The sequence below is a fragment of the Gilliamella apicola genome, from assembly GCF_003202655.1.
Taxonomy (GTDB): domain Bacteria; phylum Pseudomonadota; class Gammaproteobacteria; order Enterobacterales; family Orbaceae; genus Gilliamella; species Gilliamella apicola_R.
On record NZ_QGLR01000011.1, the window covers coordinates 1 to 52548 of the forward strand.

The following is a 52548-nucleotide window of genomic DNA, read 5'->3' on the forward strand; positions in this document are numbered from 1 at the left end:
AGCCTATCTGCTCCAGCCACCTGCCTTTAATGGTCAGTTGTGGTCGTGGGTTAGGTTTTATGCCTTGTGGCACGTAGCCAATGGTATAAAACCGTTCGTTGGGTTGTGGTGCAGGTTCTTTGCATGTAGTTGATTTTAGCTTAGAATGTGCCTTAGCCATAGTTAACTCCTCGATAGTTAGTTGTGGTTAGCAGTGTTAAGGTGTTCGAGCACCTTAATGCTGCGCTATTGTTTACTGCATTAGCTTTTACTTCTTCTTTAGCCGCCCTGTTTTAACCAATCAACTGCTTAGCCTGATGTTTTAAAATAATGCTGGAAAAGGCACGACGAGTACAGAAGGTAAAGTAGGAGAGTATCTCGAAGACTTTAAACCATCACCAACACCGACCGACTTAGTTCAACAACAAGCAGGTAAAGATACTCAGGTAACAATCAATACCGATCACATTTTAAATGGTGAGATTAAGACTTATAGAGACGGCACGAAGGTTGGAACAGGAGGGCATTATTTAAAAGATCCAAATATTCAAGTATATAAATGGACAGGTGAAGCCGATGCAAATGGTGTCACGAAAGGATATATAAAGGTCAGAGATCCTGCTACAGGTAATTGGTATAAAAAGAAGGGGGAAACAACATTCTTCCCTAAGCATTGGTCTAAACGTCAAACGGAAATGGAAATAAAAAGTGCTTTTGAAAATTCAAAACCACATCCTAAAAATAATGAAATGTGGATAGGAACGTCTTCAAGTGGAATAGAAATGCAAGGTTTCTATAAAATACCAAATGGTACAGGCGCAACAGCGTGGCCGATTTATAATAAAGGTAAATAATGTATGAAAAATAGAAAAATATATTTATATTGGACGGATTTTTATGATGAATTCTGTCCATCAGGAAGGTTGCCTGAGGAAAATATTCGATATACACCTAAACAAGGTTACGGTGTATGTGAAATTGCAGCATGGCTAAATAATGAGCTTCAAAATTCAATAAACTCAGTCAATATCTGGATTAATAATCTAACCGATTTAGAGAATAGTCGAGCACCGGACGGCATGTTTGGTGTTGGTAATGCTAATTGGGTATTAATTACCGGCGACTACGTTTTTATTGGTAATGAATATGTTGAAAGGCAACAGGTTATCCTTACTAGGGAACAGCTTTTATACATTCTGGAACAATATAAGGCCTTTTTAGAAGGGAACTATAGAGATCCTAATAATCCACCTGCTCCGATAGATGTAGAGTTTATTGCCGAGGGGCAAGAGGCGGTTGATCTCTATAATAGTTTAGAAGGAAGTCATCAAGTTTTCTATCTTGAATAACGTGGATGAGCAGACCAGACCAGATTAAACATTGTCACTAGCTTAAAAGAGTTAGGCGAACAGGTAAAAGAGCTCGAACGCACTATTCATAAAGATGCCGGTAAAGACTCCCAAGATGGCAAAATGGGCAATGACTTTAGTAAAGGCGTTGACTCAGCCGTATCAATTATTACCGGTATTATTACCGGCGGCCTAGCTGGCGCCAGTGCACCATGGCTGGCTGAACAGATAAAACTGCACACCGGGCATATATATCCAACGCTATTGATTATGGCAAAAGCCGAGGTGTTAAACTTATTGTAACAGAGGTGAAATAATGGATTTTACAAAACAAGAGTGGTTTTATGCAGAAGCGTATGAAAATCAAGATTTTATCAATATTAGCACTTTTTCATATTGTGGTATTCGAACCCGAGATCCTGATGGTGAAAATCTATTATTATCGAAAAATGCGTCTAACGAAGAATTAGGTCAGGCGGCACTATTAGCTTTGTCTAAAAGCCGAAAAATAAAAGAAAGTGAATACATCTATTTTGACAACAATAATATCAGTCAACGTTATAATAATTGGGTTGCTAATTTAATGGACAAATATGGTTATAAAACCAAACGAGCGTTATTTAAAAAGATGATGCGATGCCCAATTGAAATTAGAGATGGCGTTTTAACTATTTCTCCTTCTATTCATGAAAAGCTAGAAGGTTGGGGGGGGGACGATTTTACCGAAAGTAATAAAGTCATTTTACCTATTAATAGCTCACCAGAAGAAATTGGTGCAGGGCTAAGATTAGCATTTAGTCGTTGTCGCTAATTCCTCAATATCTTTTTTTACTGTTTGCCATTTCTGCGATTTTTATCGCAGAAATGGAGCAATTATTTATTAATTATGTGCTTTACTTAGTAAGTTGAAAAATTAGCTTACCTTTTTAGTGTTAATCGTGATGAATTTATCTGTAATGAATCCGACTTCACTCAGCCGTAAGTAGCTTTTGCTAATGAATATTTTATGCCAATAAATGAAGAAATTAGGTATAAGTATATAAGTTCCGACTTAATCTGATCAATATTTAAAAAAGCGTTACTAGTTTTGAGATAAAGTATCGAATATTCAATCAAAACAAAAAAGTAACGCTCATCTTTACTAGCACTACCAAAGAATAAGACATAAAGTTTATCTTATTAACTTGAGCTGAAAATTTCAAAATGTCTACATATAAAGAGGTGCTATCAAATGAGCACCTTTTTCATCATAGCGTTCAAATAGTCATGAAACGGTATACACACCCCGATTATTTTTACCAATACATCTCAATAAACCAACTCAAAATAATCATTAGCTAAATATAATCAACCAATTAGGGTTGTTTGCCGGCAAAGGCGGATATGATATCACGGTGGGCAATAACACTGACTTAAAAGGGGCGGTGATTGCCTCTGAGGCAGACGATACCCGCAAAAACAGACTCGATACCGGCACAATAAGCTTTAGTGATATCGAAAACAAAGCCGACTTCAAAGTCAGTAGTAGTAGCGCAGGGATTAACACCAGCGGTATGCCTACGCCACCAAGTAGTTATAACAATGATGGTAACAAAAAATCAACCACTCACTCTGCGGTATCAGAAGGAACGCTTATTGTTCGTGACCAAGAGGGTCAACAGCAAGATATTAATAGCTTAAGTCGGGATACTGAGGATGCAAATCATCAACTCAAACACATCTTTAATAAAGATAAAGAGCAGAGCATTATTGACCAAACACGGTTAGTCAGTGAGATTGGTGGTCAAACGCTGACCATGCTCAATAATATAGATAAGATACAAGCCACAGCCAAAGCGAAAAAAGCGCTTGAAGAAGCAGAAGCGAAAGCTGATAAAAATAACGAAAATGGTGGAATTCTTACCGAGAAAGAGAAAGAAGAAATTTATAAAAAAGCTTATGACAAAGCCATGAATGAAGGCATGTCAGCCATGGGTAGTGACATGCGTCAAGGTGTTGAAATGGCGGTAAGCTTAATTAATGGCATTATCTCAGGTGATATGACCGGCGCCGCAGCAGGCGCATTAGCGCCAAAAATTGCGAGTGCTATAAAACAAGCGACCGAACACTACAATCCGGAAACAGGAAAAACAGAAATAGATTATGTGGCCAATACCATCAGTCATGCCATCTTGGGGGCTGTGGTGGCGCAGCTTCAAGGAAATTCGGCTATCGCCGGTGGCTTAGGGGCAGCAGGCAGCGAACGAGGTGCTGAGATAATAGCAGGTATACTCTATCCTGATAAAGATATTGATAAATTAACTCAAGAAGAAAGACAAACCATCAGTGCCTTAACCCAGCTTGCCACTGGTCTGGCAACCGCAGCCTTAGGTGGCGATACTCAAGATGTAAATACCGCTATTGCCGGGGGTAAAAATGCGGTTGAGAATAATTATTTAAACTCAGATGAGCATCAAACCAAAAAAGGTTTAGAATACAAAGAAAGAAAAGGTATATTAACAGATGAAGAAAAAATGGAATTACTTGAACTTCGTCTTAAAGATGATAGTTTAAGTGATGCATTAATAAATGCGTGTATTGATGTAAATAGTGATGAATGCCATGTGGAACGCCAGAAAGCCTACGATGCTTTAAAAACTTATAAGCATTTAACTTATTTAAATCCTCCAAATGCTCAAATTGGTTACATGGAAATACAACATCTGCTTAGTGGTACATCACTGGAAGCTCAAACTGCTTATAATATATTAGAAGGTTATACTCAAGCATTTAGGAATTTTGGGTACAGTGAACAAGAAGCTCGTCACATGGCGGGGAGTTATGTTTCAGCGATGTATTTGCTTGGCGGTATTAGTGCAATTAAAGCATCACCAGCATTAACAAAACAATTTGGTGTTGATATTGCGAAGAAACCAATAAACGTTCAAGTAATCATTTCGTTAGAAATGGAGCAGAAAATTTTATATGGTCAAAGAGTTGTTAAAGAAAATGGTCAAAATACAAATCGAATTAAAGGAGGCCATAGTGGGCAAATTAGTGATTCTAATCCTCAATATGCTGTTGAAGTAATATCTGTTAATTCGGATGGAACTAGAGTTGTTAAATTTCTTACTCAATTTGATGACGGAAACCTTTCTAAAATTAAAACAAGTACGCTCTTCCCTGAAAGTTGGAGTGATACAAAAATTATGAATGCAGTTACTACCACAGGGAGTTCAAAATCAGTGGCAACGAGAGCGTCTGATGGTGCATCATTGCATCAATCTACTATTGATGGTGTAAAAGTTGAAGTAATCAAGATTGGAAATAATGTAACAGCAGGTTATCCTTGTGGTAAAGGCTGTATGACAATTGAACAATTTAAAGGACAATAAGTTATGTTTGATTCATTTGATAAGTATATTAGTTTGTTTTCTGATCATATTGAAGCTAATGACTATTGGCACGATATTGGTAGTTTACATGCTAGTGAACTTATAGATAAATTTGATAATAAAGACTGGTTGGCATTAACGGATATTATAATAAATAAATCTGATAATTGGTTGGCTCGTTTTTGTGAATCAATAGATAATACAACCAATATAATGGTTTTACCAATTTTAACTTATGCTATAGAGCGTAGTAATAAAGAATTATCTATGAAAGCATTAGATGCAATTAATTCAATTTTATCTTCAAATATAGATTTTACTAATTATATGATAAGTATTAAAAATGCTATTGATAAAGTGAAACCAAAAGCAGATAAAGTGGAGTTGGCAGTTTTAAGTTCTTTAGAAAATAAAATAAGTAATAACTAATTATGAGAACAAAAAATCCCAGCCAAAAACTGGGATTTTTTATATCTGCGATCTATCTCTCGCAAGTTTAACAATCAACTTTCCTTGCTTAATTTTAATCACCACGGGTTTACCGGTGGTAAAACCAAGTTATTCAAGCCAGCGCCCTTTAATGATCATCTGTGGGCTTGGATTGGGTTTACCAAGGTTCGGAGCGTAGCCCATGGTATAAAAGCATTCAATGGGTTGTTGTATTGGAGCTTTGTATGTGCTGGGTTTTAGCTTAGAAAGTGCCATAACCATAGTCAATTAGTGGACAAAACACGAAGCACGTTGGACTGTTGATATAAAAGGGAATCCTCAAATGATGAGACTTGAGAATGGTCTTAAAAATATAGAATTGAAATTTAGGTAATTTAACTATGCTAACATCACAAGAGTATAATCGTATAAAGACTTATTCTGAATTTGGATCTTTCTATTTATTATGGGGGCAATGTTTTCCTGCTTCTAGTGAAGTCAGTAACTATTCATATGAAGAAAATAAAAAAATTTTTTTTGAAGTATTAAACAAGTTGTTAAAAGATGGTTATTTAAAGCTACATAAAAAAGGGGTTTTGTTAAAAGGATCTATTGATAAGCAAATACAAAAATTTTATATGGCCTTCCCTAATACTGAAGAAGATATGGAGGATGGGCTTTGGTTTTATTTTGATGATTGTCCTGCTGAGCCCGCTTGGTTAAAAAAAGATGGGACAATAGAGTTTTGTTAATTTAACTAATAAAAAATTTTTTTATTCAATTCTGCAATAGAAATTACAGAAATAAATTAATTATTTATTAACTTTATTATTTAACTTAAACGTCAAACTGAAAAGGAAATAAAAAGTGCTTTTGAAAATTCAAAACCACATCCTAAAAATGATGAAATGTGGTCAGGAACGTCTTCAAGTGGAATAGAAATGGAAGGTTTCTATAAAAAACCTGGTGGTACTGGCGCAACAGCGTGGCCAGTTTATAATAAGGGTAAATAATGTATGAAAAATAGAAAAATATATTTTTATTGGATGGATTCTTATAAAGAGTTTTATCCATCAGGAATGTTGCCTGAGGAAAATATTCGATATACACCTAAACAAGGTAACGGTGTATGTGAAATTGCAGCATGGCTAGGCAATGAGCTTCAATATTCAATAAACTCAGTCAATATCTGGATTAATAATCTAACCGATTTAGCAAATAGTCGAGCACCGGACGGCATGTTTGGTGTTGGTAATGCTCATTGGGTATTAATTACCGGTGATTACGTTTTTATTGGTACTGAATATGTTGAAGAGCGACAGGTGATCCTTACTAGGGAACAGCTTTTATATATTCTGGAACAATATAAAGCCTTTTTAGAAGGGAACTATAGAGATCCTAATAATCCACCGGCTCCGATAGATGTAGAGTTTATTGCCGAGGAGCAAGAGGCGGTTGATCTCTATAATAACTTAGAAGGAAGTCATCAAGTTTTCTATCTTGAATAACGAGGATGAGCAGACCAGACTAAACATTGTCACTAGCTTAAAAGAGTTAGGGGAACAGGTTAAAGAGCTCGAACGCACTATTCATAACGATGCCGGTAAAGACTCAAAAGATGGCAAAATGGGCAATGACTTTAGTAAAGGTGTTGACTCAGCCGTATCAATTATTACCGGCATTATCACCGGCGATATAACCGGTGGCCTAGCTGGCGCCAGTGCACCATGGCTAGCTGAACAGATAAAACTGCACACCGGGCATATATATCCAACGCTATTGATTATGGCAAAAGCCGAGGTGTTAAACTTATTGTAACAGAGGTGAAATAATGAATTTTACAAAACAAGAGTGGTTTTATGCAGAAGCGTATGAAAATCAAGATTTTATCAATATTAGCACTTTTTCTGGATTCCGAATTAAAGCCAGAGATCCTGATGGAGCAAATCTATGCTTATCAAAAGATGCGTCTAACGAAGAATTGGGTCAGGCGGCACTATTAGCTTTGTCTAAAAGCCGAAAAATAGAACAAAGCGAGATAGCTACTTTTTTTGATAGAGATAATGTCAAACAACGCTATAATAATTGGATTGCTAATTTAATGGACAAATATGGTTATAAAACCAAACGGGCGTTATTTAAAAAGATGATGCAATGCTCAATTGAAATTAGAGATGGCGTTTTAACTATTTCTCCTTCTATTCATGAAAAGCTAGAAGGTTGGGGAGGAGGTTTGCCCAAAAGTGATGATGTAGTTTTGCCTATCAATAGTTCACCAGAAGAAATTGGTGCAGGGTTAAGATTAGCATTTAGTCGTTGTCGCTAATTTTTTGATATCTTTTTTTATTGTTTGCCATTTCTGCGATTTTTATCGCAGAAATGGAGCAATTATTTATTAATTATGTGCTTTACTTAGTAAGTTGAAAAATTAGCTTACCTTTTTAGTGTTAATCGTGATGAATTTATCTGTAATGAATCCGACTTCACTCAGCCGTAAGTAGCTTTTGCTAATGAATATTTTATGCCAATAAATGAAGAAATTAGGTATAAGTATATAAGTTCCGACTTAATCTGATCAATATTTAAAAAAGCGTTACTAGTTTTGAGATAAAGTATCGAATATTCAATCAAAACAAAAAAGTAACGCTCATCTTTACTAGCACTACCAAAGAATAAGACATAAAGTTTGTCTTATTAACTTGAGCTGAAAATTTCAAAATGTCTACATATAAAGAGGTGCTATCAAATGAGCACCTTTTTCATCATGGCGTTCAAATAGCCATGAAACGGTATACACTCTTCGATTATTTTTACCAATACATCTCAATAAACCAAATAAGAATAACCATTATCCAAAAAAATAATTAATCAATTAGAATAGTTGTTATTACCCATGCGGCAATCAGTGACGGTGAGTTAATCATTCGTGACCAAGATAAACAAACACAAGATATTAATGAACTCAGTCATGATACCGAAAATGCCCATAGCAAACTCAAACCAATCTTTAATAAAGAGGATGAGCAGACCAGATTAAACATTGTCACTAGCTTAAAAGGGTTAGGCGAACAGGTTAAAGAGCTCGAACGCACTATTCATAAAGATGCCGGTAAAGACTCACAAGATGGCAAAATGGGCAATGACTTTAGTAAAGGCGTTGACTCAGCCGTATCAATTATTACCGGCATTATCACCGGCGATATAACCGGCGGCCTAGCTGGCGCCAGTGCACCATGGCTGGCTGAACAGATAAAACTGCACACCGGGCATATGGGTGAAGATGGTAAATGGCAAACCGATGATATTGCCGGCAATTTAATTGCTCATGCAATACTTGGTGCGGTAGTGGCTGAACTACAAGGCAACTCAGCATTATCAGGAGGTGTTGGTGCAGTAAGCGGAGAGCTAGCGAGTAAAGTAATTATCAACACCCTTTATGGTGGTAAAGATGCCAGCGAGTTAACCGAAGATGAAAAACAAACCATCAGCGCACTATCTCAACTAGCATCAGGCCTTGCAGTAGCTGCCGGCGGTGGTAATTTTGGTGATGCTAGTGCAGCTATTAATAGTAGTAAAAATGCGGTTGAGAATAACTCTTTGGTGGGTGACTATATCCGAGACGAACATAAAGGCAGTATTACTTACTGGAAAGATCAGGTAAGAGAAACGGTAGGTGAAAATACAATCTCGCAAATCACCAATGGTGTACTGACTGCTTATGGTGATACAGTCGATCTTGGTGTAGGTATTGCAGATACTGTTCTTGATGCAGTCCTTGCTTTGAGTAGCTGCGCCGTAGGGGCGAGTTATTGTGACACAGCAATGAGTGACTTGAGAAAATCAGATCAAACCATAGGAAATGCCATGGATGCGATCATTAATGGTCAGGCATGGGACGCAATTAAAGGTAATGTTGTTAAAGCAGCTAATGGTGATCAGGTAGCCCTTGAGAATACTGCGGCATTGTTAACGAGTATAATTGCGCCATCTAAGGTATTAGGAAATATAGGTAAACTCGGTAATATTGTTAATAAGGTTGATGATATTGCTGTAAAAGGGAGTATTCCCGAAATTAAAGGTACTCAAGTCGGATTAAGAGATCCTGCTCAAATTGATTTAATGAAAAGCGATATGCTAAACGGAAGTTTTGAGTTCACGGCTACAAGAGGAAAAATTGCAGGATATATTGATAGTAAAGGAAATTATTATATTACCGAAAGTCATCATAGAATGGCAGCAGCTCAAGAAATATACAAAACTACAGGCGATGCAACATATATCCATAAGCTATTAGAAAATGGTAAATGGGATAAAACTAATAAAGTCCCTGTTGATGCACGGCCTCTACCAACAAGGAAATCATGATGAAGAAAAATGAAATATATGTGGAAATGTTAGGACGAACATTAACTTATATAAGAAACGTGCAGTCACAAGACTCGATTAGAAAGGCGAAAGATATATCATGTTATTATGAGGCTGAATTAGTTCATAATTTATTAATTACTATTTTTGATGCTGAATTTGAGCAGCATGATATTTGGTTTTTAAATCATCAGGCTCGATATTATTATGAGAACTGTAATACCGAAATATCTATTAATTATGATAAGCAAGTTAGTTTTATTAAAGAACTCTTTGCTATGGTTCCTGTAGAACTTAAAAATAAGCTGACATGGAATGGACCCATATAATTTGATCCATTACATGCCATTAGTGAAGTTAACCTCAACTCAATGATAGGGTGGATTCTGACTATCCGTTTTACTGATTAAGCTTAACGGTGATATCACAGATGCGCTGCTGGGTCTGTTGTATCTCTTCGAGTAACTAATGTATGAAAAATAGAAAAATATATTTATATTGGACGGATTTTTATGATGGATTCTGTCCATCAGGAAGGTTGCCTGAGGAAAATATTCGATATACACCTAAACAAGGTTACGGTGTATGTGAGATTGCATGTTTTCTATTTGATGAAATCCAATACTCAGTTAACTCAGTCAATATCTGGATTAATAATCTAACCGATTTAGCAAATAGTCGAGCACCGGACGGCATGTTTGCTGTTGGTAATGCTCATTGGGTATTAATTACCGGCGATTACGTTTTTATTGGTAATGAATATGTTGAAAGGCAACAGGTGATCCTTACTAGGGAACAGCTTTTATATATTCTGGAACAATATAAAGCCTTTTTAGAAGGGAACAATGAAGATCCTAATAATCCACCCGCTCCGATAGATGTAGAGTTTATTGCCGAAGGGCAAGAGGCGGTTGATCTCTATAATAGCTTAGAAGGAAGTCATCAAGTTTTCTATCTTGAATAACGAGGATGAGCAGACCAAATAAAACATTGTTACTAGCTTAAAAGAGTTAGGCGAACAGGTTAAAGAGCTCTAACGCACTATTCATAAAGATGCCGGTAAAACGTTAACTCCTGATTTTAATGCTCAGGTAAGCTTTAAGGATGGTAAAGAGATAAAATGGGGAACAGACGGGAGTGTAAGACCAGATTTTTGTAATGGTACTACTTGTTCAATAGAAGTAAAAAATTATGATATACAAAATAATATTAATGGTTTGATTGATAATGTTTCCAAACAAGCCATTGAGAGAAAAAAACATCTACCATCAGGAGTACAACAATTAGTTGTAATAGATATTCGCGGTCAGAAAATGACTGCCTTACAGGAATTTAAAATAAAACAGGGTATAAAAAATAAATCAAATGGAATAATTAAGCCTGAACAAATTGAATTTAAAACAAAATAGGAGGTGAGTAAATTATGTTAATAAAAATTGGTTTCAGAGGTGGTGGGTCAGTATATGAATTAGGTACAGATAGTGATATGCAGCTATTTTTTGACTGCATTTCATATTATGTTCTACCTAAATATCCTGACCAAAATTGGTCAATAATTACTGACCGCTTATATCGTCGTTATTTAAAATTAGAAGAGTTAGATGCCGCCGTAGCATTAATGAAATTGGTAGAAAAAGAGTTTAAACAGTTGGATAGAGAAGCATTTGATTGGAGTAAAATATTATCAGGTCAAGTTAAAAGTGATTTAGATAGAACTAAATCAAATTTATTTGAAATTTTTGGTGAATATTTTGAAGCATTTTATGAGTGTATTGAATGTGCTATAAGAAATTATAAATGGTTTAAATCAGATCCCGATTATAAATATCAGCCGGTAATGGTAGCATATACTACAATACCGGATTTAATTACCTACAAGCTGATCCCTTTATCTGTTTTCGATAATTTACAACCTGATGAAAAACCAATTTGGTGGACAGGTAAAATTCCTAAAACCACAACTTAGTTACTTTTTAACTTACCTCTAATCCCCTTTTCCTAAAAATTTTAAGGAAAGGGGGGGATAGATATTATTACTGATTTTAATTTCACATTAATGTTGTTTTATTCAGTTCGTTTAGTATGTCCAAATCCTGATGTCTAAAATTATCTTCAGCGACTTCTTATTGCTTTATTAATAGCCCACGGATACTCAAATATCAATAAGACGGTATACACTCCTCAATTATATTTACTAATAAACCTCAATAAACCAAATCAGAATAACCATTATCTAAAAAATATAATCAACCAATTAGAATAGTTGTTGTTAGCAATGTTTTTTCACCGACCAGTGGCCAACCAACCATTTATGACCATAACGATGAAGCCTCGAATATTACCCATGCGGCAATCAGTGACGGTGAGTTAATCATTCGAGACCAAGATAAACAAACACAAGATATTAATGAACTCAGTCATGATACCGAAAATGCCCATAGCAAACTCAAACCAATCTTTAATAAAGAGGATGAGCAGACCAGATTAAACAAAACATCATCAACAGCAAATGAATTCCGTGCTATTTATAATGGATATGTAGTAAGTTTTAAAAGTTTTGGTTACAGTGATGAAGAAGTTGAAGTAATGGCTGGTAGAACCATGGCAATAATGATGATGATTAATGGTTTGGAAGGGCATTTTGCTTTACCTATAATAAATAGAGCATTAAAAGGAAGTAAATTATTAACGGCCAATAAAAGTAAAACTAGTATATAACGGGAAAATTAGATAAAGATTATTTTGAATCAGTATATGGAAAAGAAAACGTTCACCAAGGTGGTGGAAATTATAAAGAAACAAAGGATAATATAAATAATAATCAGGCAGCAAATCAACAGGCTAATAAAAATAGTAATTTTGATGAGCATGTAGTAAATGAGAAAGGCTTGGGGAATGCTGGAATGGGGACTGGTGGTGTTTCAACTCAGACAGGAACTGTTGTATATAGTCCTAATGTCAGCCAACAGAAACAAATGAGACATATTCAAGGTACAGTTCTAGCAAATAAAAGCTATTTAAACTCCCTTGATGATGCTCAAAATGTATTGGATGCCTATAACTCAGGGAATCATAGACTTATAAGCGAAAATGCTAAACAAAGTACGGTTGTTATTGAGGTAAAAGGAATTACGGGAAGATATATTAATACTGGAAACCCTAATGGCCTCCCTGATGTTAATAAACCAACAAACATATTTATGATTCAATCAAGCGGATCGCCGAAGATTTTACCCGTGAATCCAAATAAAGGAAGGCAATAAAATGAATGATGTACAGTTATTACTATCTGCACAAAGAGCTATGTTATTTAATATATCGCCTAAATTTAGAATGATATCTATAGACGTCGATCGTGCTGGGGTGCTACAAGTGCTAGTTATTATTTCAAGTGAAGTCGATGAAGAAGAAAAAGATCTTATGTACTCATTCGCAGGGGAAATAGAAGGCGATTACTCAGAAATATTATCAACAAATGTAGAATTTCTTGTCAATTGTGATGATATTAATCTTATTCCTCGATTACCTAAAATAGTATTTTCACTTTATCAGTAAGCAAAAATCCCCACCTAACCGCGGGGATTTTATTTTACCTCTTAGCTCAGCTCCTCAATCCTGATAATCAATAACCCTTGCTGCGCATCGATGATGACTGGCTGACGGGTAGTAAAGCCGAAGGCTTCCATCCAGCGGCCTTTAATGGTGAGTTGTGTTGGCTTGCGCGCCGTTGAGGCTATAACCAACAGAGAAAAGCAGATCAAACCGTGGCAAACGCCATAAATGCGATCATTAACGGCCAAGCATGGGATGCAATTAAAGATAATTTTGTTAAAGCTGCTAATGGTGATCAGATAGCCCTTGAGAATTCAGCGGCATTGTTAATTGGTATAATTACAGCGTCTAAAGGATTTGGTGATTATAAAGAAACAAAGGATAATATAAATAATAATCAGGCAGCAAATACCATTATTACCATATAGAGGTAAAACCTGATAATTTAACTTGGAATCAAGCTAAAAGACAAAATGCAATTCAGAAAATAAAACCTGAAGATTATAAGCTAGGACCTGGGACAGGATTTTTACCAAATGAGAGACATTCAGGAAAATAGTTATGCAGCTTAATGAATTACAAATATCAGATGGAAAAATATTAAGGTTCACTTCTGATTTACAAGGTTTAAATGTAATTTTTCAGGATTGGAAAGAACAAAAGTGGTCATTGTTGTTTTATGAGGTACTTGCTATTCAATCTTTTAGTGTTGAGGGTGAGGAATTATCGCATTTAACGATTTCTAAAGATGATGCGTTTAAAACCATGACTCTAGACTATTTTTCAGATGAAGATCCTAAAAATTTTAATTGTTACAGTTTTAGTGGTGTTTGGAATAATAATGTAATATTCAAAATTGTCGCTAAAGATCATTATTTAATAGAAGCAATTAATGAATAGATATAGCTTAAAAATTTAGGATCCTAACTTAAGAACTAGGATCCTTTTATTATTTTCTAGATCTGTATAGCAAGCCTGATAATCATTTGGTCTTGTTCAACTTTAACCAATACAACCTGACCTGCATAAAAGCCCTATTGGCTAAAAGCAGAGGATTCTAGAAGTATTATTTATTATTACGAAAAAAGTAACATATTTAAAAATAAAGATTATAGAATCATTTTGATAAAGGTGGTAAGCCTATAAGAGATTGGATTTTAGATAAATAATACTAAAAAGGAGAGTTAATATGTCTAGCTTTGTTTATGGCTATATAGAACCAATATTAAGTCAGAATAAATTAAAAAGCTTATCTGACTATATAAAAAATAGCAAATTGGGAATAGAAAAAATCTCCAAAGATTGGTTAGTTCATTACCCTGACTATTTAATTCCCAATGATAATATATTTACTTTTTTAATCGGCGATGCTCCCGGTTATCCTAATTCTACTTATTTAACAGATTATGGGGAATATGCACCAGATGCTGATATTGGTTTCCCTCCGGATCCTAAGGAACGCTTAAATATACTTATTAATACATTGATTGACATGATTACCATTACCGATGCTTCAAAAATGGTGGTTTCAATGAATGAGTGCGATCAAATCGAAACCATAAAAAAAATAAAGTTCGCTGAAATGCGAGACGTTATTCATGCTGATTTTGCAAAATATCAAGCCCCACCAGATACACTTTATGAAATCATCTGTGAATAAAATTATAATTAAGTTTTTAAGAACTTGATAATTTAGCTTGTTATAAAATATAAAGCAGTTTTATCAACTTGAATTGAAAAACTTAAAATGTTCATATGGAAAGCTGTGCTATCAAATTGGCATCTTTCTATTTATCTTTACAAATACACTTCAATAAACGAACTCGAAATAACTATTATCTAAAAAATATAATCAACCAATTAGAATAGTTGTTGGTAGCAATGTTTTTTCACCGACCAGTGGCCAACCAACCATTTATGACCACAACGATGAAGCTTCGAATATTACCCATGAGGCAATTAGTGACGGTGAGTTAATCATTCGTGACTCAGGTAAGCAAATACAAGATATCAATGAACTCAGTCATGATACTGAAAATGCCCATAGCAAACTAAAACCAATCTTTAATAAAGAGGATGAGCAGACCAGATTAAACTGTCACTAGTTTAAAAGAGTTAGGCGAACAGGTAAAAGAGCTCGAACGCATTATTCATAAAGATGCCGGTAAAGACTTAATTAAAACCTGTCGAAGCGGCATTAGCAGCTCAACTTGAGCAGATGGAGCGTTATACACCACCTAAAGGTGCAACTTCGGGTACGTCTCCAGGCTTTATAATTACCGCAGTTCCAAATAAAGGTAAAACTATAGATGCTATTTATACGACTGATAAGTTGTCGCAAAAAGAAATTGATGGATTAAATAAGTATTATGAGAAAAATATGAGTATAGGTAATGATAAAATAGTTATTCAGGAACATCTAAAAAAGCTGACTTTGTGCCTGTCGATTTTAGAGTACTCACACCATCTAACCAAAAGATATTTATGGACTATATAAAAACTCTGCCTAAGACACAGCAAGATAAAATTATAATTGTGAGGTAATAACATGGGTGCAAGTTTATTTATTGGTTGGAATGATAAAGAACAAAGGGAATCCAATTTTGAGAGAACAGGAGGGTTTGTCAATAGCAGTTATTGGGATGCATTTGGTGATTTACTTGATGCCGTATTTTTACCTGATTATCCTCAATTACATGAAATCATAAAATCAGAAGAAGGTGAATATTTAAAATTTTATTCATTTGTTGAATTGAATAAAGAACAATTCAACCAGTCAGTAAGATTAATTAGGGACTACATAGCAAAACAGGAAAATCCAACAGAGTGGCAAAAAATGGCACAGGTTGTTTGGAACGAAATTGCCGAACCTTATATTGTTCAAGACGAACGCTATCAACAGAGTTGAGATAGAATACATTGAATCTCAATTAGGTTTTAAAATAGGAGAATTTACTAGTTTTTGTAAAAATAAAGCAGGTGCTTGTGCAGAGGTGTCTGCTGCTGATAAATTAATTCGAATGGGTTCTAATCCTAAAAATATAAATTTACAAATGCAGTAAAACCTTGAGAAGTTTAGGGTAAAAATCATATCCCTGATAATGCTCTCATTTCTCGATGTGAAAATTGCCAGATAACGTGGGCGAAGGATAAATAAATATGAGTATATTAAATATAAATTGGGAACCTGGTTTTGGGACAATTTTTACTTGGTTTGCAATGGATAAATTAGGTCGAGTTGCAGTAATGGTCAATAATTGTTGGGGCTGGTTACCCAATGCGCTTTTATCAATTGATAATTTTGAAAGCTTATTAGATGAGCTTAATGAATATAAATGGGAAGAATCAGAAAAGTTCATTAACTATCCTCCCAATAAAAGAGGTCAAACAATATTAGATTTGTATTCCTCTCTTGTTCATAGGAATACAAAATCTAGAAAAGAAATTGAAGATTGGGTAAATGCTAAACAGCCCAAAGAATTGAGTGAAATTAATTTACCATCACGAAAAGGTTTTTTTGTTTATCATGGAATTGAAGGTAGTGTTGAAGGAGAAGATTACCCTGTTGGTTATGATGGCAAAACTAAAATGGGCGATTACTTTAGATATTTAATGCCAACTGTATATGCCTCAATTGAGGATTTTCCAGAAGAAATCCGCCATGGAATAGCTGTTTCTGACACGGTTGATTTTACCAATGATAGATTACTTGATAATGATAAAATCAACGAATACTTTCCGAGAATGTATAAGAAATAAAGATATACGCTAAGCCTAATCAAACAGTCGAAGCGTGATATCTCTAACCTCGATGGTAATGTAACTTATGGGTATTGAGTTAAGAAGGATAGAAAATAATATAACGTATATGTTTACCAATAATCATGCTACCCATGGTCTTCTAGAGCTATCTCGATTAATTTGCTATTAATAAAGCGGCGAATATCTAATTTTTTACTCATGTTTTTTCCTTAATCACCGCCTTAACCCACGGGGATTTTGTTTTAGCTTTTAACTCCTAGCTCAGATCCTCAATCCTGATAACCAACAACCCTTGCTGCGCATAGATGATGACTGGCTGACGGCATTATCAGTATGATGAATTTGGTAATCTGATTCGTGAGTGTCGTAGTAAACGCCAGCATACCGAGCACAGCTTTACTTGGGATGGTCAGCATCGATTAATCGAGTTTAAGAAAATCCGTCATTACCATGATGCGCATGACCCGCAATTCCATGAAACGGTTGTCAGTAGTTATTGTTATACTTATGATGCCCTTGGACGGCGGATTAGTAAAACGGATATGCAAACCGGTGATAAAACCCTATTCTTTTGGCTTGATGATAAACTACTTACTGAATGTCATGCTGATGATGCCAATTTCCCCGTCTGTGGTCAATAATGAACACGATAAAGTGAACAACTGAGGTGTCGAAGTTATGTGTATGTACCTTATAGTCATGGTTTTAGGCCATTGGCACAAATTAATGGTCGGCGACGGGGTGGTGAGATTTACTACGACTGAGGACACTGCAGGAGTTATTGACGGCTCAGAGGGAGATTGTATGGAGTGCGGTGTATAAGTCTTATAGTAACTTAGCGATTGACTATCAAACGGTACCCCAACCGTTGCGACTGCCGAGACAATATTTTGATGAAGAATCGGGATTACATTATAATCGATACCGTTACTATGACCCACACTGTGCACGTTACATTAGTCAACACCCGGTTGGTTTAGCGGGGGGTGAAAATGCCTATAGTTACGTGGCTAACCCAATCTCTCGGATAGATCCTTTAGGGTTGAATGAAGTTTGTTCGGGAACGGAAGCAGGAAAAGGGACGGTAGGGACAATACAAGCAAGAAATAAGGTTCTCAATTATGTAGATGAACCTCCATTTAATCCGACTGGTACTACGGGCACTGCTCAACCTTGGTCAATTAAAGGGAAAGTAAACTATGTTCAATTACTAACAGAAGGGAAGATAAGATTTATACTAGCAGAGACATATTCACCCACAAACCCATTACCTAGAGGCCCTAATAATCGGTATCTTGTTAAATTCGGAAACGAATGGGTAAAGGGGCCTTCTCGTACAGTTGGTCAGGCTTTTGAATGGGATGTTCAGTTTTCATCTAAAGGCAGATCGCAGCTTGGTTGGGCAAGTCGTGATGGTTCACATTTAAACGTATCTTTAGATGGAAAAATAACGCATAAATAGTTGAGATTACGATGAAAGATAAAATTGATTTTTATTCAGAAGTTGAAGTTCTTCCTACTACCAAGCATAAACAATATTCTGGGAGGAAAGGTGTAGTTATGGGGGTTAGTGAGGAAGATGATATTTTGTATGGGTATGCAGTGTTATTGCATGATAAAGATACAATAGATTGTTTTGATAAAGAAGATCTTATTCCTACAGGTAAAAAATTCAAACGAGAAGATTTTTACTGAGTTAGCACACTATCCCCGCCAACCGAGGGGGATCTTTTTACTTTTTAGATCTGTATCGCAAGTTCAATAATTAACTTATTCTGCTCAACTTTAATAATCACGGACAGGCCGGAATAAAAGCTAATCTGCTCTAGCCAGTGCGCCATGGCTAGCTGAGCAGATAAAACTGTACACTGGGCATCTAGATAAAGATGGTAAATGGCAAACCGATGATATTGCCGGCAACTTAATTGCCCATGCAATACTTGGTGCAGTAGTCGCTGAGCTGCAAGATACCTCAGTGCTATCGGGTGGAACCGGTGCTGTGATAGGTGAAGTTGCAGCAGATATCATCCGCAAACAACTGTATGGCAAAGAAGTCAAAGATTTAACCGAAGCAGAAAAACAAATCCTCAGCGCACTATCTTAACTAGCATCCGGTCTGGCAGTAGCTGCCGGCGGTGGTAGTGTTGGTGATGCCAGTGCGGCTATTAGTAGTAGTAAAAATGCGGTGGAAAATAATGGTTTGGCCAAACCTATACTCAAAGGATTAGAAAAAGGCTATGAGTTTTGCATGAAAAATGCAACCTGTCGAAATGGTCTTGCACAATTAGGTGTTAACTTTGGCCTAACAAATGACCAAATTCAAGAGGCAATGGATGCAGGTAAGAGTAGAGATCCGGAAAAAATTAAGGAACTTTCACCGGAACAAGTAGCTTGGTTAGATGCACAAATTCTAGCAAAAAAAGGATTAGCACCTATCATGTTTGGTACTGAAACATGGGGGGACAAGATTTATAATGAATCATCAAATAATGAATTAAACAACTCAGAAGCTACTTCGGTAGGTGGCGCGCCAATATTACCGCCTGATGATGACAATAATAAGAAGAATGAAAATAATCAGAAACAAAGGCAACAAGAAAGATTTGATGAACTAAAAGATGTTTTTGATAAGGATAATCCTAAAACTGATTTAAAAATTGATGGACAAACCATCCAACAAGGACCTGGAAGTAATCGTTATACAACAAGAATTTATGAAAGCCAAAATTTAACGGATAGACAAATCTATAATTATGCAGAAGAATAGCGGGACAACCTTTAACAAAAACTAGAGATGGTATTTATACAGCTAAATTACAAGATGGGACAACTATTACATTAAGAAATGTATCAAGCTCAGTGGACAAAACAGGAGCTCGTTGGACTATTGATATTAGAAATAGCCCAAATTTAACAAGATTATATAGTGGTCTAAAAAAATAAAGTAGAAATTATATATGAATAAACTTAAGCAAGAAGAATACGAGGAAATCGTTAAATTTGCAGCGTTTCAATCTTTTACTGGATTGTGGGCATATATAGCACCAAATATGATTCCATCATTAAATTTTTCAGGAGATCAATTACCTTTTCAAACAAGAAAAGAATTATTTTTTTATTTTGTACAAAGATTATTGAATGAAGGACATCTTAAATTGGCAAAAAAAGGGCATATGTTGACCGGTACAATTGATGAGCAGCTAAAAATATTTCATGATGCGTTTCCTAACAATGAGGATGAAATGTTTGACTCTCAACACTTAATGGATGATTATTGGTTTTATGATAAATCTTGCCCTGCTGAAGCAGTATGGGTTCGAAATGATGGGACATTAGAATGGACCTAATATAAGCTTTTCTTGCTAAGCTCAACAACAAAATTCCATATCTATTAAGGAATAAACTTAACAAATTAAATTATCACCGGCGGCCTTGCTGGCGCCAGTGCACCATGGTTAGCTGAACAGATAAAGATACAAGCTGGTGATAACGAAACCGCGAGGTTAGTTATCCATGCAATACTTGGTGCAGTAGTCGCTGAGCTGCAAGATACCTCAGTGCTATCGGGTGGAACCGGTGCTGTGATAGGTGAAGTTGCAGCAGATATCATCCGCAAACAACTGTATGGTAAAGAAGTCAAAGATTTAACCGAAGCAGAAAAACAAATCCTCAGAGCACTATCTTAACTAGCATCCGGTCTGGCAGTAGCTGCCGGCGGTGGTAATTTTGGTGATGCCAGTACAGCTATTAGTAGTAGTAAAAATGCGGCTCAGAATAATTATTTGAGTGCATCAGCGGATAAAAAAAGAAAAGATGCACAAGCTGAATTAGAGTTAATCAAGAAAGGCTTACTAAATGCTTCTGATGAACGAAAACAAGAATTAGAAGATTTGATTACTGCACTAAATGCCTTAAATTATTATAAAAACCAAGTTTTAATTATAGCTTGCCACAACATAAAATCCACAGAATGCAGTGTTGCTATAGCAGAGTTAGATAAAGCTTATCAATTAAAACTGAAAGTGACACCTCATTTAGAGTCGATATAATGTTAAAAGATGAACAAGGAAATATAATATGTATTGAATGCAAAAGTTCACAAACAGCTCGATTAACTGAGAATCACAAAGTAGGTTTTCCTGAATTAGAAAAAAGTGGCGCGATAATCGTTGAGGAAGTTAAATCAGGATTTTAAGGCGGAACAATAATTCCACTAACAAAAGTTGAAATAATAAGACCAAATGAATAAAAGGCAATCAATAATATGTCAATAGAAGATATAAATAAACTTGATATGATTGGGATACCTAAAAACAACAGCCATTATGTTGAGTTAGGTTTAACAGATCACTTATCATGGGATTTTCCTTATGAGACTCACTTATATAAATTACAACAAAAATTAAATAGTTATATAAGTATAATCGAGAGTGGGAATATTTATAAGTATTTTCCCGTAGCTAAAGGTAGAGAAAAATTTTTGATAAAAATATACTTTAAGTACCAAATACCAGATGAATGTATCAATTTTTTACAATCAGTCAATGAGGTTGTTTTACCAATTAATACAGTAGTTGAATATGAAATTGGTTGATATTTGTATTAGTTCGGCTCTGCTGATCTTTATTGCAGAACTAAACTGATTATTTATCAACAATACAATCTACTTCGCAAGTTAGACAATTAATTTTCCTTTTTTAGTGATAATGGTGATGGATTGACCTGTGGTAAAACTGAGTTCATTCAGCCAATTGCCTTTGATGAATACTTGGCGTAGTAGTCGCTGCTGAATTTCCACCAAATCAATCCGTCGCAGATGCGCTAGTTAGTGATAGATTTAAAAACCTAGCTAAATGTTCAGGAATAGATTGTTCTGAAATTGCAGAAAAACTTTTAGATGTTGCCGATGGGAAAGGAAAGAAAAGAAATAAAATGTCTACATATAAAATACCTGACTGTGAGGGGAATCTGTTAAATATAATCGAAGAGGTTAGTCCTCTTGAATGGAGACGTTATAATCAGCGATATCCACAAATAAGAGTCAATAATCAATTAGAAATAAAAGACTGTTCAAATGTTCCTCCATATGTAGCATTTCGATTTGAAAATGAGTCAGAAGAAATTATTAATAAATTGAAACTTCTTATAAGGAACTATTCGGGTTTTATTAAGTGGGAACTTCATGAACATAAACGGGAAAATTTACCAGGAACAAACTGGGTTATTAGACCATTTCGCATAACGGAAATAGCACCATTAGCAGGAGATAAAGGACTGTTGCCTGAAGAATACTTTTCTGAGTATGAACCAGAATTTGGTTCTCTAGCATTTGATGACCTAAATAATCTAACAAAATATATTGCAAATAACCTTTAATTGGAACAAAACCTGAAAAGGATATGACTGCTGACAAAACATAAAGAGCTCATATGGAATTACTAATGCTAGTTATCTTTTTGAACACTCTTCTGCTTGCAGCAAAAAATCATATATTTAATGAATTAATAACTTATGAAGCATTGTATTATCTGAAAGTGTTTATGCTGCGGGAGCGTGATATTTTTAGTACTAACAGTGAGTTGTTTTATACAGATAATGAGTTACCCACAGAGGGTAAAAACATAAAACATTCGGCTATCAATAGTTACATTGTGTACCACTGGATAAATATCTCCAACGTCACCAATTGCAAGCAATATATTAACAATAGAACTATTTAGCTTGGCTTAGTAATTTTCCAGTAAATCGAATGCTGGAAAGGGGATGACAAGCCAAGTAATCAAAGCAGATGCTGCGACCCAAGCTGATGCAGCAAAATATTTTGGACAATAACGCCAATATTGGGCAAATGAGCTAGCCGAATTTAATGGTAATTAAAATGTATCAACGTAATGATTTATTTGATCCTAATACGGTAAGCTTTTGGAAGGTCAAGGGGCAAAAAGTAACAGGAACAAATGTAGAACGTATGGCTGATGGATTAGCACCTATAGGTACTGATGGTAGGCCCATTAATTTGCATCATATGACTCAAAAACCGAGTGTTCCTATCGCAGAGGTTACACAGTCATTTCATCAACAAAATAGTGCTATTATTCATGTAAATCCAAATACTATCCCCTCAGGTATTAATAGAGGTGAGTTCAATGCATGGAAGAAACAATATTGGGAAAATAGAGCATCAACATATAGGTAATTAATATGAAAAAAATAACAAAAAAAGAACTAGTTCAACTCATTGATGAAAATAGTGACATAGTCCATTTCGGTTCCTCTAATAATGCTCCAAGTAATGAATGGATAAATAAAGCTGAAAGTTATCTTCATGTTCCTTTTAGTGAATCATATAAATGGTTTCTTGTCGAATATGGTGGTGGAGATATAAATGGAGAAGAAATTTTTAGTATCTATGAAATGGATTTTAAGAGTGCTATAGGCGGCGATATTGTTTATAACTATATAATTGATATTAGAGATAATCTTCATGGCAAAAACGAAGTGGTTGTAAGCAGAACTGATTTTGGAGAAGAATTTTATTTTAATTACAACAAAAAAAATAAAAATGAATGCCCAATTTTTTTTCGTTTGGGTCAAGGAACTGGAAGCGAATATGCTATTGACTTTTATGAATTTTTATATAAAAGGATAAAGGCAAATATAGAGTGAGTTACGATTTAAAAGCAATCCCCACCTAACCCGTGGGTGATCTTGTTTTACCTCTTAGCTCAGCCCCCCAATCCTGATAATCAACAACCCCTGCTGCGCATCAATGATGACTAGCTGACCGGTGGTAAAGCCGAAGACTTCCAGTCAGCGGTGTTTAATAGTCAGTTGCGGTTTAAGGTTGAATTGCTAGACGTTGGGTCTGTAACCAACCATTTACGACCACAACGATGAAGCCTCGAATATTGCCCACGCGGCAATCAGTGACGGTGAGTTAATCATTCGTGACCAAGATAAACAAATACAAGATATTAATGAACTCAGTCATGATACTGAAAATGCCCATAGCAAACTCAAACCAATCTTTAATAAAGAGGATGAGCAGACCAAATTAAACTTTGTCACTAGCTTAAAAGAGTTAGGAGAACAGGTTAAAGAGCTTGAACGCACTATTCATAAAGATGCCGGTAAAGACTCCCAAGATGGTAAAATGGGTAATGGGCAAAAAATGTGGATTTATGGAAAGGGAACAGAACATATCGCAGAATATGCTCAGTTCACGGCTAAAAACTATACACCAGAGGCTGTGAGAAACAATTTAATAGTTTACAGGCTGCTCTCAATATAGCTACAAAAAGTGGCATTGAATATAATAAATTAATCACAATTGATGGTTGGGAATTAAAGTTAGCACCACCTAAAAAACTAGGTGATCTTCCTGCTGTAATTCACACTCGACCAGTTAAATAAAAGGGGTGTTAATGAGTATTAATTTAAATGATCCTATCAAAATATTTTTTGATGAGATAGAGATAGATAATTATTTACCATCAATTAAATTTAAAATTGATATTAATATGAAACAGTTTACTCATCATTTAGCATACAGTGGTGAAATTTGGATTGATTGTAATGTTTGGGATCTTTTCTCTAAAGGACTTAATAAGAGAGAAAGCGCAGTGTTACATGATATGAATGATGTTTTTATTATAAAAATAATAAAAAAACATGAGTTTATAGAGTTTGCATGGTCAGTTAAGAGACAAGATCCAGAAGGAAACGTTATGACGGCTACCTATAGTAGTAAGATTACTGATGATGTTTATTCATTAATCAGAAATGAATTTACTAATTATCCTAAATGGTGGTAGATAGTCAGATCTCCACCCAGTGGGGATCTGACTTAATTATCTTTTAGAGCCGCATAGCAAGTTCAATAATTAACTTATTCTGCTCAATCTTAATGGTGACAGGTAATCCGGGATAAAACCCAAGTTGCTTCAGCCAGTGCCCCTTTATGGTGAGTTGCGGTTTGGGGTTGGGTTACCCGCCGTTGAGGCTATGATCTACCATTTACGCCCCCTCGATTATTACCCATGCGGCAATTTGTGACGGCGAGCTAATCATTCGTGACCCAGATAAGCAAACACAAGATATTAATGAACTCAGTCATGATACCGAAAATTCCCATAGCAAACTAAAACCTGTCTTTAATAAAGAGGATGAGCAGACTAGACAAAACAAAACATCATCAGCAGCAAATTAATTCCGTGCTATTTATAATGGATATGTAGTAAGTTTTAACAGTTTTGGTTACAGTGATGAAGAAGCTAAAGTAATGGCCGGTAAAACCATTGGAATAATGATAATTATTAATGGTTTTGAAGGGAATTTTACTTTATCTATAATAAATAGAGCATTAAAAGTAAGCAAATTATTAACGGCTAATGAAAGTAAAACTAGTAATATAACGGGAAAATTAGATAAAGATTATTTTGAATCAGTATATGGAAAAGAAAACGTTCACCAAGGTGGTGGAAATTATAAAGAAACAAAGGATAATATAAATAATAATCAGGCAGCAAAACAACTGCCGAGTATGTCAACTCAAACAGGAAAATGGATGGATACCAATACCCGTTTTAAAGTTGAAGGTGGGCAAATGACGACCCAACTTGGGCAAGGTAAAGGAATGGAAATTTTTAATAATAATATTGTCCATTTTGAAAAAGTGCAATAAAAGTAAAGAATTATGCTATTAAAGTTAGAAAATACAAAAGTGCCTATGAAATTGGTATATCTTCTTTCTGAAGAGTTACAAGCTAATCCAGAAAAGATCACTTTAACTCAAGCTCTCACAATGGATCATTCAAGACCTAATATGGGTCTTAAAGGTACTAGTGGTCTTTTTGGCTCCCAAGAATGGTGGAATAGTATTGAGCAAAATAAAATGCCTTTACTATTTATTTCAGGAATTATAACTAGAACCTATGTCGCCGGACAAGATCCATCATTGATAGATAACAGCTTCAGTTTATTATTAGATGATGGATCAGTATGTGAAGAAGGTATTTATAACTATATAAAAGAAGATGATAAAAAGCTTTTTAGAGTCGGATCCAAAGTTAATATTATTTATGCTCGTGATGAGTTGAAAAGAAGTGGGGCTAATGGAGAAAAGATCTATTTAGATATAGTGCTAGAAATGGCAGTTTCATTAGCACCTGTTGAATAAGCATTAATCCCCGCTTTTACCAACGGCGATCTTTTATTGCTTTTTAGAGCTGCATCGCAAGTTAAATAATTAACTTGTTGCGCTCAATTTTCACCACGACAGCCTGTCCGACATAAAAGCCAAGCTGCTCAAGCCAGCGTCCTTTAACGATGAGCTGTGGTCTTGGGTTGGGTTGCCCGCCGTTGAGGCTATAACCAACTGAGAAAAGCAAATCAAACCGTAGCGAACGCTGCATAATCGATCATTAACGGCCAAGCATGGGATGCAATTAAAGATAATTTTGTTAAAGCTGCTGATGGTGATCAGATAGCCCTAGAGAATTCAGCGGCATTGTTAATTGGTATAATTACACCGTCTAAAGGATTGGGAAATGTAGGTAAGACAGAAAAACTTATCAATAAATTAGATAAAGTTATTTCAGATGCTAATAAAGCAGGTAAATTGGATGAGGCATTATCTGATGTTAACAAATTAGACAAAGAATATTTTGAAAATCAGTATGGTAAAAATAATGTTGAGCAAGGATTTGGTGATTATAAAGAAACAAAGGATAATATAAATAATAATCAGGCAGCAAATCAACAGGACAATAAAAACAGTAATTTTGATGAGCATATAGTAAATGAGAATGGCTTAGAGAATGCTAGAAAGGGGACTGGAGCTGCTACTCAATCTAATAACAAATATTCTGGTGGGCTAGTTAAAGTAAATAAACCTGATGCAGCAGATGCATTTGCTCAAAGGATAGGTGGTGAGTCAGGAGTTAGGTTTGCAAATGATGGTAGGGAATTTGATAGCATGAGTGATATATACATTGCTCAAATCAAGCCAGCTTTATAGCAAGTAAATAAGAGTGTTAGAGACCAAATGAAAGCTACCTTTGAAGCTGCGAAAGATTCAAATAGATCAGTATATTATCACTTTGAGGGGCAACCGTCTGAATCGGTAATTAATAAACTTAATAAATATAGTAACCGTTACGGAGTAAAAGTTGTTATCGATACTAAACCTCTTAACCCAAAATAATAAGGTAATTAAATGGTTGAATATTACGGTTGGATATCTATAAGTGATTCCACATATGAAAGTGATGATAAAGCACTCTCTTTAGTACTCGAAAAGTTACATGTATTTATTAATGAATATAAAATAAATGATTCATTAGGGATTTTAAAATTACATCAGGTAAATAGAGTAACTCAGTTATTAGTTAGTGGATGCAGAAATCATTTTTCTCAGGAATTAATTGATATTTTTAAGCTCTATGAGTATGTAGCTAAGATAGCAGTTGGTTCTTATGGACTACTATATATTAGAAATGACGAGTCGGAAGATGCTTTTAATGAATTTGAGGTTTTTGTCTTAGCTAGAGGTGAAATTAAAAAAGAAAAAGATCCGTTCTTATCGCCTTGTATACCAGTGATTGAGGATGATGAGGAATAGAATTAATCCCCCCCACTTAACCTGTGGGGGATTTTATTTTACCTCTTAGCTCAGCCCCTCAATTACCGATAATCAACAATCCTTGTTGGACATTAATGATTACTGGCTAACAATTAGTAAAGCCAAAGGTTTCCAGCGAGCGACTTTTAATTGTCAGCTGCGGTTTAAGGTTGAATTGCTAGACGTTGGGTCTGTAACCAATCATTTATGACCACAACGATGAGGCCTCGAATATTACCCATGCGGCAATCAGTAACGGTGAGTTAATCATTCGAGACCCAGATAAGCAAACACAAGATATTAATGAACTCAGTCATGATACCGAAAATGCCCATAGCAAACTTAAGCCAATCTTTAATAAGGTGGTGCAAATAGAGATCCAACCAAAGAGAATGTAGTCGAAAATATAACAGAAAACCAAAAAGGGAATGATACTAGCTCTTTTGGGGAATACAAAAAATTAGAGGATAAAGTTCAAGAAGATTTAGGTATATGACCGCCAAATAGTTGAGTTTATGGACCAGTTGAAAAAGACACACCTAAACCAGAAGTAACGATTGATAGGTATGGATATGATACTGGTTACTATACATCCTCAGAAGGTACAACTTTTGAATATCGAGCAATACCTTCATCTTCATTAGAGAAACCTTTTGAAGTCTATGAAATAATAAAACCACTAGAAGATATATCACAAAGTAAAGCTTTATCGTGGTTCAGTTAGGTCAAGGAAGGCAATGTAAGTTATCAAAAGCTATAAAATGGTATGTAGATAATGGTTATATAAAAGAGGTAATAAAATAATGAATAGAGATGATTTAAAAAAAATTTTAGATGTTAAAAAAGTTCCCCATATGTCCTATAGTCTTAATGGACTTAAAGATGGTGATTGTCTTTGTATTGTTCAAGATAATAAAAAATGGCTATTAGTTCATAATGATCGTGGTAGTAAAAACTATATAGGTGATTTTAATTCAGAAGATGAAATTTGTAGCGAATTCTATGCAATTATGAAAAGAAACTACAATTGGACTAATTAATTGAAAACATAATAGTAAGCACAATAGATGAATATATCTTATTAACTCTCAGTTCTACAAGCCCTATCGCAGAATTAGTTTAACTATTTATCAATTATGCGAGCTACTTCCCAAGTTGAAGAATCAATACCGATCACATTTTAAATGGTGAGATTAAGACTTATGAAAGTGGCAAAAAGGTTGGAACAAGAGGACATTATTTAAAAGATCCAAATATTAAAGTAGATAAGTGGACAGGTGAAGCCGATGTAAATGGTGTCACGAAAGGGTATATATCGGTCAGAGATCCTGCTACAGGTAAGTGGTATGAAAAGCAGGCTGAAACAACATTCTTCCCTAAGCATTGGTCTAAACGTCAAATTGAAAAGGAAATAAAAAGTGCTTTTGAAAATTCAAAACCACATCCTAAATATAAAGGAAGGTGGATAGGAAAGTCTTCAAGTGGAGTAACAATGGAAGGATATTACAAAAAACCTAATGGTACAGGCGCAACAGCGTGGCCGGTTTATAATAAGGGTAAATAATGTATGAAAAATAGAAAAATATATTTTGATTGGATAGATTTTTATGATGGATTCTGTCCATCAGGAATGTTGCCTGAGGAAAATATTCGATATACACCTAAACAAGGTTACGGTGTATGTGAGATTGCATGTTTTCTATTTGATGAAATCCAATACTCAGTTAACTCAGTCAATATCTGGATTAATAATCTAACCGATTTAGCAAATAGTCGAGCACCGGACGGCATGTTTGCTGTTGGTAATGCTCATTGGGTATTAATTACCGGCGATTACGTTTTTATTGGTAATGAATATGTTGAAGAGCAACAGGTGATCCTTACTAGAGAACAGCTTTTATATGTTCTGGAACAATATAAAGCCTTTTTAGAAGGGAACTACGAAGATCCTAATAATCCACCTGCTCCGATAGATGTAGAGTTTATTGCCGAAGGGCAAGAGGCGGTTGATCTCTATAATAGTTTAGAAGGAAGTCATCAAGTTTTCTATCTTGAATAACGTGGATGAGCAGACCAGATTAAACATTGTCACTAGCTTAAAAGAGTTAGGGGAACAGGTAAATACAATGAATATAAAACGAATAGAACCTCTGAATCAGCTAGAGAAATAACAGTTAAAACTGAAAGTGATACCTCATTTAGAGCCGTTATCATGTTAAAAGATGAATAAAGAAATATAACATGTATTGAATGCAAAAGTTCACAAACAGCTCCATTAACTGAGAATCAGAAAGTAGGTTTTCCTGAATTAGAAAAAAGTGGCGGGGTAATCGTTGGAGAAGGTAAACCTAACTTTGAAGGTGGAACAATAATTGCGCCGACAAAAGTTGAAATAATAAGACCAAATGAATAAAAGGCAATCAATAATATGTCAATAGAAGATACAAATAAAATTGATATGATTGGGATACTCAAGAACAATGAATCAGTAATTAGTTTGGGTATAACAGATCATTTATCATGGAATGATGAAATAAATAATCATTTATTTTTATTACAAGAAAAGATAAATAGTTATTTAAGATTCATTGAAAGTGGTGAAATATATGAAAGTTTTCCAACAGCTAAGGGAAAAGTTGATTTTCTGATAGAAGTTTTTTTCCAGTATAAAATACCACAAGAATGTATCAATTTTCTGGACAAAGTAAATGAACTTTTATCATCTACTAATATCAGATTAAGATATGAAGAAACAGATAATTGCTAGTATTAATATTGTACCAGCAAAGAAACTAGGATTTTTTTAATTATAAAAAGTCACTCATGTATCGGTCAGTGGCGGTACCAGCGGTCCGGGTATGCCGGCGACTTACCAAAACAGTGATTCAGCATCGAGCATCACCAAGTAAGCGATGGAAAAAGGTCAAATATTGATGGTAAGTTAATCATTCGAGACCAAGATAAACAAACAAAAGATATTAATGAACTCAGTCGTGATACCGAAAATGCCCATAGCAAACTTAAGCAATCTTTAATAAGGTGGTGCAAATAGAGATCCAACCAAAGAGAATGTAGTCGAAAATATAACAGAAAACCAAAAAGGGAATGATACTAGCTCTTTTGGGGAATACAATAAATTAGAGGGTAAAGTTCAAGAATATTTAGGTATATGACCGCCAAATAGTTGAGCTTATGAACCAGTTGAAAAAGACACACTTAAACCAGAAGTAACGATTGATAGATATGGATATGATACGGGTTACTATACATCCTCAGAAGGTACAACTTTTGAATATCGAGCAATACCTTCATCTTCATTAGAGAAACCTTTTGAAGTCTATGAAATAATAAAACCACTAGAAGATATATCACAAAGTAAAGCTTTATCGTGGTTCAGTTAGGTCAGGGAAGGCAATGTAAGTTATCAAAAGCTATAAAATGGTATGTAGATAATGGTTATATAAAAGAGGTAATAAAATAATGGATTTGAAAACATTAGAAAAAATCTTAATTGAAAAAAAAGTACCATCAATATCTTATAGCTTAAATGGATTTAAAAATGGAATGAGCTTATGTATCGTACTCGAAAACAATAAATGGAAATTAATTTATGTTGAAAGGAGCAGTAAAAATTATATTGGAGAATATGATTCTGAAAGTGATGTATGTGATGCATTTTATAAAATAATGAAAGATGACTATGGTTGGAAAGACTAGTTCAGTTCTGCGATTTTTATCGCAGAACTGAACTAATCATTTATCAACAAATAGAAAAACATATGTCTCCAGAACATCTTCAACAGAACGTGCAGGTCATTTTGATATATAAAGAGGCGCACAACAAGTTGACTATGCTGGTTCAATTAGATTTGGCTAGAGTGATGGAACCAGAGGTGTATTAAAAGAGTTTGATAATTCTTCTGGTCATTATAAACTTAAGACTGAAAATGCTCATCAATCTGGGTTACCATTAGATAAATTTAAGGAGCATCCTAATGCTAAATAATATTATAAATAAGCTTCCTGATGGAAGAGCTGAAAATGAGTTAGCTCATTATTTAAGAAAACTCCCCGAGCATGAAAGTTCAGCTTTGATGGAAATTTTGTTAAAACATAATTCTGATGTAGTTAGAGAATCCTCACTAAGATTGATCCCGCGTGTTATTAGGGATCGTAGTGTGTTGATAAAGTTTTTAGACATGGGATTAGAAAAAAAAAATGCCTCTGGGGCTAAGCCTTGGATTAAAGCGACGGTATCTGGATTAGGTTATAAAAAATTACTTCAGCACATTAAAAAAGTAGCTGAAACAAACCCTGATTGGATACTACATGCTTGGTATCAATTAGTTCCTCTTGTAATAAAGGAAGCTCCCGAAAAAATTCAGTATTTGCAGGAGATAGAAAAAATTATTGATGCTCATTTATGTAATGAACTAAAAGGCTCATGGTTAAGAACCAAGGAAGCTGTACCTATCTAATTAGATTTATGATCCCCACCTAATCGGTGAGGATTTTATTTTAGCTTTTAACTCCTATCTCAGCTCCTCAATCCTGATAATCAACAACCCTCACAGCGTATCGATGATGACTGTCTGACCGGTAGTAAAGCCGGAGACTTCCAGCCAGTATCCTTTAATAGTCAGTTGTGGTCTGGGGGTGGGGTGCCCGCCGTTAGGGCTGTAACCGACTGTTAAGCAGCGCATTGGCAGGGGAGTACCGTTCTGGTTTTAGTAATGGTGGTTTTTAGCTTAGAATGTGCCTTAGTCATAATTAACTCTTTTACACATAATTGCCGCAAACTATGACCACTTTATTCATATCCTAATATCAATAAATTACAATGGTAACATATATAAAAATAAAGACTATTATAGAGAAATTGATAAAGATGGTAAGCCAATAAGGTCTTGGATTGAAGATAAAAAATAGGAGTTATTATGTCAAACGACGTTTATGGTTATATATTACTTAATACTAAATTAGATTATAAAAGTACATTTAATAATTACATAAAATCTAGCAGCCTTAATATTCGAGACATTAATAAAAGAGAACTCTTCAATTATCCACCGAACTTAATACCAAATAATGAATCGTTTATATTTGATATTGCCGATGGTCCAAATTCTATTAATGCCGAATATCTAATAGATTATAGTGAGTTTGCTCCAGATACTGATATTGATTTCCCTACAGACCCTAAAGAGCGTTTAGATATTCTTATTAATACATTAATTGACATGATCAATATTACAAATACGTCAAAAATGGTTGTATCAATGACTCAGTGCAATCAAATAGAAACCATAAAAAAAATAAAGTTCGCTGAAATGCGAGACGTTATTCATGCTGATTTTGCAAAATATCAAAATCCACCTAATACACTTTATGAAATCATCTGTGAATAAAATTATAATTAAATTTTTAAGGACTTGATAATTTAGCTTGTTATAAAATATAAAGCAATTTTTTCAACTTGAATTGAAAAATTTAAAATGTCCATATGGAAAGCTGTGCTATCAAATGTGCATCATTAACTTTTCTTTTTAAGTGGTAATAGTGACAGTTTGTCCTGTTGTGAATCCAAATTCATTCAGCCAATTGCCTTTAATGATAAGCGGTGTGTCGGTAACACCTTTACCAAGGTTAGGATGATAGCCAACGGTATAATGGGAAACCGATTAATTGCCCATGCAATACTTAGAGCGGTAGTGGATGAGCTACAAGGCAACTCTGCATTATCAGGAGTTGTTGGTGCAGTAAGCGGAGAGCTAGCGAGTAAAGCAATTATCAACACCCTTTATGGTGGTAAAGATGCCAGCGAGTTAACCGAAGATGAAAAACAAACCATCAGCGCACTGTTTCAACTAGCATTCGGCCCTTGCCGTAGCTTCCGGCGGTGGTAATTTTGGTGATACCAGTGCGGTTATTCGTAGTAAAAATGTAGTGGTAAAAATGCGGTGGAAAATAATACGGTAGCTCACATTGCTATGGTTGCTTGGCGAGTAATTCGTCCAAGTGCACTCGGCGAACCAGTTACCATTACTGCTGCAGATGTCTTAATAGCAAGAGGTTTAAGTACCTTGAAGGCACAAGCCTTTTTAGATGGTTTACCATATGAGCAACAAAGCTTAATTAGGTTAGCATTAGTCGATCCTGCTGGAGATAGTTACTTTGAAGAAGCGGTATTAAAAACTTATGAAAGATTCGGAGGGGCTAATCAATTATCAAGTGAATCAAATAGTAACTCAGATAGTCAAGCATCAGCAGGAACCCAATCTGAATCAACCACGGTGGATGGAGGGGGTAAGCTTACATCCTCATGATAATGATAAAAACAAGCCAAACGTAAAATAAAAGAAGAAAAATTAAATGATCTTCCTGATAATGTTCAAAATATATATTCTAAATATGAAAAAAATGGTTGGAATGGTAATTTTAATGGTCAGACCTTAGGAACTACTGCTGGTATAAAATTCAAAAATAGTGATAATCAATTACCTAAAGTGGATAGTAAGGCTAATCCAATTACTTATAGAGAATTTGATGTCAATAATAAAATAGTAGGTCAAGTGAGAGATGCTGAGCGTTTAATTAGAGGAAGTGAATTATACAAACAATTATTACCAAACATTCATAAAATTAATTAAATAGAGAACAACTAATATGAATAATCAAACTATTTGTATTGCTAAAGGACAAGAAAAACAATTTATTAAAAAAACAATTTAAAAAATTATTATATTGCCAAACTGGATGGTTCAAATATTCGTACACTTAATGACTATATGAATGCAATAATTATAGCTTTCAAGATCCCTAAAAATATCTTCACAAACACTAATAGTATTGATGCATACAATGACTGGATTAGAGATCTAACATGGATAGATCAATATGATGGATATATATTAATTATTGAAAATTTTGAACAGATGATGAGTTCTTATCCAAAAGAAAAAGGTATTATAATGGATGAGTTTCGCGAGACTATTTATCCTTTTTGGCAAGATGAAGTTTTACATACTGTTGTAGATGGAAAAGCTAAAGGTTTTTTTGTATTACTTATTGATTAATATTTTTATTAGTTTTATACAGTTATTTCCAGCTCTGCTATCATATAAATACCCTTCATGTGGAAGAATATTAATTGAGAGTGATAAAGATCCTAATTATTTTGATTCATATGTAAAAGAAGATTAGCATTTTTGAATTACTTCTCAGTTCTGCATCGTGATCTTCCGATAAAAGTGTTTGGAAAGGGGACTGGTGTAACAACAAATATAGCGCAGGACGGAAATGCTATAACCAAACCTTCATCAAATCAGCTCCAGCCAGCGCCCCTTAATGGTGAGCTGCGTTCTGGGGGGGCTAAACCTGCCGTTCGGCATCTACAAGGTATAAAATTGCTCCGTGGTCAGCTGTATTGGTGCTTTTCATGTGATTGATTTTAGCGAGAGTGTGCCTTTACCATAGTTAACTCTTTTACGCATAATTCCCGCAAACAATGACAACTTCATCCATATCTTAATATCAATAAGACAGCACATACACCTCAATTATTTTTACAAAACAAATCTCAATAAACCAAATCAAGATAACTATTATCTAAAAAATATAATCAACCTATTATGGTGGTTGCAGGAAAAGGTGGATAGATTTTACTGCCGCTAATAACGCTGACATAAAAGGTGTAGTGATAGTGTTTAAGGCAGAAGAGTCTAGAAGTATTACTTATTATGAAAAATTTAACGTATTAAAATATAAAGGCCATTCTAGAACAATTGATAAAGATGGTAAACCTATAGGTGATTGGATTTTAGATAAATAATACTAAAAAGGAGAGTTAATATGTCTAGCTTTGTTTGTGGTTATATAGAACCAATATTAAGTCAGAATAAATTAAGTAATTTATCTGACTATATAAAAAATAGTCAATTGGGAATAGAAAAAATCTCTAAAGATTGGTTAATTAATTATCCTGACTATTTAATTCCCAATGATAATATATTTACTTTTTTAATCGGCGATGTTCCCGGTTATCCTAATGCTACTTACTTAATAGATTATTGTGAATATGCTCCGGATACTGATATTGCTTTTCCTCCGGATCCTAAGGAACGTTTAGATATACTCATTAATACATTGATTGACATGATTACCATTACTCGTGCATCAAAAATGATAGTTTCAATAAATGAATGCGATCAAATTGAAACCATAAAAAAAATAAAGTTTACTGAAATGCGAGACATTATTCATGCTGATTTTGCAAAATATCAAGCCCCACCAGATACACTTTATGAAATCATCTGTGAATAAAATTATAATTAAGTTTTTCAGAACTTGATAATTTAGCTAGTTATAAAATATAAAGCAGTTTTATCAACTTGAATTGAAAAATTTAAAATGTCATATGGAAAGATGTGCTCTCAAATCAATATTTTTGCCATCATAGAGCTCAAAACGAAAATAAAACGGTATAGAGTTCTCAATTATTTTTATAAAACGAGTAAAAACCTTGCAAAAATTGTAAGATAACATGGTCGAAGGGTAAATAAAGATGAGTAATTTAAATATAGATTGGAAACCCGAATTTGGAACAATATTTACTTGGTTTGCAATGGATAAATTTGGTCGAGTTGCCGTGATGGTAAATAATTGTTTTGGTGATTTACCTAAAGCTCTTTTATCAATCAATAATGTAGAATCATTATTAGATCAATTAACTGATTATATGTGGGAAGACTCAGAAATATTCAAGAATTACTCTAATAATAAAAGTGGTTGTACTATATTAGATCTCTATTCCGGTTTAAGATTTGATTATTTAGCGACGAGAAAAGATATTGAACAACTTATACAACAACGTTCTAATTATCAACAAAAACCAGTTGAATGTAATTTACCATCAAGAAAGGGATTGTTTGTTTATCATGGAATTGAAGGCAGTATCGAAGGAGAAGATTACCCGGTAGGTTATGAGGGAGTAACTAAAATGGGCGATTATTTTAGATATTTAATGCCAACCATATATGCCTCGATTGAGGATTTTCCAGAAGAACTTCGACATGGGGTAGCCACTTCTGACACGGTTGATTTTACTACTGATAGATTGTTTGATAACGATAAAATCAACGAATACTTTCCAAAAATGTATAAGAATTAAATATTAACTCCAACCCTAAAAACTGGAAGTTTAAGTTGTCTAGGTCATAGCTGAAAATAAGGAAATAATAGGTTATCAATTTGTTATTTTTATAAATATTATTTTTTAATGAGAAATTCCGTATTAAATCAGTCGGTAATTTATTAAGCTTTAAACTTCTGGAATGTAATCATAAAGACGAAGCGTTATATCTTTAGCCTCGATTATAATGTAGCTTAAGGGGATTTGGTTAGTAATGGTCGTGAACAATATAACGCATATGGTTACCAATAATCATACTATCATGGCAAACTATATCTATTTAGATTAATTAACTAGTAACAAAGCAGTAAAAATCTAATTATTTTTGTGTAGCTCATATCCTTTTTTAAAAACACTAATGCAGGAAAGGGATCGAGTACTGCAGTTAATAATCAAATTACAAACACTATATAAGATTCGGTTAAAGCGACGAAACCCACTATGCCAAGAAAATTGATTGTTAAGACTTTTGAATTAACAACTAATGGTCAAACTATTTGGATTAATCAAATTGCAATAAAACATATGAACCAATATATAACATTTAATAGATTAGATTATCGCATAGTACTTCTGAAGGAATTCAAACAATGTTATCTAATCTTCAAAATGCCATTAAAGAAGTTTCAGTACAAAGAATTAAATTTAATAAGAAAGCATATTCAGTCCTTTAGGAACTAATATTTAGTTAATGAGCTTCTGATTTTTATATAAATTTAATAGATTGAAAGATCAAAGTCATTCAACTGACCATTTTATCAATAAGGATAAATAATATATGAAAGATAATTATTTAAAATTGGTTGACGTTAATTTATCGTTTTTTTCTATTAAATTAGATAAAAATGAAGCTATTATTGAAATTTTAAATATGGATAATGGCGAAGAGGTTTGCACCATTAATATAAATAACATTATCACATTACAATATCAAAATAATATTGGTGAAGAGGATATTTTACCTGCATATATAGGTGAACTTGAAATATTAAAGAACCTAGATAATCAGGTATTTTATTTAAAGATGCAAGGTTGGGTAGATTTATCCTTAGTTTGTGTAAATTGTTCTATAAGTTATCCATATACAATATAGTTGTTCATCAAGATTCTTCGCCCCAAGAAGGGGGGATCTGTGTTTTTTCTTTTTATTACTTAGATTTAGTGGAGATAAGCCTGAGTTTTGCCAAATACTCAGATGATATCGTATCTATGAAATAACAATCATTGGATGAACATATCATAGTAAAAAAATTTGTGATGAATGATTAACATTAATCGGTTGACTATGCTTTATCAAATACTCACCATTTCATCAGAGCGTTGCCAATGACCTTAGCGTAGCAAAATCTACCCTTTAATAAACAGGTAATAATTATGAACTATAATATAACTAAAAATGATATTAAGCTTAATTGGCAAGACTTATTATGGGGCTATGAGCACCATTTTTTGGGATGGAAAGATGTGGTCAATTATGCAAATAAAAAAGTAATTGAAGAATCAAATTATGATGAATCAGTAATTGAATTATCAATGATAGATAAAACGACAACCTTTAAGATAGAAAAATTACTTAAAAATATAGTTAAAGAAGAGCGTTTTTATCATACTGATAAATGGTTATATATCATTCTATTAGATTTATTTAATAAACGAGAGAAATTAGACGATCAATTAGGAAAAGTTGAGGAAATTTATGAGAGTTTCGCTTACCCTGAAGAAATAGAATCTTTTGTAAGGTATATGCCAAGTACTGATGATTATGATCCAAATAAACACACGTACGAAGAAAATATTAATCGATTATATTTAAACTGGGAAAATTATTTAATTTCGAAGAAAGAAAAGTTTATTGATTAAATACTAAATGATAGCCCCTCCGCCTTAAAAAGATACCAACGAATTAACCGAAGAAGAACAAATCATCAACGCTCTATCTCAACTAGCATCTGGTCTGGCGGTATCTGCCGGCGGTGGTAATTTTGGCGATGCCAGTGAGGCTATTAGTAGTAAAAATGTGGTTGAGGATAATAATGTTGGTTTAACTATTGTTAAAGCCGCTCAATCGGCATGTAACGAAGATACAATTTGTGAACAGCAGGTTATATCTGAAGGAATAGATAATTATAATGAGATGATAATAGAAGGTGGTAAGCTACAATTAATAGCTTTGGGTGTGGTTATTGCAGCTACAGAATCTGGAATGGAGGCTTGTGCAGCTAATCCGATATTATGTGCAAATTAAGGTGCAATTTGGGGGATGTAAACTGTTGGCGCAGAAACAATGCCTGCTGCGGGATTAGAAATAATTGCATCTCAATTAGCTAATTCAGGTGCGATAATATTAGATACAGTAGCTATTGAATATGATCTGAATAAACTTAGGATTGATTTAAAAATAGGATCTGATGGAGCACGAATGACTGATTTGGTTTCAGCTTCAGCTTTAAATAAACAAGGTCTAAATAATGCTAGGTTTATTTCAAAGGCATCAATAGAAACACTTTTTTTCCCTAACTTCTAATGGAAATTCAGCTATTGTAGCGATGAAATTAGATAGAAGCTATCACGCAGTTGTTGTCGATGGAATAAAGGTCAGAAAAGGATAGCCTGTTGTCTCGGTCAGAGAACCAGCAGAAGGGCTTCAATATTTTACTCCAATAGTTAAATTTAAAAGTAAATTCACAGGACAGGCAATTTTTACTAATTCTAAATGAAAATAGCGAGGGGATATGTTATTGTCAATTGAGGATGCCATTGTAAAGAAAATCGATGGTTTTATTGAATTAAAAGCTTATTTTTATATTTTAGGTGGTATAAATGAGATGGCTTTTTTAAGTGATAGTAATGATGGTGATTTTGAAAAGATAATAACCTTACCAGAAGATATTATTCCTCAAGTAATAGAACAAGATGAAACTTTTGGGGTTTTAGTAGGAGGAAAATATGCTTATTATGCTATGAAGGCTATTGTTAAGGGAGTTATTACTATTGTGAATGATCAACATTTTTTTAATATAGTAGAAGAATTAACCTTGATAGAAAATGATAGACGTCAGGTTTTTACATTTAGTATCAGTTGATTGTCATTAAATCTCATTAGTTTATATGTGTAATACATAGTTTTTAGCTTACCTCTAATTCCCTTTTCCTCAAAGTTTTAAGGAAAAGGGATAGATATTATTACTGATTTTAATTTCACATTAACGTTGTATTAATTAGTTCGTTTAGTCTAGTTTTTCAAATCCAGATGTCTAAAATTATTTTCGGCGACTTATTATTGCCTTATTACCTGTCGATTCATATTCAAATATCAATAAGACGGTATCCACTCCTTTATTGGAGGCTTGATAGGTGGTAGTTCATCATTTGTTGGCTATGGCGTAGGAAAATTAGTAGAAAACCCATTACAATCGTGGTTTAATCCAGTTGCTAATAAATATATTCATGAAACAAACAGAGGATTTTTGGGGATCACAGGTCATTATACAGAAAGTTCTATTCCTGCTTGGGGTGGTTCTTTAACGAATTCTGGTACTAGCGAGTTGTTTAATAAAATAGTAAACGATCATTTAAAGGAAAACAATAATGAAAAGAAATAAAAAATATATAGCTTTGATTTTTTTGTGTACTGCGATACCGATTTACTTTTTTTTATTAATTATGATTTTTAGTGTTATGATTTCTTTATGTTTTTATATTATAAAAGGTAACTTTGTATTCTATACAGAAAATATATATACTGCCTCTAAATTGGCCTTTTTTTTAGGCATTCCTGCTGGAATTGTTTTTTGGATTGGAGAATGCCGTCGTTTAGGAATTAAGATTTTTGGTAAATAACTAAAATCCCAGTCTAAAAACTGGGATTTTTTTATATCTAAAATTTACTTCGTAAGTTCACCAGTGGCCTAGCTGGCGCCAGTGCGCCATGGCTGGCTGAGCAGATAAAACTGCACACCGGGCATATGGGTGAAGATGGTAAATGGCAAACCGATGATATTGCCGGCAACTTAATTGCCCATGCAATACTTGGTGCAGTAGTGTCTGAACTGCAAGGCAACTCAGCATTATCAGGAGGTGTTGGTGCAGTAAGCGGAGAGCTAGCGAGTAAAGCAATTATCAACACCCTTTATGGTGGTAAAGATGCCAGCGAGTTAACCGAAGAAGAACAAATCATCAGCGCACTATCTCAACTAGCATCTGGTCTGGCGGTATCTGCCGGCGGTGGTAATTTTGGCGATGCCAGTGCGGCTATTAGTAGTAAAAATGCGGTTGAGGATAACTTGTTGTCAAATAAATAAAGTGTTGAAAAATTGTACAAAAAAGTAAGGTTTTATATAAAAAATTAAAGGACGCTGGTATTCATGATATCGATGATCTATAAGCTAGAAGAACTCGCTCAAATGCATAGTACAAGAAAAATTATTCAAGGTGGTAAAGATGGTTGGTATAAAATATTAGGGAATGATGCAAAACCGTTTCAAAAATATCAACTCAATAAGCAAGGAAGTTCATTAAAACCGAATGTCAGTAATATCAATATTCTTAATAAAAAAGGAATAATATGATCGATATGCGCTATTTTAAAGATAATATTGCCCCTCAACTAAGTAACTATAAATTAACTTACAGCTCATATCCGAAGGGAGACTTTGGTAGTTTAGAAAGAGTTGTAATTGAAGGAAATGGAAAAATTGCAGGTATTGATATCTGGTCAAAAGGTTGGTTAGATATTGACATTTATGATCTACTTGTTGATAAGCAGGTAATGAATGTACTTTTAGAACCAATCGAAATTCAAAAACAAGAAGATTCAATTAAGCAATTTTTGGATATATTATTAAATGAAAAATAAAATAGAAATTATTCATGGCGATATTACTAAAATTCCTGTTGATACAATTGTAAATGCCGCAAATAGTTCTTTATTAGGAGGAAGTGGTGTTGATGGTGCAATTCATCGTGCTGGAGGAAAAAAAATTCTAGATGAATGTCAAAAAATACGAGCTAAGCAAGGAAGTTGTAAAGTGGGGGGAAGCTGTAATTACTACTGCTGGTAATCTACCAGCTAAATATGTCATTCATACCGTAGGTCCTCGTTGGAATGACGGTAGTCATAATGAGGTTGAATTATTAAAAAATTGTTACATAAATTGTTTTAAACTTGCTTATGAAAATGGTGTAACAACCATTTCATTTCCTAATATAAGTACTGGTATTTATAGATTTCCAAAAGATAAAGCAGCAGAAATTGCCTTACAAACGATTAAAGATAATCTATTCAACTACCCTTGTATAGAGAAAGTAAATATTGTTTGTCATGAGGTTGAAAACTATGACATATACCGTTCTATTTTGATGGGTTGATTAGCAAATTTATATAGATTAATTAAAATACTTCCTATTGTATTTTAAACATACAAAAAAATAACCATGATATTATTAATTATACTTACATTAATTTTAAACTTCCTATCTTTGATTTCTGATGATGCAAAATCTGATAATTATTTTGCGATTAAAATGCAAATTAGTAATATCATTAATATTTATAAAGTTAATGTGTTATTAATCGAGAGTAATGTTTTTTATACCATAGATGGTTTTATATTAAATAGAAGCAATAGCATCAATAGTGCAATGCATGACATCAATTCTTTTTCAATTCATCAATTGCAAATAAACCTTTCGCACTCTATCAATCTAGGTAGGTTTTAGCTTTTTTTCAGTGACACTGATCCTGAATAGGGAAAGAGAACGAGTAAAACGACCTATGTAGGAGAACAAGCGGTTAGTGTTCCTGCAAAGCAGTCTAAAATTCCCTTAAATCCAGTATAACAATATGATGTATATGGAAATGAGATTGTTTATCGGACTATGTCGCAAAAACAATATGAGAGTATTTTTCAAATATTGGCATAATGCCATCTACAATAGTAACCTCTGTTTAACCAGTATTAGATTACTGATCACAAAATGCTATGGAGTAACAATAAAATTGATTGTTACATGAGGCGCATTTTCTGGGTTTGAAAAAAAGTATTGCAGCTAATTCAGCTGCGGCAAAAGAATTACCTAACATGTGTCGACACAAACTGGAAAATGGATGTATACCAATACCAGATTTAAGGTTGAAGGTGGGCAAATGATAACTCAAATTGAAAAAGGTAAAGGATTAGATATTTTTAATAAAAATATTATTCATTTTGAAAAGGTTAAATAAAAGCAAAAAATAATGTTATTAAAGTTAGAAAACACCAAAACGCCCATGAAATTAGTATATCTTTTTTCCGAAAAACTTAAGGTTGAGCCAGAATATGTTTCTCTTACTCAAGCTTTAACGCTCGATTGATTGAGGTTTTATGTTGGATTAAATGGGACTTATGGTCTTTTGGGTAAACCATTGATTTTATGTTTGCAACATCTAATGGAACACAAAAAAATAGATGAAATGAATAAATTTTTCAATAATAACTGGATTGATAATATTGAAAGGTTACATGGGCACTTAAATAAAGCGAATATTGTCCAGTTAGATTTCAGAAAATTGACATTGGAAAATCAGCAAGGTTTACATAATTATATAAATACACTCTTAAAATTAGAACCATCAACAATTTTTATCTTGAGGTAAGGTATGGCTGGAGCTTTTGTTTTTAGTGAAAAAAATGTTGCTGCATTTGGTTCAACATTTATTGATGTTCTTGCTGATTATTGGAGACCTTATATTCAGCAAATAGGCGTAGATAAAAAAGTCTATTTTTATTATGACCTATTTTATGGGAATATCGATTTTTCCGAATTAACCCAGAAACAATATATACAATGTTATAAACAGATCGAAAAAGCGATTGAAGTTGATCTTGAAAGGATAGAAAATTTTTATAATCATTACCCTAAAGAACTTGTTTACAAAGCTTGGTTTGAAGAGATCAAACCAAAAATGCAAAGTTCCCCGTTGTATCAGTCTTAACATTTTGTTATTTTTTTCTTCAGTTCTGCGATAAAGATCGCGGAACTGGAGTAATTATTAATCAACTATTCTATCTACTTCGCAATCTCAAAAATTTACCTGCTTTTTTATTGGTAATTGTGACAGACGGTCCGGTTGTGAACCCCAGTTCATTCAGCCAATAGCTTTTAATGGTAAGTTGTGGGAGGAGAACACCTTTGCCAAGGCTAGAACGGTAACCAACTATCTAATGGCAAACCGATGATATTGCCGGTAACTTAATTGCCCATGCAATACTTGGTGCAGTAGTGGCGGAGCTGCAAGACAACTCAGCATTGTCAGGAGGTGTTGGTGCAGTAAGCGGAGAGCTAGCGAGTAAAGTTATTATTAACACCCTTTATAGTGGTAAAGATGTCAGCGAGTTAACCGAAGATGTAAATAATCCATCAGATCAATTTGCAAGACAAAAAGCATTAGAGGCAATTGAACGAATCGAATCCGCAATAAAAGGACATGGAATATGATAACTTTAAGATCGTTATTAAATAAAAAAAATATTGAATATAAAAAACAAAATATGTCTTATCTTGACGAATGGTTTAATGAAATCATCGATGTTCCATTATCTAAACTATTAGTTGGAGATATTGCACGATTAATAAGACAACAAGTTTTTATTTGTGAAATTCTACCCTATGCTTTAAATATTCTTTCTTCAGATCCTTTAGCAGGAGACTCATATGATGGTCAATTAATCTCATCATTAGCCACTTTAACTAAAGGTGATATAGAAAAATGTTCATTTAATTTTAATGAGATTAATATAATTATAAATAAAATAGATAAATCATTATTAAGTAGTGAGTTATTAATTGATATTCAAAAAATAAATAGTTTTTCATCAATTTAATAAGAATATCTAACCTAAACTCAGTTCTGCGACAAAGAACAAAGCATTATTGTCCAAACAAGGCTAGTCAGAGAGATTGGTGGTCGAACGCTGACCATGCTCAATAATTTACAAAATGGTAAAATATTGGCGGTTTCTGCAAAAACTAGTATTAATATGCTATCCGATGAGAATAAGATAATTGGAAACCGCTATACTCAAACAGATGAGGGAATATTGGCCAAATAGCTTGGCATATTGGGAACAATCTTCAAAAATAGTTGTCATAAGAGATCCAAAAGCAAACAATGGCGGAACGGCGTTTTAAACCTTCAGATGGACGCCAATATTTAGATGCTTTGAATTAATAAAGATTATATAGAATGAAATTAATTGAATTAAGTAATGAACAATCATCAAAGGCTGAGCTTTACATCATTCGCTCAATTATTGGCGAAATATATGCTGGAGTTTGTGTTGATGCTGAAGAATTTGGAACAATTCATGGTATTGAAAAAGATGAGGTATTGAGATTAAAACATGATATTTATGAAATATATGAAAAGTTAGCAACTCTAAAGGTCAATATTTAATTGTTTTATGAATTTTCGTAGTATTTAGGGATATAAATAATTTAGGTTGATTATTAAATGAAATATTATGCAAAGTTAATATCTATAGATGAAAATGTTGAAGAAGAAGTTATTTTCGCTTTTGGAGAATATAACATTTGTTGTTTTATTGACTATTCTCCCGTACCGCTTCGCGTGGGAAACATTTATTTAGTAGAACTGGGTTTATGGTTTAACGATGATATGCAAGTTGAAACATCGAAAGATAAACATTTTTTTATTAAAAGAGAAAGAAATACATTTCAACATATTATAAATGGCTACTTATTTGAAGATAAATTAGTATTATCAAATTTGATTTTTGAAGATGAATTATTCTATGATTTTTCTTATTTTGAGAAGGATTTTATTACTATTAAGCCTGATAGAATAACTGTATCAATCATTGAACAATAATAAAACTAAAAAAGATAACTCAGCCTAATCAATAAAGTGATCGCAGTTGAGGAAAAACGTCCTTGTTTGAAGTAGCGAGGTAGATTTAATCAATTGATAGGGGAAAATAGGTGTTATTAAAACGCTGAAGACAAGAACAAATGGTCTTCGTCAAGCAAATTAAAACTCCACTGGGTATATAAGATTATTATGAAAAAAATATATTTATTAAAAGCTGCATTAAGAGATAATTGCTTTTTTATGCAAGATGATTGTCCTGAGGACGAGAAAGGCATTCAAGAAAGGGCGATGGCTCAACGCTGGAAACCATTTGGTGATGACTACCAGCCGATTAAACTTGAATTAGGACGAAGTGATTTTGGTAAGAAGAATTATCAGTTTGATTTTTGTGGTTTTTCAAGACCATTTTTAGTGTTTAGTGAATCGGCATTAACGGCACTGGCAGATATTTTAGAGCCACGCGGGCAGTTGTTACCGGTTATCACGGAGAGTAAACGTAAAAAATTCTTTGGTTATTATCCCACCAACCCGTTATCCGGTTGTTTTGACAAGGAAAAATCAATCTATGAAGAATGGCCAAATGGTTTAATAATCAGAAAACTATTTTTAATTGCCGAAAATATTACCGATGAGTATTTATTCTCGATTGAAGAAGATATCAGCTTTGTCTTTGTGACAGATAAATTTAAACAACGCGTTGAAGACGCTAACTTGTTGGGGTTTGATTTTTCTACTGAAATATCAATATCATAAATAAAACCGCCCAAAAGCGCCAACAGATACCCATGATATTATAATCAACACCGATACTAAGCGCCTGATGATATGAAATGGCGCTAATTATTCAACGAGAAAAATAGGTGTTATTAAAACACCGAAGACGAGAACAAATGGTCTTCGTCGAGTAAATTAAAACTCCACTGGGTATACAAGATTATTATGAAAAAAATATATTTATTGAGAACAACATCAAAAAATACTTGCTCATTTATTCAAGATTATCCTGAGGGCGAAGAAAGCATTATGGGAAGGGCGATGGATCAGCGCTGGAAACCATTTGGTGACAATTACCAGCCGATTAAACTTGAATTAATACGAAATGATTTTGGTAAGAAGAATTATCAGTTTGATTTCAGCGGTTTTTTGGGTCCATTTTTAGTGTTTAGTGAATCGGCATTAACGGCACTGGCAGATATTTTAGAGCCACGCGGGCAGTTGTTACCGGTTATCACGGAGAGTAAACGTAAAAAATTCTTTGGTTATTATCCTACCAACCCGTTGTCCGGTTGTTTTGACAAGGAAAAATCAATCTATGAAGAATGCCCAAATGCTCTTATGATAGAGAAAACATTTTTAATTGCCAAAAATATTACCGATGACTATTTATTCTCGATTGAAGAATCTATTAGCCGTGTGTTTGTAACAGATAAATTTAAACAACGCGTTGAAGACGCCAACTTATTGGGGTTTGATTTTTCGACTGAAATAGCAATATCATAAATAAAACCAGCCAAAAGCGCCAACAGCTAGCCATAATACTATAATCAACACCGATACTAAGCGCCTGATGATATAAAACGGCGCTAATCAATCAATGGGAAATATCAATGTATGGTAGTGATATAAACAGCGCCGGTAATGGTGTTTTTTAGCTAACAATAAAAATAATAGGTGTTATTAAAACGTCAAAGACGAGAACAAATAGTCTTCGTCAAGCAAATTAAAACTCCACTGAGTATACAAGATTATTATGACAAAAATATATTTATTAAGAACAACACTAAGAGATACTAGCTTTTTTATGCAAGATTGTCCTGAAGAAGAGAGAGGCATTATGCAAAGGGCGGTGCGTCAACGCTGGAAACCATTTGGTGACGACTACCAGCCGATTAAACTTGAATTAGGACGAAGTGATTCGGGTAAGAAGAATTATCAGTTTGATTTCAGCGGTTTTTTGGGTCCATTTTTAGTGTTTAGTGAATCGGCATTAACGGCACTGGCAGATATTTTAGAGCCACGCGGGCAGTTGTTACCGGTTATCACGGCGAGTAAACGTAAAAAATTCTTTGGTTATTATCCTACCAACCCGTTGTCCGGTTGTTTTGACAAGGAAAAATCAATCTATGATGAATGGCCAAATGGTTTAATGATCAGAAAACTATTTTTAATTGCCGAAAATATTACCGATGAGTATTTATTCTCGATTGAAGAATCTATTAGCGGTGTCTTTGTGACAGATAAATTTAAACAACGCGTTGAAGACGCCAACTTATTGGGGTTTGATTTTTCGACTGAAATAGCAATATCATAAATAAAACCACTCAAAAGCGCCAACAGCTAGCCATAATACTATAATCAACACCGATACTAAGCGCCTGATGATATAAAACGGCGCTAATCAATCAATGGGAAATATCAATGTATGGTAGTGATATAAACAGCGCCGGTAATGGTGTTTTTTAGCTAACAATAAAAATAATAGGTGTTATTAAAACGCCAAAGACGAGAACAAATAGTCTTCGTCAAGCAAATTAAAACTCCACTGAGTATACAAGATTATTATGACAAAAATATATTTATTAAGAACAACACTAAGAGATACTAGCTTTTTTATGCAAGATGATTGTCCTGAGGATGAGGAAGGCATTCAAGGAAGGGCGATGGATCAACGTTGGAAACCATTTGGTGACAACTACCAACCGATTAAACTTGAATTAGGACGAAGTGATTCGGGTAAGAAGAATTATCAGTTTGATTTCAGCGGTTTTTTAAATCCATTTTTAGTGTTTAGTGAATCGGCATTAACGGCACTGGCAGATATTTTAGAGCCACGCGGGCAGTTGTTACCGGTTATCACGAAGAGTAAACGTAAAAAATTCTTTGGTTATTATCCTACCAACCCGTTATCCGGTTGTTTTGACAAGGAGAAATCAGATTATATTGAATATCCAAAAGGTTTAAAGATCGAGAAAACATTTTTGATTGCTCAAAATATTACCGATGACTATTTATTCTCAGTTGAAGAAGGTATGAGCCGTGTCTTTGTGACAGATAAATTTAAACAACGCGTTGAAGACGCTAACTTATTGGGATTTGATTTTTCTACTGAAATACCAACATCATAAATAAAACCGCCTAAAAGCGCCAACAGTTACCCATGATATTATAATCAATACTAAGCGCCTGATGATATGAAATGGCGCTAATTATTCAACGAGAAAAATAGGTGTTATTAAAGCGCCGAAGACAAGAACAAATAGTCTTCGTCAATCAAAACAAAACTCAACAGGGTATACAAGATTATTATGAAAAAAATATATTTACTAAGAACAACATCAGAAAATACTTGCATATTTATTCAAAATTATCCTAAGGGTGAACAAAGCATTCAGGGAAGGGCTATGGATCAACGCTGGAAACCATTTGGTGACGACTATCAGCCCATTAGACTTGAATTAGTGCGAAGTGATTCGGGTAAGAAGAATTATCAGTTTGATTTCAGCGGTTTTTTGGGGCCATTTTTAGTGTTTAGTGAATCGGCATTAACGGCACTGGCAGATATTTTAGAGCCACGCGGGCAGTTGTTACCGGTTATCACGGAGAGTAAACGTAAAAAATTCTTTGGTTATTATCCTACCAACCCTTTATCCGGTTGTTTTGACAAGGAAAAATCAGTTTATGAAGAATGGCCAAATGGTTTAATAATCAGAAAACTATTTTTAATTGCCGAAAATATTACCGATGACTATTTATTCTCGATTGAAGAAGATATCGGCTTTATCTTCGTGACAGATAAATTTAAACAACGCGTTGAAGACGCCAACTTATTGGGATTTGATTTTTCTACTGAAATAGCAATATCATAAATAAAACCAGCCAAAAGCGCCAACATGTATCCATGATATTATCGATGCTAAGGGTAACGATTTCTTATATTGATTATCCAGTGAGAAGTATAAAAATTGGTTTTCGCAAAGCAAATAATTATCAAACGGTACCCCAACCGCTGCGACTACCGAGACAATATTTTGATGAAGACAAAGGGTTTGATCAAACAGAGACTAAGATTATTAATGGAGCTCGGGGTATTTTAGAGCCAAAAGAAATGTCTCAAATTCAGTAAGTTCACGCGTAAGGTCAACCTGTTACAGGGGTTATTAATGGTCGTACCATACAATACGAGCCTAATCTACTACCTCAGGAATGACAATGTATGGCGAAAATGGGAGGGCTTATTGGTAAGGACGCATTTAAGTCTCAAGCTGAATTGCAAAAAATAATACTACATGAATTATACCGATTAAATACATCATCTTCGGCAAGCGGTGTATCCAGTTCTTTAGGTACAAAGGAGACGAAAGCAGCGTTCGATTTTGCATAAAAAGTATTTAGTGTTTTGGGGAAGTAAATAATATGAGTAATAAAAGAGTTATGAGATGGATTGGTGCAGGAAAAAGTATTGCTACTGACCCAAGTGTAAAAGTACTTTGTCCTGTTTGTCAAAAAGTTTATTTGAAAGTAAGAGATATTCCAAATGAAAATAATCCTTCTGAAGTTGAGCGCCAGATGTTATGTGATAAGTGTGGAGCATTTAACGTACTTCGATTAACTAGATAGCTTTTAGATGACTGGTTGACCGGTGGTAAAGCAGAAGTATTCCAACCAGTGGTCTTAATGGTCAGTTGCGGTCTTAGGTTAGGTTGCTCGCCATTGAGGGTGTAGACGACCGTTAAGCTGTGCTTTAACCGAGGTTTTACCATTCTAGTTTTGTCATGGTGGTTTTTAGCATAGAATGCGTCTTAGCCATAGTTAACTTCTGGTAAGTTAGTTTATGGATGGGTTCGGGCGTTTATCGGAGATGGACAATGGCCATTGGTGTGGCAATATGATAAATGTGGTCGTATTACGCTGGAGTATCAAGGGGTTAGTAGTCAATATAAAAACAAACTTCAACAATAGGGCAACACTACATCAATTAGAAGGAAGCCTGAATGGTGTTTCTGGTAGATTTGAATGGATAGTAGATCCTAAGTTAGGAGGTGTAAGCCATCGTATGTTTCCACCAAATGGAACAATTAATGGAATCTCATCTAAGCCATGATAAATAAAATATTTAATGAACTTGAAAAGTTCAAAATAGTTGATTGGGGAGTGATCTATTTAGGCTGTAAAGGGCTCCCTATAGGCACATTATCACCAAATAACGTTAGTGATTTTGCATGTGAACAGTTAGCTATTATAGAGTTGAATGATGCTTCTTTTATATCCGTTTCTGAATTGTGTTTTTGTACAGAAATGAACGGTGAGGTTATTGATATGATTAGTAACCTCTGTGATTTGAATAGTGTTGATTTAACTCTTTCAAAGAAAAAATGGGTTGTATTTGCCATAAAAGAATCTATGAATCATTTACCAGAAGATAGTTTGTATGGGTTATTGGAGCTAAACAATTTTTGGAATGAGTGGGGTGAATCCAATAATAGTCCAAATATAATTCAAGGTGTTAATAATACCATGACTCCGAATAAGTACTATTCTGATGAAAACTATCTAAAAATCATATCAAATCATAATTTATGGATAAAAAAAGAATTAAATAAATTAGAGATTTAATTTAGACCCCGCCTAACTAGCGGGGTCTTGTTTTACTTTTAGATCTGCATAGCAAATAGTAAGATCCTTATCTAAAAACTTAGAGGATCTTATTTTGACATCTATGCCAGTATCCCAAGTTTAATAACCAACAGCCTTGCAGGGCACCAATCATTACCGATTGACCGTTGGTAAAATTGAAGGCTCTAGCCATCAATGGGAGCACGGACAAGAAATCCGTCGCCATATGGGACGTTTGGGTGAGTTGACCTGTCGTCATCAATTTGACGAGTGCGGACGATTACGTCAACAAACTCTACAACTTCATCAAACCTTAAGTAAACCGATTGAACGCCGTTATGATTATAATGTTGTTAATGAGCTAACCCAGATAACAGATAATTTTAAAGGGATTAAGACCTTTACTTTTGACTTAAAGAGTCGGATAGCAACTGCAAGTAATAAACCTTATACCGGATTGACCCTATCGGATAAGCCTAGTTATGATGATGTGAATGGTTACCGAGGATATGATGAACCGTTCCGGTTTGATGGGGCGGATAATCTCTTTAGTCATGATATACTACTTGATAGTCTTAAATAATTTGAAGTGTCACGCGCGAAAACATCACGCCAGGATGACGAGCCTACTCCTCAGGATAACGCGCAGCATGTGGATGGTCAACCGGCGGCCAAGGCGATTCACGTTAACCGTTTTATGTTATAGGCTGACGGCATTATCAGTATGATGAATTTGGTAATCTGATTCGTGAGTGTCGTAGTAAACGCCAGCATACCGAGCACAGCTTTACTTGGGATGGTCAGCATCGATTAATCGAGTTTAAGAAAATCCGTCATTACCATGATGCGCATGACCCGCAATTCCATGAAACGGTTGTCAGTAGTTATTGTTATACTTATGATGCCCTTGGACGGCGGATTAGTAAAACGGATATGCAAACCGGTGATAAAACCCTATTCTTTTGGCTTGATGATAAACTACTTACTGAATGTCATGCTGATGATGCCAATTTCCCCGTCTGTGGTCAATAATGAACACGATAAGGTGAACAACTGAGGTGTCGAAGTTATGTGTATGTACCTTATAGTCATGGTTTTAGGCCATTGGTACAAATTAATGGTCGGCGACGGGGTGGTGAGATTTACTACGACTGAGGACACTGCAGGAGTTATTGATGGCTCAGAGGGAGATTGTATGGAGTGCGGTGTATAAGTCTTATGGTAACTTAGCGATTGACTATCAAACGGTACCCCAAACGCGGCGACTGCCGAGACAATATTTTGATGAAGAATCGGGATTACATTATAATCGCCACCGTTACTATGCCCCACACTGTGCACGTTACATTAGTCAAGACCCGATTGGTTTAGCGGGGGGTGAAAATGCCTATAGTTACGTGGCTAATCCAATCACTTGGATAGACCCATTGGGGTTGGATGAAGTT

General features: G+C 34.3%; 87 protein-coding genes and 6 pseudogenes (1 of these 93 only partly in view). 85 read left to right on the top strand and 8 right to left on the bottom strand.

Going from position 1 to position 52548, the window contains the following annotated elements; genetic code table 11:
• A partial coding sequence (locus tag DKK70_RS17525; RefSeq protein ID WP_110433746.1) for a SymE family type I addiction module toxin occupies positions 1-160 on the bottom strand: 160 nt, incomplete at its 3' end.
• A gap of 286 nt (positions 161-446) precedes the next feature.
• Here DKK70_RS17525 and DKK70_RS09230 point away from each other — a divergent pair.
• The 18 genes from DKK70_RS09230 to DKK70_RS09310 all read left to right on the top strand — a co-directional run bounded on the left by DKK70_RS09230 (position 447) and on the right by DKK70_RS09310 (position 13051).
• Positions 447-833 (top strand): EndoU domain-containing protein, encoded by a 387-nt coding sequence (locus tag DKK70_RS09230; protein ID WP_258363932.1) that lies wholly within the window; start codon positions 447-449, stop codon positions 831-833.
• A 3-nt stretch (positions 834-836) separates the two neighbouring features.
• Positions 837-1328 carry a DUF5376 family protein gene (locus DKK70_RS09235; protein WP_110433748.1) on the top strand — a complete coding sequence of 164 codons (492 nt, stop codon included), beginning with the start codon at positions 837-839 and terminating at the stop codon, positions 1326-1328.
• A gap of 123 nt (positions 1329-1451) precedes the next feature.
• Positions 1452-1631 carry a hypothetical protein gene (locus DKK70_RS09240; protein ID WP_110433749.1) on the top strand — a complete coding sequence of 60 codons (180 nt, stop codon included), beginning with the start codon at positions 1452-1454 and terminating at the stop codon, positions 1629-1631.
• A gap of 13 nt (positions 1632-1644) precedes the next feature.
• The gene (locus tag DKK70_RS09245) at positions 1645-2139 is read left to right on the top strand and encodes a contact-dependent growth inhibition system immunity protein (RefSeq protein WP_110433750.1); all 495 of its coding nucleotides are present in this window, start codon (positions 1645-1647) and stop codon (positions 2137-2139) included.
• 583 nt (positions 2140-2722) lie between these two features.
• On the top strand, positions 2723-4702 hold the full coding sequence (locus tag DKK70_RS09250; RefSeq protein ID WP_110433751.1) for a VENN motif pre-toxin domain-containing protein: 1980 nt from the start codon (positions 2723-2725) through the stop codon (positions 4700-4702).
• Positions 4703-4705: 3 nt separating this feature from the next.
• Positions 4706-5131: a hypothetical protein gene (locus DKK70_RS09255; protein ID WP_110433752.1), complete on the top strand. Its 426-nt coding sequence runs from the start codon at positions 4706-4708 to the stop codon at positions 5129-5131.
• 401 nt (positions 5132-5532) lie between these two features.
• Entirely contained in the window at positions 5533-5883 is a 351-nt protein-coding gene (locus DKK70_RS09260; protein WP_110433753.1) for a DUF596 domain-containing protein, read from the top strand.
• A 264-nt stretch (positions 5884-6147) separates the two neighbouring features.
• Positions 6148-6639 (top strand): DUF5376 family protein, encoded by a 492-nt coding sequence (locus DKK70_RS09265; RefSeq protein WP_110433754.1) that lies wholly within the window; start codon positions 6148-6150, stop codon positions 6637-6639.
• The gene (locus tag DKK70_RS09270) at positions 6632-6949 is read left to right on the top strand and encodes a hypothetical protein (RefSeq protein WP_110433755.1); all 318 of its coding nucleotides are present in this window, start codon (positions 6632-6634) and stop codon (positions 6947-6949) included. Before DKK70_RS09265 ends, DKK70_RS09270 begins: the two co-directional genes overlap by 8 nt.
• Before the next feature lie 13 nt (positions 6950-6962).
• Positions 6963-7457, top strand: a complete 495-nt coding sequence (locus DKK70_RS09275; protein WP_110433756.1) for a contact-dependent growth inhibition system immunity protein — start codon at positions 6963-6965, stop codon at positions 7455-7457.
• An 806-nt stretch (positions 7458-8263) separates the two neighbouring features.
• Positions 8264-9496 carry a VENN motif pre-toxin domain-containing protein gene (locus DKK70_RS09280; RefSeq protein WP_110433757.1) on the top strand — a complete coding sequence of 411 codons (1233 nt, stop codon included), beginning with the start codon at positions 8264-8266 and terminating at the stop codon, positions 9494-9496.
• Positions 9496-9825, top strand: coding sequence for a hypothetical protein (locus DKK70_RS09285; RefSeq protein ID WP_034901483.1), 330 nt, complete (start codon positions 9496-9498; stop codon positions 9823-9825). The genes DKK70_RS09280 and DKK70_RS09285 overlap by 1 nt, the downstream gene beginning before the upstream one ends.
• A gap of 143 nt (positions 9826-9968) precedes the next feature.
• Entirely contained in the window at positions 9969-10460 is a 492-nt protein-coding gene (locus DKK70_RS09290) for a hypothetical protein (protein ID WP_110433758.1), read from the top strand.
• 253 nt (positions 10461-10713) lie between these two features.
• On the top strand, positions 10714-10905 hold the full coding sequence (locus DKK70_RS09295) for a hypothetical protein (protein ID WP_086353741.1): 192 nt from the start codon (positions 10714-10716) through the stop codon (positions 10903-10905).
• Positions 10906-10919: 14 nt separating this feature from the next.
• The gene (locus DKK70_RS09300) at positions 10920-11462 is read left to right on the top strand and encodes a hypothetical protein (RefSeq protein WP_110433759.1); all 543 of its coding nucleotides are present in this window, start codon (positions 10920-10922) and stop codon (positions 11460-11462) included.
• A 620-nt stretch (positions 11463-12082) separates the two neighbouring features.
• Positions 12083-12214: a hypothetical protein gene (locus tag DKK70_RS17205; RefSeq protein ID WP_258363922.1), complete on the top strand. Its 132-nt coding sequence runs from the start codon at positions 12083-12085 to the stop codon at positions 12212-12214.
• Positions 12215-12399: 185 nt separating this feature from the next.
• Positions 12400-12759, top strand: a complete 360-nt coding sequence (locus DKK70_RS09305; RefSeq protein ID WP_110433760.1) for a polymorphic toxin type 50 domain-containing protein — start codon at positions 12400-12402, stop codon at positions 12757-12759.
• A gap of 1 nt (position 12760) precedes the next feature.
• The gene (locus tag DKK70_RS09310) at positions 12761-13051 is read left to right on the top strand and encodes a hypothetical protein (protein ID WP_086360160.1); all 291 of its coding nucleotides are present in this window, start codon (positions 12761-12763) and stop codon (positions 13049-13051) included.
• Between the two features lie 41 nt (positions 13052-13092).
• Here DKK70_RS09310 and DKK70_RS16985 read toward each other — a convergent pair whose 3' ends face one another.
• Positions 13093-13257, bottom strand: coding sequence for a SymE family type I addiction module toxin (locus DKK70_RS16985; RefSeq protein WP_219999740.1), 165 nt, complete (start codon positions 13255-13257; stop codon positions 13093-13095).
• Between the two features lie 3 nt (positions 13258-13260).
• Between DKK70_RS16985 and DKK70_RS09320 the strand changes: the two genes are divergently transcribed.
• The 15 genes and pseudogenes from DKK70_RS09320 (at position 13261) to DKK70_RS09380 (ending at position 21404) form a co-directional block, all read left to right on the top strand.
• The gene (locus DKK70_RS09320) at positions 13261-13476 is read left to right on the top strand and encodes a hypothetical protein (protein ID WP_110433761.1); all 216 of its coding nucleotides are present in this window, start codon (positions 13261-13263) and stop codon (positions 13474-13476) included.
• A 133-nt stretch (positions 13477-13609) separates the two neighbouring features.
• Entirely contained in the window at positions 13610-13948 is a 339-nt protein-coding gene (locus DKK70_RS09325; protein ID WP_110433762.1) for a hypothetical protein, read from the top strand.
• Positions 13949-14237: 289 nt separating this feature from the next.
• Complete coding sequence (locus DKK70_RS09330; RefSeq protein WP_110433763.1) at positions 14238-14708, top strand: hypothetical protein; 471 nt, start codon at positions 14238-14240, stop codon at positions 14706-14708.
• 558 nt (positions 14709-15266) lie between these two features.
• A pseudogene (locus tag DKK70_RS09335) lies at positions 15267-15592 on the top strand (hypothetical protein).
• Between the two features lie 4 nt (positions 15593-15596).
• Complete coding sequence (locus DKK70_RS09340; protein ID WP_110433765.1) at positions 15597-15956, top strand: hypothetical protein; 360 nt, start codon at positions 15597-15599, stop codon at positions 15954-15956.
• A gap of 251 nt (positions 15957-16207) precedes the next feature.
• The gene (locus DKK70_RS09345; protein WP_110433766.1) at positions 16208-16807 is read left to right on the top strand and encodes a hypothetical protein; all 600 of its coding nucleotides are present in this window, start codon (positions 16208-16210) and stop codon (positions 16805-16807) included.
• A gap of 817 nt (positions 16808-17624) precedes the next feature.
• Positions 17625-18272: a polymorphic toxin type 17 domain-containing protein gene (locus DKK70_RS17340; protein ID WP_309146313.1), complete on the top strand. Its 648-nt coding sequence runs from the start codon at positions 17625-17627 to the stop codon at positions 18270-18272.
• Positions 18273-18283: 11 nt separating this feature from the next.
• Complete coding sequence (locus DKK70_RS09360; RefSeq protein ID WP_110433767.1) at positions 18284-18505, top strand: Imm31 family immunity protein; 222 nt, start codon at positions 18284-18286, stop codon at positions 18503-18505.
• Positions 18506-18785: 280 nt separating this feature from the next.
• Positions 18786-18914 (top strand): hypothetical protein, encoded by a 129-nt coding sequence (locus DKK70_RS17215; RefSeq protein WP_258363923.1) that lies wholly within the window; start codon positions 18786-18788, stop codon positions 18912-18914.
• Positions 18915-18995: 81 nt separating this feature from the next.
• Positions 18996-19577: a hypothetical protein gene (locus tag DKK70_RS16995; RefSeq protein ID WP_219999741.1), complete on the top strand. Its 582-nt coding sequence runs from the start codon at positions 18996-18998 to the stop codon at positions 19575-19577.
• Between the two features lie 190 nt (positions 19578-19767).
• Positions 19768-20157, top strand: coding sequence for a DUF596 domain-containing protein (locus DKK70_RS09370; RefSeq protein ID WP_110433768.1), 390 nt, complete (start codon positions 19768-19770; stop codon positions 20155-20157).
• A gap of 210 nt (positions 20158-20367) precedes the next feature.
• Entirely contained in the window at positions 20368-20496 is a 129-nt protein-coding gene (locus DKK70_RS17220) for a hypothetical protein (protein WP_258363924.1), read from the top strand.
• Between the two features lie 96 nt (positions 20497-20592).
• Positions 20593-20859 (top strand): DUF6862 domain-containing protein, encoded by a 267-nt coding sequence (locus DKK70_RS09375; RefSeq protein WP_110433769.1) that lies wholly within the window; start codon positions 20593-20595, stop codon positions 20857-20859.
• Positions 20859-21005, top strand: a complete 147-nt coding sequence (locus DKK70_RS16740; RefSeq protein WP_181415963.1) for a hypothetical protein — start codon at positions 20859-20861, stop codon at positions 21003-21005. Before DKK70_RS09375 ends, DKK70_RS16740 begins: the two co-directional genes overlap by 1 nt.
• 69 nt (positions 21006-21074) lie before the next feature.
• Entirely contained in the window at positions 21075-21404 is a 330-nt protein-coding gene (locus tag DKK70_RS09380) for a DUF6572 domain-containing protein (protein WP_181415964.1), read from the top strand.
• An 81-nt stretch (positions 21405-21485) separates the two neighbouring features.
• On the opposite strand, the gene DKK70_RS17000 is transcribed toward DKK70_RS09380, so the two are convergent.
• Positions 21486-21608 carry a type I toxin-antitoxin system SymE family toxin gene (locus tag DKK70_RS17000; RefSeq protein ID WP_146210860.1) on the bottom strand — a complete coding sequence of 41 codons (123 nt, stop codon included), beginning with the start codon at positions 21606-21608 and terminating at the stop codon, positions 21486-21488.
• Between the two features lie 134 nt (positions 21609-21742).
• Between DKK70_RS17000 and DKK70_RS09385 the strand changes: the two genes are divergently transcribed.
• The 4 genes from DKK70_RS09385 (at position 21743) to DKK70_RS09405 (ending at position 24624) form a co-directional block, all read left to right on the top strand.
• Positions 21743-22186 (top strand): hypothetical protein, encoded by a 444-nt coding sequence (locus DKK70_RS09385; RefSeq protein WP_110433770.1) that lies wholly within the window; start codon positions 21743-21745, stop codon positions 22184-22186.
• Positions 22187-22676: 490 nt separating this feature from the next.
• Entirely contained in the window at positions 22677-23006 is a 330-nt protein-coding gene (locus DKK70_RS09395) for an HNH/ENDO VII family nuclease (protein ID WP_219999742.1), read from the top strand.
• A gap of 5 nt (positions 23007-23011) precedes the next feature.
• On the top strand, positions 23012-23476 hold the full coding sequence (locus DKK70_RS09400) for an SMI1/KNR4 family protein (protein WP_110433772.1): 465 nt from the start codon (positions 23012-23014) through the stop codon (positions 23474-23476).
• Positions 23477-24234: 758 nt separating this feature from the next.
• Entirely contained in the window at positions 24235-24624 is a 390-nt protein-coding gene (locus DKK70_RS09405) for a hypothetical protein (RefSeq protein ID WP_110433773.1), read from the top strand.
• Between the two features lie 43 nt (positions 24625-24667).
• Here DKK70_RS09405 and DKK70_RS17535 read toward each other — a convergent pair.
• A pseudogene (locus tag DKK70_RS17535) lies at positions 24668-24778 on the bottom strand (SymE family type I addiction module toxin); the annotation flags it as partial.
• A gap of 313 nt (positions 24779-25091) precedes the next feature.
• Here DKK70_RS17535 and DKK70_RS09415 point away from each other — a divergent pair.
• Both DKK70_RS09415 and DKK70_RS09420 read left to right on the top strand, forming a co-directional pair.
• Complete coding sequence (locus DKK70_RS09415; RefSeq protein ID WP_110433774.1) at positions 25092-25493, top strand: hypothetical protein; 402 nt, start codon at positions 25092-25094, stop codon at positions 25491-25493.
• A 12-nt stretch (positions 25494-25505) separates the two neighbouring features.
• Entirely contained in the window at positions 25506-25988 is a 483-nt protein-coding gene (locus tag DKK70_RS09420) for a hypothetical protein (RefSeq protein ID WP_110433775.1), read from the top strand.
• A 61-nt stretch (positions 25989-26049) separates the two neighbouring features.
• On the opposite strand, the gene DKK70_RS09425 is transcribed toward DKK70_RS09420, so the two are convergent.
• Positions 26050-26223: a SymE family type I addiction module toxin gene (locus tag DKK70_RS09425; protein ID WP_110433776.1), complete on the bottom strand. Its 174-nt coding sequence runs from the start codon at positions 26221-26223 to the stop codon at positions 26050-26052.
• A gap of 206 nt (positions 26224-26429) precedes the next feature.
• Here DKK70_RS09425 and DKK70_RS17225 point away from each other — a divergent pair.
• The 10 genes and pseudogenes from DKK70_RS17225 (at position 26430) to DKK70_RS09480 (ending at position 31909) form a co-directional block, all read left to right on the top strand.
• Positions 26430-27014 (top strand): annotated as a pseudogene (locus DKK70_RS17225) (restriction endonuclease fold toxin).
• A 12-nt stretch (positions 27015-27026) separates the two neighbouring features.
• The gene (locus DKK70_RS09435; protein ID WP_110433777.1) at positions 27027-27431 is read left to right on the top strand and encodes an Imm7 family immunity protein; all 405 of its coding nucleotides are present in this window, start codon (positions 27027-27029) and stop codon (positions 27429-27431) included.
• Positions 27432-27987: 556 nt separating this feature from the next.
• Positions 27988-28155 (top strand): TNT domain-containing protein, encoded by a 168-nt coding sequence (locus DKK70_RS17540; protein ID WP_110433825.1) that lies wholly within the window; start codon positions 27988-27990, stop codon positions 28153-28155.
• Between the two features lie 79 nt (positions 28156-28234).
• Positions 28235-28471: a hypothetical protein gene (locus tag DKK70_RS09445; RefSeq protein WP_110433778.1), complete on the top strand. Its 237-nt coding sequence runs from the start codon at positions 28235-28237 to the stop codon at positions 28469-28471.
• Between the two features lie 137 nt (positions 28472-28608).
• Positions 28609-28995 carry an EndoU domain-containing protein gene (locus DKK70_RS17545; protein ID WP_375334980.1) on the top strand — a complete coding sequence of 129 codons (387 nt, stop codon included), beginning with the start codon at positions 28609-28611 and terminating at the stop codon, positions 28993-28995.
• Between the two features lie 3 nt (positions 28996-28998).
• Positions 28999-29490 carry a hypothetical protein gene (locus tag DKK70_RS09455; RefSeq protein WP_110433779.1) on the top strand — a complete coding sequence of 164 codons (492 nt, stop codon included), beginning with the start codon at positions 28999-29001 and terminating at the stop codon, positions 29488-29490.
• A 369-nt stretch (positions 29491-29859) separates the two neighbouring features.
• Positions 29860-30198, top strand: a complete 339-nt coding sequence (locus DKK70_RS09460) for a DUF6572 domain-containing protein (protein ID WP_110433780.1) — start codon at positions 29860-29862, stop codon at positions 30196-30198.
• A gap of 457 nt (positions 30199-30655) precedes the next feature.
• Positions 30656-30832, top strand: a pseudogene (locus tag DKK70_RS17550) (TNT domain-containing protein); the annotation flags it as partial.
• A 79-nt stretch (positions 30833-30911) separates the two neighbouring features.
• Positions 30912-31148, top strand: coding sequence for a hypothetical protein (locus DKK70_RS09470; protein ID WP_110433781.1), 237 nt, complete (start codon positions 30912-30914; stop codon positions 31146-31148).
• Positions 31149-31426: 278 nt separating this feature from the next.
• A complete protein-coding gene (locus DKK70_RS09480; RefSeq protein ID WP_110433783.1) occupies positions 31427-31909 on the top strand; it encodes a hypothetical protein in 483 nt (160 codons plus the stop codon).
• 90 nt (positions 31910-31999) lie between these two features.
• Here the strand turns inward: DKK70_RS09480 and DKK70_RS17555 are convergent, their stop codons facing one another.
• Entirely contained in the window at positions 32000-32134 is a 135-nt protein-coding gene (locus DKK70_RS17555) for a SymE family type I addiction module toxin (RefSeq protein ID WP_110433784.1), read from the bottom strand.
• A 234-nt stretch (positions 32135-32368) separates the two neighbouring features.
• Between DKK70_RS17555 and DKK70_RS09490 the strand changes: the two genes are divergently transcribed.
• Positions 32369-32839, top strand: coding sequence for a hypothetical protein (locus DKK70_RS09490; RefSeq protein ID WP_110433785.1), 471 nt, complete (start codon positions 32369-32371; stop codon positions 32837-32839).
• Positions 32840-32977: 138 nt separating this feature from the next.
• On the opposite strand, the gene DKK70_RS17560 is transcribed toward DKK70_RS09490, so the two are convergent.
• Complete coding sequence (locus DKK70_RS17560; RefSeq protein ID WP_375334981.1) at positions 32978-33046, bottom strand: hypothetical protein; 69 nt, start codon at positions 33044-33046, stop codon at positions 32978-32980.
• A 54-nt stretch (positions 33047-33100) separates the two neighbouring features.
• Between DKK70_RS17560 and DKK70_RS09500 the strand changes: the two genes are divergently transcribed.
• The 21 genes and pseudogenes from DKK70_RS09500 to DKK70_RS09605 all read left to right on the top strand — a co-directional run bounded on the left by DKK70_RS09500 (position 33101) and on the right by DKK70_RS09605 (position 43594).
• Positions 33101-33337, top strand: a complete 237-nt coding sequence (locus DKK70_RS09500) for a VENN motif pre-toxin domain-containing protein (protein WP_181415965.1) — start codon at positions 33101-33103, stop codon at positions 33335-33337.
• Between the two features lie 54 nt (positions 33338-33391).
• Positions 33392-33757, top strand: coding sequence for a hypothetical protein (locus DKK70_RS09505; RefSeq protein WP_110433787.1), 366 nt, complete (start codon positions 33392-33394; stop codon positions 33755-33757).
• Positions 33758-33784: 27 nt separating this feature from the next.
• Positions 33785-34081: a ribonuclease domain-containing protein gene (locus DKK70_RS09510; protein WP_110433788.1), complete on the top strand. Its 297-nt coding sequence runs from the start codon at positions 33785-33787 to the stop codon at positions 34079-34081.
• A gap of 102 nt (positions 34082-34183) precedes the next feature.
• Positions 34184-34507: a barstar family protein gene (locus DKK70_RS09515; RefSeq protein ID WP_258363934.1), complete on the top strand. Its 324-nt coding sequence runs from the start codon at positions 34184-34186 to the stop codon at positions 34505-34507.
• A gap of 626 nt (positions 34508-35133) precedes the next feature.
• Positions 35134-35262, top strand: a complete 129-nt coding sequence (locus tag DKK70_RS17230) for a hypothetical protein (protein WP_258363925.1) — start codon at positions 35134-35136, stop codon at positions 35260-35262.
• A gap of 20 nt (positions 35263-35282) precedes the next feature.
• Positions 35283-35753, top strand: coding sequence for a hypothetical protein (locus DKK70_RS09525; protein ID WP_110433791.1), 471 nt, complete (start codon positions 35283-35285; stop codon positions 35751-35753).
• 241 nt (positions 35754-35994) lie between these two features.
• The gene (locus DKK70_RS09530) at positions 35995-36600 is read left to right on the top strand and encodes a hypothetical protein (protein WP_110433792.1); all 606 of its coding nucleotides are present in this window, start codon (positions 35995-35997) and stop codon (positions 36598-36600) included.
• Between the two features lie 799 nt (positions 36601-37399).
• A complete protein-coding gene (locus DKK70_RS09540; RefSeq protein WP_110433794.1) occupies positions 37400-37714 on the top strand; it encodes a hypothetical protein in 315 nt (104 codons plus the stop codon).
• A 281-nt stretch (positions 37715-37995) separates the two neighbouring features.
• Entirely contained in the window at positions 37996-38481 is a 486-nt protein-coding gene (locus DKK70_RS09545) for a DUF2247 family protein (protein ID WP_110433795.1), read from the top strand.
• Between the two features lie 49 nt (positions 38482-38530).
• Positions 38531-38866 (top strand): annotated as a pseudogene (locus DKK70_RS09550) (hypothetical protein); the annotation flags it as partial.
• A 39-nt stretch (positions 38867-38905) separates the two neighbouring features.
• Complete coding sequence (locus DKK70_RS09555) at positions 38906-39145, top strand: hypothetical protein (protein WP_110433797.1); 240 nt, start codon at positions 38906-38908, stop codon at positions 39143-39145.
• 208 nt (positions 39146-39353) lie between these two features.
• Complete coding sequence (locus tag DKK70_RS09560; RefSeq protein ID WP_110433798.1) at positions 39354-39704, top strand: hypothetical protein; 351 nt, start codon at positions 39354-39356, stop codon at positions 39702-39704.
• Positions 39705-39968: 264 nt separating this feature from the next.
• Complete coding sequence (locus DKK70_RS09565) at positions 39969-40223, top strand: hypothetical protein (protein WP_110433799.1); 255 nt, start codon at positions 39969-39971, stop codon at positions 40221-40223.
• Positions 40210-40461, top strand: coding sequence for a hypothetical protein (locus DKK70_RS09570; protein WP_110433800.1), 252 nt, complete (start codon positions 40210-40212; stop codon positions 40459-40461). Before DKK70_RS09565 ends, DKK70_RS09570 begins: the two co-directional genes overlap by 14 nt.
• 125 nt (positions 40462-40586) lie before the next feature.
• Positions 40587-40922: a VENN motif pre-toxin domain-containing protein gene (locus DKK70_RS09575; protein ID WP_110433801.1), complete on the top strand. Its 336-nt coding sequence runs from the start codon at positions 40587-40589 to the stop codon at positions 40920-40922.
• 63 nt (positions 40923-40985) lie between these two features.
• On the top strand, positions 40986-41189 hold the full coding sequence (locus DKK70_RS09580) for a hypothetical protein (protein ID WP_110433802.1): 204 nt from the start codon (positions 40986-40988) through the stop codon (positions 41187-41189).
• Complete coding sequence (locus DKK70_RS09585) at positions 41186-41476, top strand: hypothetical protein (protein WP_110433803.1); 291 nt, start codon at positions 41186-41188, stop codon at positions 41474-41476. The genes DKK70_RS09580 and DKK70_RS09585 overlap by 4 nt, the downstream gene beginning before the upstream one ends.
• Positions 41466-41988: pseudogene (locus DKK70_RS09590) on the top strand (O-acetyl-ADP-ribose deacetylase). Before DKK70_RS09585 ends, DKK70_RS09590 begins: the two are co-directional and overlap by 11 nt.
• Positions 41989-42703: 715 nt before the next feature.
• Positions 42704-42844: a hypothetical protein gene (locus tag DKK70_RS16745; protein ID WP_181415966.1), complete on the top strand. Its 141-nt coding sequence runs from the start codon at positions 42704-42706 to the stop codon at positions 42842-42844.
• Between the two features lie 204 nt (positions 42845-43048).
• Positions 43049-43255: a hypothetical protein gene (locus tag DKK70_RS17565; RefSeq protein ID WP_375334982.1), complete on the top strand. Its 207-nt coding sequence runs from the start codon at positions 43049-43051 to the stop codon at positions 43253-43255.
• Between the two features lie 3 nt (positions 43256-43258).
• Positions 43259-43594 carry a hypothetical protein gene (locus tag DKK70_RS09605; protein ID WP_110433806.1) on the top strand — a complete coding sequence of 112 codons (336 nt, stop codon included), beginning with the start codon at positions 43259-43261 and terminating at the stop codon, positions 43592-43594.
• A 70-nt stretch (positions 43595-43664) separates the two neighbouring features.
• Here the strand turns inward: DKK70_RS09605 and DKK70_RS17570 are convergent, their stop codons facing one another.
• Complete coding sequence (locus DKK70_RS17570) at positions 43665-43820, bottom strand: SymE family type I addiction module toxin (RefSeq protein WP_110433827.1); 156 nt, start codon at positions 43818-43820, stop codon at positions 43665-43667.
• 61 nt (positions 43821-43881) lie between these two features.
• On the opposite strand from DKK70_RS17570, the gene DKK70_RS09615 reads away from it, so the two are divergent.
• The 14 genes from DKK70_RS09615 to DKK70_RS17345 form a co-directional block, all read left to right on the top strand.
• A complete protein-coding gene (locus DKK70_RS09615; protein WP_110433807.1) occupies positions 43882-44097 on the top strand; it encodes a hypothetical protein in 216 nt (71 codons plus the stop codon).
• On the top strand, positions 44094-44483 hold the full coding sequence (locus tag DKK70_RS09620) for a contact-dependent growth inhibition system immunity protein (protein WP_110433808.1): 390 nt from the start codon (positions 44094-44096) through the stop codon (positions 44481-44483). The genes DKK70_RS09615 and DKK70_RS09620 overlap by 4 nt, the downstream gene beginning before the upstream one ends.
• Before the next feature lie 362 nt (positions 44484-44845).
• Positions 44846-45055, top strand: coding sequence for a hypothetical protein (locus DKK70_RS09625; RefSeq protein ID WP_110433809.1), 210 nt, complete (start codon positions 44846-44848; stop codon positions 45053-45055).
• A 57-nt stretch (positions 45056-45112) separates the two neighbouring features.
• Positions 45113-45490: a hypothetical protein gene (locus DKK70_RS09630; protein ID WP_110433810.1), complete on the top strand. Its 378-nt coding sequence runs from the start codon at positions 45113-45115 to the stop codon at positions 45488-45490.
• Between the two features lie 189 nt (positions 45491-45679).
• A complete protein-coding gene (locus tag DKK70_RS16755; protein ID WP_258363926.1) occupies positions 45680-46243 on the top strand; it encodes a hypothetical protein in 564 nt (187 codons plus the stop codon).
• Positions 46244-46429: 186 nt separating this feature from the next.
• On the top strand, positions 46430-46990 hold the full coding sequence (locus DKK70_RS16760) for a hypothetical protein (RefSeq protein WP_258363927.1): 561 nt from the start codon (positions 46430-46432) through the stop codon (positions 46988-46990).
• 250 nt (positions 46991-47240) lie between these two features.
• Positions 47241-47801: a hypothetical protein gene (locus DKK70_RS16765; RefSeq protein ID WP_258363928.1), complete on the top strand. Its 561-nt coding sequence runs from the start codon at positions 47241-47243 to the stop codon at positions 47799-47801.
• A gap of 250 nt (positions 47802-48051) precedes the next feature.
• Positions 48052-48615 carry a hypothetical protein gene (locus DKK70_RS16770; protein WP_258363929.1) on the top strand — a complete coding sequence of 188 codons (564 nt, stop codon included), beginning with the start codon at positions 48052-48054 and terminating at the stop codon, positions 48613-48615.
• Between the two features lie 180 nt (positions 48616-48795).
• Positions 48796-49356 carry a hypothetical protein gene (locus tag DKK70_RS16775; RefSeq protein ID WP_258363930.1) on the top strand — a complete coding sequence of 187 codons (561 nt, stop codon included), beginning with the start codon at positions 48796-48798 and terminating at the stop codon, positions 49354-49356.
• Positions 49357-49703: 347 nt separating this feature from the next.
• The gene (locus DKK70_RS16785) at positions 49704-49871 is read left to right on the top strand and encodes a hypothetical protein (RefSeq protein WP_181415968.1); all 168 of its coding nucleotides are present in this window, start codon (positions 49704-49706) and stop codon (positions 49869-49871) included.
• Between the two features lie 50 nt (positions 49872-49921).
• The gene (locus DKK70_RS09665) at positions 49922-50107 is read left to right on the top strand and encodes a hypothetical protein (RefSeq protein ID WP_146210861.1); all 186 of its coding nucleotides are present in this window, start codon (positions 49922-49924) and stop codon (positions 50105-50107) included.
• Positions 50108-50587: 480 nt separating this feature from the next.
• Complete coding sequence (locus DKK70_RS09675; protein WP_110433814.1) at positions 50588-51103, top strand: DUF2247 family protein; 516 nt, start codon at positions 50588-50590, stop codon at positions 51101-51103.
• 136 nt (positions 51104-51239) lie between these two features.
• Positions 51240-51686, top strand: coding sequence for a hypothetical protein (locus DKK70_RS09680; RefSeq protein ID WP_146210862.1), 447 nt, complete (start codon positions 51240-51242; stop codon positions 51684-51686).
• A 592-nt stretch (positions 51687-52278) separates the two neighbouring features.
• Positions 52279-52548, top strand: the 5' portion of a protein-coding gene (locus DKK70_RS17345) for an RHS repeat-associated core domain-containing protein (RefSeq protein ID WP_110433816.1). 168 nt of this gene lie beyond the right edge of the window; the window shows 270 of its 438 coding nt (coding positions 1-270); its start codon is at positions 52279-52281; its stop codon lies off the right edge, out of view.

Excerpts from the sequence above, each read along its gene's own strand:
- DKK70_RS09585 (WP_110433803.1), top strand. The coding sequence starts at position 41,186 with ATGATCGATATGCGCTATTTTAAAGATAATATTGCCCCTCAACTAAGT.
- DKK70_RS09555 (WP_110433797.1), top strand. The coding sequence starts at position 38,906 with ATGCCTGCTGCGGGATTAGAAATAATTGCATCTCAATTAGCTAATTCA.
- DKK70_RS09265 (WP_110433754.1), top strand. The coding sequence starts at position 6,148 with ATGAAAAATAGAAAAATATATTTTTATTGGATGGATTCTTATAAAGAG.
- DKK70_RS09340 (WP_110433765.1), top strand. The coding sequence starts at position 15,597 with ATGGGTGCAAGTTTATTTATTGGTTGGAATGATAAAGAACAAAGGGAA.
- DKK70_RS09580 (WP_110433802.1), top strand. The coding sequence starts at position 40,986 with ATGATATCGATGATCTATAAGCTAGAAGAACTCGCTCAAATGCATAGT.
- DKK70_RS09480 (WP_110433783.1), top strand. The coding sequence starts at position 31,427 with ATGCTAAATAATATTATAAATAAGCTTCCTGATGGAAGAGCTGAAAAT.
- DKK70_RS09620 (WP_110433808.1), top strand. The coding sequence starts at position 44,094 with ATGATAACTTTAAGATCGTTATTAAATAAAAAAAATATTGAATATAAA.
- DKK70_RS09625 (WP_110433809.1), top strand. The coding sequence starts at position 44,846 with ATGAAATTAATTGAATTAAGTAATGAACAATCATCAAAGGCTGAGCTT.
- DKK70_RS16775 (WP_258363930.1), top strand. The coding sequence starts at position 48,796 with ATGAAAAAAATATATTTACTAAGAACAACATCAGAAAATACTTGCATA.
- DKK70_RS09360 (WP_110433767.1), top strand. The coding sequence starts at position 18,284 with ATGAAAGATAAAATTGATTTTTATTCAGAAGTTGAAGTTCTTCCTACT.
- DKK70_RS09305 (WP_110433760.1), top strand. The coding sequence starts at position 12,400 with ATGGGGACTGGTGGTGTTTCAACTCAGACAGGAACTGTTGTATATAGT.
- DKK70_RS09255 (WP_110433752.1), top strand. The coding sequence starts at position 4,706 with ATGTTTGATTCATTTGATAAGTATATTAGTTTGTTTTCTGATCATATT.
- DKK70_RS09415 (WP_110433774.1), top strand. The coding sequence starts at position 25,092 with ATGGCCGGTAAAACCATTGGAATAATGATAATTATTAATGGTTTTGAA.
- DKK70_RS09500 (WP_181415965.1), top strand. The coding sequence starts at position 33,101 with ATGGGAAACCGATTAATTGCCCATGCAATACTTAGAGCGGTAGTGGAT.
- DKK70_RS09345 (WP_110433766.1), top strand. The coding sequence starts at position 16,208 with ATGAGTATATTAAATATAAATTGGGAACCTGGTTTTGGGACAATTTTT.
- DKK70_RS16755 (WP_258363926.1), top strand. The coding sequence starts at position 45,680 with ATGAAAAAAATATATTTATTAAAAGCTGCATTAAGAGATAATTGCTTT.
- DKK70_RS09490 (WP_110433785.1), top strand. The coding sequence starts at position 32,369 with ATGTCAAACGACGTTTATGGTTATATATTACTTAATACTAAATTAGAT.
- DKK70_RS09540 (WP_110433794.1), top strand. The coding sequence starts at position 37,400 with ATGAAAGATAATTATTTAAAATTGGTTGACGTTAATTTATCGTTTTTT.
- DKK70_RS16765 (WP_258363928.1), top strand. The coding sequence starts at position 47,241 with ATGACAAAAATATATTTATTAAGAACAACACTAAGAGATACTAGCTTT.
- DKK70_RS09275 (WP_110433756.1), top strand. The coding sequence starts at position 6,963 with ATGAATTTTACAAAACAAGAGTGGTTTTATGCAGAAGCGTATGAAAAT.
- DKK70_RS09630 (WP_110433810.1), top strand. The coding sequence starts at position 45,113 with ATGAAATATTATGCAAAGTTAATATCTATAGATGAAAATGTTGAAGAA.
- DKK70_RS09285 (WP_034901483.1), top strand. The coding sequence starts at position 9,496 with ATGAAGAAAAATGAAATATATGTGGAAATGTTAGGACGAACATTAACT.
- DKK70_RS09530 (WP_110433792.1), top strand. The coding sequence starts at position 35,995 with ATGAGTAATTTAAATATAGATTGGAAACCCGAATTTGGAACAATATTT.
- DKK70_RS09525 (WP_110433791.1), top strand. The coding sequence starts at position 35,283 with ATGTCTAGCTTTGTTTGTGGTTATATAGAACCAATATTAAGTCAGAAT.
- DKK70_RS09405 (WP_110433773.1), top strand. The coding sequence starts at position 24,235 with ATGAGTATTAATTTAAATGATCCTATCAAAATATTTTTTGATGAGATA.
- DKK70_RS09385 (WP_110433770.1), top strand. The coding sequence starts at position 21,743 with ATGTCTACATATAAAATACCTGACTGTGAGGGGAATCTGTTAAATATA.
- DKK70_RS09245 (WP_110433750.1), top strand. The coding sequence starts at position 1,645 with ATGGATTTTACAAAACAAGAGTGGTTTTATGCAGAAGCGTATGAAAAT.
- DKK70_RS09280 (WP_110433757.1), top strand. The coding sequence starts at position 8,264 with ATGGGCAATGACTTTAGTAAAGGCGTTGACTCAGCCGTATCAATTATT.
- DKK70_RS09290 (WP_110433758.1), top strand. The coding sequence starts at position 9,969 with ATGAAAAATAGAAAAATATATTTATATTGGACGGATTTTTATGATGGA.
- DKK70_RS09240 (WP_110433749.1), top strand. The coding sequence starts at position 1,452 with ATGGGCAATGACTTTAGTAAAGGCGTTGACTCAGCCGTATCAATTATT.
- DKK70_RS09400 (WP_110433772.1), top strand. The coding sequence starts at position 23,012 with ATGAAAAAAATAACAAAAAAAGAACTAGTTCAACTCATTGATGAAAAT.
- DKK70_RS09445 (WP_110433778.1), top strand. The coding sequence starts at position 28,235 with ATGAATAGAGATGATTTAAAAAAAATTTTAGATGTTAAAAAAGTTCCC.
- DKK70_RS09310 (WP_086360160.1), top strand. The coding sequence starts at position 12,761 with ATGAATGATGTACAGTTATTACTATCTGCACAAAGAGCTATGTTATTT.
- DKK70_RS09470 (WP_110433781.1), top strand. The coding sequence starts at position 30,912 with ATGGATTTGAAAACATTAGAAAAAATCTTAATTGAAAAAAAAGTACCA.
- DKK70_RS16760 (WP_258363927.1), top strand. The coding sequence starts at position 46,430 with ATGAAAAAAATATATTTATTGAGAACAACATCAAAAAATACTTGCTCA.
- DKK70_RS09605 (WP_110433806.1), top strand. The coding sequence starts at position 43,259 with ATGGCTGGAGCTTTTGTTTTTAGTGAAAAAAATGTTGCTGCATTTGGT.
- DKK70_RS09330 (WP_110433763.1), top strand. The coding sequence starts at position 14,238 with ATGTCTAGCTTTGTTTATGGCTATATAGAACCAATATTAAGTCAGAAT.
- DKK70_RS09435 (WP_110433777.1), top strand. The coding sequence starts at position 27,027 with ATGGTTGAATATTACGGTTGGATATCTATAAGTGATTCCACATATGAA.
- DKK70_RS09545 (WP_110433795.1), top strand. The coding sequence starts at position 37,996 with ATGAACTATAATATAACTAAAAATGATATTAAGCTTAATTGGCAAGAC.
- DKK70_RS16740 (WP_181415963.1), top strand. The coding sequence starts at position 20,859 with ATGTTAAAAGATGAACAAGGAAATATAATATGTATTGAATGCAAAAGT.
- DKK70_RS09260 (WP_110433753.1), top strand. The coding sequence starts at position 5,533 with ATGCTAACATCACAAGAGTATAATCGTATAAAGACTTATTCTGAATTT.
- DKK70_RS09325 (WP_110433762.1), top strand. The coding sequence starts at position 13,610 with ATGCAGCTTAATGAATTACAAATATCAGATGGAAAAATATTAAGGTTC.
- DKK70_RS09575 (WP_110433801.1), top strand. The coding sequence starts at position 40,587 with ATGGGTGAAGATGGTAAATGGCAAACCGATGATATTGCCGGCAACTTA.
- DKK70_RS09460 (WP_110433780.1), top strand. The coding sequence starts at position 29,860 with ATGTCAATAGAAGATACAAATAAAATTGATATGATTGGGATACTCAAG.
- DKK70_RS09425 (WP_110433776.1), bottom strand. The coding sequence starts at position 26,223 with ATGCAGCGTTCGCTACGGTTTGATTTGCTTTTCTCAGTTGGTTATAGC.
- DKK70_RS09235 (WP_110433748.1), top strand. The coding sequence starts at position 837 with ATGAAAAATAGAAAAATATATTTATATTGGACGGATTTTTATGATGAA.
- DKK70_RS09675 (WP_110433814.1), top strand. The coding sequence starts at position 50,588 with ATGATAAATAAAATATTTAATGAACTTGAAAAGTTCAAAATAGTTGAT.
- DKK70_RS09370 (WP_110433768.1), top strand. The coding sequence starts at position 19,768 with ATGAATAAACTTAAGCAAGAAGAATACGAGGAAATCGTTAAATTTGCA.
- DKK70_RS16770 (WP_258363929.1), top strand. The coding sequence starts at position 48,052 with ATGACAAAAATATATTTATTAAGAACAACACTAAGAGATACTAGCTTT.
- DKK70_RS09395 (WP_219999742.1), top strand. The coding sequence starts at position 22,677 with ATGGTAATTAAAATGTATCAACGTAATGATTTATTTGATCCTAATACG.
- DKK70_RS09420 (WP_110433775.1), top strand. The coding sequence starts at position 25,506 with ATGCTATTAAAGTTAGAAAATACAAAAGTGCCTATGAAATTGGTATAT.
- DKK70_RS17205 (WP_258363922.1), top strand. The coding sequence starts at position 12,083 with ATGGCTGGTAGAACCATGGCAATAATGATGATGATTAATGGTTTGGAA.
- DKK70_RS09455 (WP_110433779.1), top strand. The coding sequence starts at position 28,999 with ATGAAAAATAGAAAAATATATTTTGATTGGATAGATTTTTATGATGGA.
- DKK70_RS17565 (WP_375334982.1), top strand. The coding sequence starts at position 43,049 with ATGGAACACAAAAAAATAGATGAAATGAATAAATTTTTCAATAATAAC.
- DKK70_RS09560 (WP_110433798.1), top strand. The coding sequence starts at position 39,354 with ATGTTATTGTCAATTGAGGATGCCATTGTAAAGAAAATCGATGGTTTT.
- DKK70_RS09380 (WP_181415964.1), top strand. The coding sequence starts at position 21,075 with ATGTCAATAGAAGATATAAATAAACTTGATATGATTGGGATACCTAAA.
- DKK70_RS17555 (WP_110433784.1), bottom strand. The coding sequence starts at position 32,134 with ATGCGCTGCTTAACAGTCGGTTACAGCCCTAACGGCGGGCACCCCACC.
- DKK70_RS09665 (WP_146210861.1), top strand. The coding sequence starts at position 49,922 with ATGAGATGGATTGGTGCAGGAAAAAGTATTGCTACTGACCCAAGTGTA.
- DKK70_RS09570 (WP_110433800.1), top strand. The coding sequence starts at position 40,210 with ATGAAAAGAAATAAAAAATATATAGCTTTGATTTTTTTGTGTACTGCG.
- DKK70_RS16785 (WP_181415968.1), top strand. The coding sequence starts at position 49,704 with ATGGCGAAAATGGGAGGGCTTATTGGTAAGGACGCATTTAAGTCTCAA.
- DKK70_RS09300 (WP_110433759.1), top strand. The coding sequence starts at position 10,920 with ATGTTAATAAAAATTGGTTTCAGAGGTGGTGGGTCAGTATATGAATTA.